Source organism: Sulfurimonas sediminis (assembly GCF_014905115.1).
GTDB classification, from domain to species: Bacteria; Campylobacterota; Campylobacteria; order Campylobacterales; family Sulfurimonadaceae; genus Sulfurimonas; species Sulfurimonas sediminis.
Window position 1 is genome coordinate 168,746 of the sequence record NZ_CP041235.1, and the last position, 56,178, is coordinate 224,923.

The window sequence follows — 56,178 nt, forward strand, 5'->3', positions numbered from 1 at the left end:
AATGCTCAGGGTGCAGACAAAGGAACACAGTACCGTTCTGTCATCTATTATGCCGATGAAGAACAAAAAAATGTGATAGAAGAGTCCATAGCAAAGCACCAGCAAAATTTTTCAGACAAAATAGTAACAGAGGTCAGTCCGCTTCCTGAAGTCTATCCGGCGGAGCCATATCATCAGAACTATTATAATCTGAATGCTTCGCAGGGCTATTGTCAGGTGGTAATTGCACCTAAACTGCAAAAATTTATGACAAAGTTTCCTGACAAATTAGCCTAAATGTGATAAACTATGCTTAAGTTTGCTTTGGGATGGTAATAGATTATCATAGAGGTGTTTTTTATGGAAAAAATATATGAATTGGCTATAGTAGGTGCAGGCCCTGCTGGAATTGCCACTGCAGTGGAGAGTTATCTTCAGGGTGTCTGTGATATTGTGTTGCTTGAAAAAGACACAAATCACAACTCGACTATTCGTAAGTATTACAAAGAAAACAAACGTGTTGATTTGGAATGGAAAGGGCAAAAAGTCGAACTCAACGGTCGTATACATTTTATAGACGGTACCAAAGAGACGACACTCGATTTTTTCGATGAAATTTTAGAGGAGCATCTTGTAGAGTTACAGACTCAGGTTGAAGTACAGTCTATAGAAAAAAAAGAGGACTGTTTTGAAGTCCATATGGCAGGCAAGAGCATCAAAGCCAAAAATGTAGTTGTAACCATCGGACGTATGGGCAAACCAAACAAACCAAGCTATAAAATTCCTCCAAGCATACGCAAAAAAGTAAATTATACAACAGATGAATGCTCAGAGGGAGAAAAGATTCTTGTTGTGGGAGGCGGTGACAGTGCTGTAGAGTACGCAGTTGATTTAAGCCAAAACAATGATGTCACAATCTGTTACAGACGCGAGAGTTTTCGACGGGCAAATCCTACAAACCAGAGCAATATAGCAGATGCCATTGCCCATGGAGATGTGCGTCCGCTTTTGGGTATGAATATAAACGGACTCGAGGATGACAACGGCAGAGTCAGAGTACTTTTCAGTGAAAAAGAGCCTGAAAGTTTTGACAGAGTTATCTATGCCATAGGTGGAACAACGCCAAGTGCCTTTTTGGCAAGTTCTGGTATAGAAGAAAAAGACGGAAAGCCTGTGCATGACGAGCATTACGAAACAAATGTCAAAGGACTTTTTGTAGCAGGAGACATTACCCAGGAGAGCGGTGGCAGCATTGCGCTTGGGCTCAATCACGGCTATGATATTGCCAGATATATCAAAGGAAAAAGTGAAGTCTAGTCTTTTGCTTTTCGCATTTTATAAATATGTATCAATTTGATAACAATCATGATACTGATGACCTGAAACAGTGCGGCCAAAATAAAAGCATAATAGTGCAGCTGATCAATGGAGTTGGCGGTATATGCCAGAGTGGCCATCGCAATAAGCAGGGTCAAAGGCATAGAGTGAGAAAGTCCAAAAAGAATGGTGTCAATAAAACCGAGTTCTTTGATAAATACCAAAGAGGCAAGAAGCCGCATCAAAATCATAACCACAGTGATGATGACAGCCTCTCGTATGAGTCCGTTGATCCAGAGGGCGTTGAGGTCAAAAGAGCTCCCGATATGAATGAAAAAGATAGGGATTAAAAAACCAAATCCGAAAGAGGCAAGTTTTTCAGGCAGTTCGTGTTTGTGTTCAAAGAAAGTCGGAATAAATATACCGGCTAGAAATGCTCCAAAGGCAAGTTCAAGATGTAAAAAAAGCATAGCGCCTATCAGAAGAAAAAAGATTCCCATAGAGAGACGGATATCCTGCTCTTTGTTGTCGTTGTGGGGCATAAGGGCAATCGCAACCTTAGGAAACCACCAAAATATAAGCTGCATAGAGCGAAAAAGAAGAAACATAAAAAGCAAAAATGCTAAAAGTGCCATGATTGTCTGAAAAAGTCCCAACCCAAAACCAGACTTCAGAGCTGCAGAACTTATGGTAAGTATGACGATACTTGCCACCTCACCTATGCCTCCGACTGTCATGGAAAGAGTAATCCAGAGTGTTTTTCCATACTCTTTGGCCAGTGTAGCGACAAGCCCGACAGAGATGAGGGGTAACAAAACAATAAAGATTTTTCCCAAATCAAACTGTACGGAAAAAGTGATGGAGAATCCATAAAGTACTGCAAGATATACAACAACTTTTTTCATAACAGAGACAGGTGTTTTGAGTACATTTTTTAAATTGATCTCTGTTCCTGCAATAAACATCAGATATAAAAATCCAAATTCAGCGACTAAATCAAAAAGATGCTCATCATGCAAGAAGCCTACATATCCCAAAAGAGAACCTAAAATAATCTCAATTGGTGTTGTAGGAAGTCGTAAAATCTTGGCAAAAAACGGAGAAAAAATGATGATAAGCGATATGGTAATAATGAGTACAATATTATCAGTCATCAATCTCTCCTGAATACTTTAGTTGACGCTTTTGGCTACATCAAGACCAAGTGACTGCAACATTGCCAGATCCTGACTCATAACACGTCCTTTTGTTGTCAGATAATTTCCGATGACGATAGAATTCGCTCCGTTTTCAAAAATTTCTGCCTGACGCTCTTGAAACATAAGTTCACGACCGCCGGCAACCATGATCCTCTCGGCATCACAGAGTGTTTCACGTGTCAGCCTGATGAGTGCGAGTGCTTCATCCGCTGTTAAAGGGTTTGGTTCAAGTTCCAGTGCGGGGTTGTGGTGATAAAAATTAATAGGCACCGAAGTAGGGTTGAGTGATTTGAGTGATTTGAGCATGGAAATTCTGTCTTCTTGTGATTCACCAAGCCCGAAAATTCCACCGCTGATAAGTACCAAACCGGCTTCATTGACATTTTGGCAGGTTTCATAGCGTTCACTCCAGGGATGGGTTGTACAAATCTGCGGATAAAAGGCTTCGCTTGTCTCAAGGTTGTGATTATAGGCTTTGATGCCTGCTTCTTTGAGTGTCAGGAGTTGTTCGACACTTGCTGTGCCGTTACAGGCAATGAGGCGTAACTCAGGGGCTGCTTTTTGTACCTCTTTGGCCACATCACAGACAAATTTAAGTGTTTTGTCCGTCAACCCTTTGTCTGCTGTTACAAGACAAAACCCAAGTGCACCGTTGTCTCTTGCCATTATTGCTTCTTGGCAGATGGCATCCATAGGCTTTTGTTTGTAACGCTCAATATCTGCTTTATATCGTACACTTTGCGAACAAAACTTGCAATCCTCTTTACATGTACCGCTGTTGATATTACAAATGGAACATAAAAATATTTTTTCACTCACTTTTTTGCCTTTCATAAGAAAAAGTTTTTGTGAGCATATACTGCTCTTGTTTTTCTTTTTGTGTATAGTATTTTACTATAAATTTTTCTTCTAAAACTTCAAGCATAGCACATTCTGAAATCGGCTTGTTTCTCGCACACACTTCACCGGGGTTTAAAAAGAGCGTGCCCCCTGCAAACTCGACTTCAAACTGATGTGTATGTCCAAAGATGACAACTTCGGCATCTCTGCTCATATAAAAGGGCAGGTGCATCAACTTGAATTTTGTATTTGAGAGTTTAAAATAGTAGGGTTCCTGGACCAAATGGTACTTGTTATGATATGTAACCAAATGGGCATCATTGTTTCCATAGACGGCTATATATTTTTTTTTGCATGCTTCAAGCAGGTCCAGCACTTCTTTTTCGACAATATCTCCGGCATGTATAATAAACTCAGCCCCGTTTTGCACAAGAAAATCAAGGGCAGTTTTTGCCTTTTTGACCTTTTTATGGGTATCGGAGAGTATGCCTATTTTCAATTTTTTATCCTCTGCTTCTGTAGTTTTCCTGCCACTTTCGCCCGCACTGCAGAAAAGAATTTAGTTTTTCTCACAAGTTACGCTTTAGCGTTAAAAGTACGGGTTCCAAACAAAAGCATCTTCCACTTTCTCGGAATCGGTACTTCAGTGCCGACTGTTACAACTCTCCTGCCACGCTCAGCCCAGACTAAAGTCTGGGTTCCGTAACTTTTTTGGAATCGGTACTTTAGTGCCGACTTAGATGGTTTTTATGCTTTGTCTATCTCTTCACGAGGTGTACGCGCTTTACACTTCACACACTCATACACTTCTTTGTTCCTGTAGGTACGAGGCGCTAGCACACCTTTACATCCTTTCTCTTTACACTTGATTGTTGTCGGCTCAAACTTTGAGATAAATTTACAATCAGGGTAATTTTCACACCCCCAAAAAGGGCCTCGGCGTGAGTTTTTCAGGCTGATTTTTCCGCCACAGTCAGGACAAGGGGTCTCACTCACCTTCTCTTCAATATTGATGCTTTTTGTATTTTTACACTCAGGATAGTTTGAACATGCAAGAAATTTTCCGTTACGACCGTTTTTTTCTATCATGTCCGCACCACATTTGTCACACTTTTCATCGGCCGTTGTCTCTTTTTTCTCTATCGCGTTGCCCTCTTCGTCACACTGCTCTGTGTATTTACATTTTGGAAAACCGCTGCAGGCGATGAAGTTTCCAAAGCGTCCGCTTCTAAGAAGTAACTCATGCTCCCCGCATTTAGGGCAGGTACGTCCAAGCGGTTTGGCAAGTTTGAGTGAGACAATGTTTTCTTTGCCCGCTTCAATCTGTTTCATAAATTTTTCATAAAACTCAAGGAGCAGTTTCTGCCAGTCTACTTTGCCTTCGGCAATCTCATCGAGTTCTTCTTCCATCTCCGCTGTAAAGTTAATATCTACAATGTTTGGAAAGTTTTTCTCCAAAATTTCTGTCACGGTAAAAGCGATTTCTGTCGGAATAATCTGCTTTTTCTCTATAGTCACATAGGTTCGGTTGGAAAGTGTTGCAATCGTCGGTGCATAGGTCGATGGACGTCCGACTCCCTCAGATTCGAGTTTTTTGATCAGACTCGCTTCAGAGTAACGTGATGGCGGTTCTGTAAAGTGCTGCTCGGGTTTTACACTTTGAATTTCAGCTTTGTCCCCCTCTTTTAAAGTAGGTAAAAGTTTGTCTTTGTCTTCTGCTCCTGTGACCGCATAAAAACCGTCAAAAATGAGTTTTCGTCCGCTTGCACGGAACTCGTTTTCATTGCCTTTAAAGATGATACTTTGCTGTTCAAAAAGCGCATCTTCCATCTGACATGCCATAAAACGCTCATAAATCAAACGATAAAGTTTAATCTCATCAGCTTTTAAAAACTTTTGTGCCACTTCGGGTGTAAACTGCAACATTGTAGGGCGAATGGCTTCGTGAGCCTCCTGTGCGCCTTTTGATTTTTTCGTATAAATCTTTGGTTCTTTTGGCAGATATTTCTTGCCGTAACGGCTCTCAATAATACCTCGGACTGCACCCACAGCTTCTTGTGCGAGGTTGAGTGAATCGGTTCTCATATAGGTAATGACCCCTGAAGTCCCGTCTGGAGTTTTGACACCTTCATAGAGAGTTTGCGCGATCATCATGGTTCTTTTTGGAGTAAATCCAAGTTTGCTTGATGCTGCTTGTTGGAGCGTTGAAGTCATAAACGGTGGCGGTGTAGCACTTTTTCTTTGCTTTGTCTCAATTTTTGCAATTGTGAAATCGTCATTTTTGACACTTTGGGTAATTGCCTCTGCCTGTTCTTTGTTCTCTATGGAGAGTTTGGAGATTTTTTGCTCTTTGTGTTTGATAAGATTGGCTTCGATATTTGGCTTGAAAAGCGTGTCAATTGTCCAGTATTCCTGAGGAACAAAGGCTTTGATTTCGCGTTCACGGTCCACGACAAGTTTGAGTGTCGAGCTTTGCACACGCCCGCCGCTTAAGCCTTTTTGGATTTTTGAAGCCAGCAGAGGCGAGAGCTTGTAACCGACGATGCGGTCAAGCAGACGACGAGCCTGCTGGGCATTGACCATGTCCATATCGATTTTTCTTGCATTGTCAAGGGCATGTTTTATTGCTGTTTTTGTAATTTCGTGAAAGACGATACGCGGGAGTGTTTCGGGGTCTTTTTTGATGGCATGGGCAATATGCCACCCAATTGCTTCTCCCTCACGGTCCTCATCGGTCGCGATATAAATCGTGTCAGCTTTTTTGGCTTTTTCTTTAATCTCTTTGACAGTTGGCGCATTTTCTTTGGCGACAGAGTATTTTGGAATGATTTCGTGAGTTTCTTCATCTATCGTAATACCAAAACGGGATTTTGGCAAATCTCGGATGTGTCCTTTGGAGGCAATAACATCATAGTTTTTGCCTAAAAAGTTCTTGATAGTACGGGCTTTTGCGGGTGATTCGACGATTATTAAGTTCAAATAGTTTTCCTATATATAGTATAGTGATTTGGTTTTTGGTTTTGGAAGTGTAGCGAAAAAAAATAAAGAGATATTTTAAAGTTCTAAAAGTGCTTTAAGCCCTTGTTCAATTTTTTGTAATTCCTGTGTGCTCGTGATGCCTAAAGAACCGAGTACTCTTTTGTATGAAATACCTCGAATCTGTTCAACCATAACTTCACAATCTTTTTCTAATTTTTCTCGTGTTGGAAGAAAAACTCTAAACAGTCCTTCGCCTAATAGATTGGTTGTGCATGGCAAAACAGTCAGTAGTTCTAAAATTTCATTGACTTCAGTTGACGAGATGACAACGCAAGGTCTGATTTTTCCTGCTTCATTGTTTTTTTGTGGGTTTAAGTTTACAAGAATTATCTCTCCTCTTTTATACATCATCTAATCCGTCACTAAGGGTAGCATCAAGTAGGGCATGTTCAGTAAATGCACTCTTTTTAATCCTTTTTGCTTCTTTAGCCAAATCAGATTCTTTGTTGTTGTTCCATTTGTTTTCAATTGTTTTAAGTTTTATGTATTTTTCATAATCCATAACAACTACAAAAGGCTTGTCACGTTTGGTGATAAGAATGTCATCACGCAGTGCTTCTTGTAATCTTGTCGAGTTTTGCTTGATTTCTGTTGCAGATATAGTATGCATAATGTTCCTTTTGTCTGTTTGGGTTATTATAGCCAACATTAACTAAAATCAAGAAGGATTTTTACCTGTTCTTCTACTTCATAAAGCTCTTGTTGTGTAAGTGTTGCTATGGCTTGTGTAGCAAGTCTATTGATATCTATCGTTCTGATTTGATCACAGAGTATCTCTGATGTCTGTTGGAGTTTTTCCCTTTTTTTAAGCCTGTAGCGAAGTGGATAGCTGTTATCTATGAGTTGCGTAGTCAACGGTAAAATGGTGACGGTAGTATGCTGTGTAGCATTGAGTAAATCTGTCTGGATGATGAGAACAGGTCTTGTTTTTGCAAGGTAGACGGAACCCCGTTTAAACATTTTCTAACCCGTCATTATCAGTAATGGAAAACTCTTGGCTTATGGAAGCATTGGATTGGCGGACATTGAGCGCTGCTTGTTTGATCTGTTCTTTGAGTTGTTCTTTTTTGATGTGATTTTCATACGCTTTAATGGAACGGCGGATCAGCTCACTCTTTGTAAGGTGTAGATTTTTTGCAAGTTGTGTAACATGCTCAAAAAAAGTATCGTCTGTTTTGAGTGTAATAGTTTTCATATTTTAGCTCCAATTTAATTGTTTTGGTATTACTATTTTACTTAAAATAAAAAAAGGTGTCAAGTTGTGTAAATTTTACAAAATTTTCTAAAGTTATTTTTTTTGTTGACGATATTGTTACAGTCTCAAGGCAAGGATGTCTCAAGAGAACAAAAAAACTAAGAGCGATAGGCTCTTCCATAGAAAAGGATTTATTATGGGTTTTAGAATTAACACAAATGTTGCGGCAATGAACGCACACCGTAATTCGGTGCAAACAAACTTAGGTTTAGACAAAAGTTTAAATGCACTTTCTTCAGGTCTAAGAATCAACAAAGCGGCTGATGACGCTTCTGGTATGGCGATTGCAAACTCTCTTCGTCAACAAGCACAAGGTCTTGGTCAAGCTATCAACAATGCCAATGACGGTATTGGTGTTGCACAGACTGCTGATGGTGCTTTAGAAGAGTACACTAAAATCATTGATACTGTCAGAACGAAAGCAATTCAAGCAGCGTCTGATGGTCAAACACTTGATACGCGTAAAAAAATTCAAGCAGATATCGACAGACTTTTAGAAGAGGCACAAAATATTGCTTCTACAACTTCATTTAATGGTCAGACGCTTTTAAACGGTGCATACCAAAATAAATCATTTCAAATTGGTGCATATTCTGGAGAGACTGTAAAACTCTCTATCGGTGATACACAGACTTCACAAGTTGCTAAATTTTCTCTGGCTGAAACAAGTGTTGGTTTCTCTCGTTTAAGTGGGGCGGCAAACTCTGCTGGCGGATCAGCTTCACTCTCAGTTACTGTTGTAAATGCTGATGGAACAACTGCAACTGTTTCAACATCAACAATTAGTTTTGCTTCCGGTGCAGATTTGTCAGGATATGAAATAGCGCAGGCAGTTGTTGATAAATTTAACCAACAGGCACAGATTGCTGGTGCGGATGTACGAGCGAGTATTGTTGAAGCTACCGGTTCTACAGTTGATAATCCAGAGTATGGTATCCGTGTGGATTCTTCAGGTGATTTGACAGGTATTACGTTAGGTGATGGTGTTGCAGATGGAAATTCAGCTGCAATTGCTGCAAATACGGCTGCCGGTTTAAATAACAACCTGTCAACAGTTGATGTAACTACTCGTAGAGATGCACAAAAAGCGATTACTATTGCTTCGTATGCACTAAAAGATATAGATGCAACACGTTCAGATATTGGTTCAGTTCAAAATCAGCTTGAATCTACGGTGAGAAATATATCGATTACACAGGTAAATGTTACGGCTGCGGAATCTCAGATTCGAGATGTTGACTTTGCTGCAGAGAGTGCAAACTTCTCTAAATTGAATATTCTTGCACAGTCAGGTTCATATGCTATGAGTCAGGCAAATGCTGTTCAACAGAATGTTTTAAGACTGCTTCAGTAGTTTTTTATAAATTCTCAAGCTTTATGCTTGGGAATTTTCTTTTTCTAGTACTTTGAGTACATGTAAATCTTTTTCATAGGTCTCTATAATCTTTTTAACATTTTTTACAAAAACAGTATGAAATTTTTTTGTGAATTTTTTTGAGTTTTTTAACTCTTTTGTATTGAAAAAATCATCTGCATAGGGTGCAGTGTTCATATAATATATGGTCATTAAATCTCTGAGTTCAAAGATGCATTCGTGATTACACATTGCACTTACCATTTTTATAAGATTGAGTTTAAATATTAAACTATCACTGTGGGGAGCATTGTTAAATGTTTCAAGAATAGTTAAATAGTCTTGAATCTGCCCAATGCGACAGTAAATACCATCTATTTCATTTTGATCAAGTTGTGTTGTAGATAAAGTGTCAAAATATTCTTTCATTTCTTTTCTTAAAAGTATTTTGTTTTGTTTTTCTGGCAGCGTTATATCTTTGAAAGAGGTAGGGATTGTCTGCTCAAGCTTACAGCCATCTGAAAGATTGTAGATATTTTGCATGGGTGTTTTGTACTTTCGAGTAAAGTAGTTGATAACGGGAATGGAAAGCATAAACAAAGGAGTGGATTTTACTTTTTCTTTGAAGTTACCTGCTATTTCAAGGACAGCATCGCCAAGGTGAAAATCTTGATTGTCTTGTGTTTGAGGGTTGTTATTGCTGTTATCTATTAAACGTGCTTTAAAGTGATCAGGTGTATGAGAAAGCCCATCATCACTGAGTGCCAAGTCTATTCCTAAAAGATAAATTTGCGGTGCATTAAATATGAGTGCGAATGCATGGATAGAGTCTCCAACGCTTGAGACTGTCAGTGTAGAACGGGAGAGTTTGTACTTTGTTCTGTCCTCATGCAGGTAGATGTTTTCTTTTTTGAAGTGTTGGAAAAGCTCAGGAGAGACAGAAGCACTGAAAAAAAGAAGTGTTTCTTCTAAAAAGTCCAAGTCTCCTAAATTTTCAATCATTTCATGTGTTGTATATACATTTTCATCAATTTGGACTGCAATATCTGGAGTGACACCGACACGCTTAAGTGTATTTAGTGCTGTAAAAGCAGCGACAATTACAAATCTGTCTTGATTGTCTTTTACCCATTCTGCATTTTTATAAAGAGAGGGTCCTGCTCCTAAAACAAGCCATGGCTTGTTTTGAAATATTGTATCACTTTGTCTTTTACGCAAATCAAGAAATTTATACTCTTCATTGATTTTGTCTAAAACTTTTCTGCTTTTTTCTAAAAGACGATTATGGGAATAAGTTGCTTCCGGTCGAGAGATAAGAATAGCTTGAATCTCTTGAATCTTTGATTCATATGCAGAGGAAAAAAGGTGAAACTTTATGAATTGGTTTTTGAAAAAAGCATTGGTATAAAAACCGTTAAAACATTCTCTAAAGCTACCTGCATTATCAGCAATTGAAAAAAAACTTGTTGTATTCATAAGTGCTTGTTTATAATCTACAGTAAAAAGAGAAAGGCGAAAAAGCTCTAGATTATCTTCTACTATAAGCACTACTTGAAAGTCATATTTCTCAACTGCTTTTGGAATATGCAGTCCAAGACCTACCCCTAAAAATATAAATTTATCCAGCTCTTTCATATGGGTAGAATCGTCAATGTTCTTATGATAAAGTTCATATATTTCTGCTGTAGTAGAAAAGTTTGTATATGCATTGGCATTTTTTATTTTCTCAAAAGAGGCTTTTTCAAAGTTTATTTTTCGTAAACTTCTAAAGCTCTGATCATTCTTTTTTAAATTGATATTGTCTACAATCTTTTGTGAAAATTCTTGAGAGTTTGTGTTATAGAGTTTTGCACCGCTTGAAAGTTCCACAACATCAAAGTAGCCCTCTTCATAGATAAGGTCATACTTTGGGGAGAGTTTTCCATCATTTAGCAAGCTTTCTAATGCTAAAATTTTATTAGAAACTTTTTCATTGTATTCTTTAAAGAATTCAATATTATTTTGATAGTTTTTGATAGCCTGTTCTTCTATATTTTGCATAAACATCCTTTTGTAAGTGCAAAGCATAAAATATACCAAATTTATCATGGTATGAAAGTTGCTGATTAAAGCGTATGGATATTTTAAAACTAATAGGTAGAGAAAAAGCGTTATTTGATGACGATATACAAAAGCAAAAAAATGAGTTAAGTAAGATTGTAAGTGAGGCAAATTTTTTGGTGCTTGGTGGGGCAGGAAGTATTGGGAGTGCTGTTGTAAAAGAGATTTTTAAACGCAATCCTAAAAAGCTTCATGTTGTAGATATTTCTGAAAACAATCTTACTGAACTTGTTCGTGATATTAGAAGTTCTTTTGGTTATATAAACGGAGAATTTGCAACATACGTACTCGATATAGGTTCCATTGAGTATGATGCCTTTATTACGAAAGATGGGCAGTATGATTATGTACTCAATCTTTCAGCACTCAAACATGTACGCAGTGAAAAAGACCCGTTTACTTTGATGCGGATGATTGAAACCAATATTTTCAATACAGACAAAACACTCAAACAAGCAATTAAAAACGGTGTTACAAAGTACTTTTGTGTCTCGACTGACAAAGCAGCCAATCCTGTTAATATGATGGGTGCAAGTAAAAGAATTATGGAAATGTTTGTGCATCGTAACTCTACTAAGATTGAAGTCTCAATGGCACGATTTGCCAATGTTGCTTTTTCGGATGGAAGTCTTCTACACGGTTTTAATATGCGTTTAGAAAAACAGCAACCTATTGTTGCTCCAAATGATATCAAACGCTATTTTGTAACACCAAAAGAGAGTGGAGAACTCTGTTTGATGAGTTGTATTTTTGGAGAGAATCGTGATATTTTCTTTCCAAAACTCTCCGAAACATTGCATCTTATCAGTTTTTCTGAGATTGCTGTCAAATATCTCAAAGAAAAAGGCTACGAACCATACTTGTGTAAGAGTGAAGCTGAAGCGCGTAGACTTGTTAAAACATTGCCACAAAAAGGACAGTGGCCTTGTTTGTTTACGGAAAGTGATACTACGGGAGAGAAAGATTTTGAAGAATTTTTTACTGAAAACGAGGTACTCGATTTAGAGCGATTTGAAAACCTTGGCATCATCAAAAATGAGCTTGATTTTGATGCAGAACTTTTAGAAAAGTTTGAAAAAGAGATAGAACAGATGCTTCTTGCAAAATCGTGGAACAAAGAGCAGATAGTAGAACTTTTTTTAGAACTTCTGCCAAATTTTGAGTATGAAGACAAGAAAAAATATCTTGATGGGAAAATGTGATGCAAACAATAATCAATTTTATTCAAGATATTTATCAAACAAAGGAGTTTATTCCTCTGCATGAACCTCGTTTTAGAGGAAATGAAAAGAAGTACTTAAATGAGTGTATAGACTCCACTTTTGTCTCAAGTGTAGGAAAATTTGTTGATTTGTTTGAAGAACAATTTGCTTCGTATGTGGGAGCAAAATATGCTGTTGCAACTGTAAATGGAACGAGTGCTTTACATGTAGCCCTCACAGTTGGTGGTGTGTCTGACGATGATGAAGTAATAACCCAGGCACTCACGTTTATAGCTACATGTAATGCTATCAGTTATTGTGGAGCAAAACCGGTTTTTATAGATGTAGATTTAGAAACATCGGGGATGAGTGCAAAAGCATTAGAAGCGTTTTTACAACAAAACTGTATAGTGAAAAATGGGGAATGCATAAATAAAACAACGAACAAAAGGGTAAAAGCATGTGTGCCAATGCATACGTTTGGTCACCCCTGTGAGATTGACACTATTGCTCAAATTTGTAAAAAATGGCATATTGTTTTAGTAGAGGACAGTGCTGAAAGCCTGGGCAGTTTTTATAAGCAAGAACATACAGGAACATTTGGAAAGATGGGCTGTTTTAGTTTTAACGGTAACAAAATCATCACTTCCGGTGGCGGAGGCGTTGTAGTCACAGATGATGAAGTGTTGGCAAAAAAGCTCAAACACCTTACTACAACGGCAAAAGTGCCACATAAATGGGAGTATTCTCATGATATAATCGGGTATAATTACCGCATGCCAAATCTTAATGCAGCACTTTTAGTTGCACAACTTGAGGAGCTGGAAGGTTTTTTAGCATCAAAAAGAGAGTTAGCACAAAAATATGCACATTTTTTTGAAGATTTTGACGATATAGAGTTTATTAAAGAGCCAGATAATGCACAATCAAACTACTGGCTCAATGCCATTACATGTAAAGATAAAAAAATGAGAGATGAGTGGTTGGAATTTACAAATGCAAACGGTGTTATGACACGCCCTGTATGGAAACTGATGAGTGAGTTGGGAATGTTTAAAATGTGTCAAAATGACGGACTGAAAAACTCAAAATATTTGAGTGATAGAGTTATCAATATTCCAAGTAGTGTGTTATGAAAAAGAAGATAATTTTACTTGGTGGTGGCGGACACTGTAAAAGTGTTATTGATGTGATTGAGAAAGAGGGACGTTTTGAGATTGCTGGTATTGTTGAAAAGTTTACAGGAGAGTCAAAAGCTGTTTTAGGCTATGAGATTATAGGCACGGATGATGAGTTAGAAAAGCTGAGGGAGTCATACGAGTATGCCATTGTGACTGTAGGACACATCTATTCTAACAGTGTGCGGGTAAAACTTTTTAAAAAACTTAAAGCACTTAACTTTGTTCTGCCGACGATTATCTCTCCGCTTGCTTATGTTTCGCAACATGCTCACATAGAAGACGGGAGTGTTATCCTCCATCATGCAATCGTAAACGTCGGGGCAAAAGTGGGCAAAAACTGCATTATAAATTCAAAAGCTCTCATTGAGCATGATGCCCAGATTTATTCACATTGTCACATCGCTACAGGGGCAATTGTAAATGGAGATGTCATTGTCAAAGCCAATAGTTTTGTAGGAAGTGGATCCGTTGTTGTTCAAGGAAGAGAAGTTGATGGATTTGTAAAAGCCGGGAGTGTTTTTAAATGAGTGTATTTATCATAGCAGAAGCCGGTGTGAACCACAACGGCAGTACTGAACTGGCAAAACAGCTTATAGATGCAGCTAGTGATGCAGGGGCAGATGCTGTAAAATTTCAAACCTTTAAGGCTGAAAAATTAGTCAGTAAAGATGCAAAAAAGGCTGAGTATCAGAAAAAAAATATGCAAAGTGATGATATAAGCCAGTACACAATGCTCAAACAACTTGAACTTGATGTTTCAACCCACAAAGAACTCATAGCCTACTGCAAAACAAAAAATATTATGTTTCTCTCTACACCATTTGATTTGGAGAGTATAGATATGTTGGACTCTTTAGGCTTAGAAATTTTTAAAATACCAAGCGGAGAGATTACCAATCTGCCATATTTGAGAGCAATCGCAAAACTTGGTAAAAAAATAGTCCTCTCTACAGGCATGGCTACTCTTAGTGAAGTAGAAGATGCGCTCAATGTGCTTACATGCAATGGTACATCAAAGGAAAACATAACTGTTTTACATGCAAATACAATGTACCCGACACCCATAGAAGATGTCAACCTCAAAGCAATGCTCACTATTGCAGATGCTTTTAATGTAGCATACGGATACAGTGATCATACACTAGGAATAGAAGTACCAACTGCAGCAGTTGCACTTGGTGCAAGTGTGATTGAAAAACATTTCACACTTGATAAGACAATGTCTGGACCAGATCACAAAGCTTCACTTGAACCATATGAACTTAAAGCAATGGTAAGTGCTATCCGCAATATCGAAAAAGCCATGGGAGACGGAGTCAAAAAACCCAGTAAAAGTGAAACTCCAAACATAAAAGTGGCAAGAAAATCTATAGTAGCAGGCAGACCTATAAAAAAAGGGGAGCATTTCAGTGAAGAAAACCTGAGTGTGAAACGTCCGGCAGGTGGCATAAATCCAATGCAGTGGGACGAACTCATTGGCAGTGTTGCGCAAAGAGATTATGCTGAAGATGAGATGATTTAAATGAAAAAACGCAAAATAGCAGTGATAACTACAACACGTGCAGAGTATGGACTATTGAAGCCTCTTATGCAAGAGATACAACAGGATGATGCTCTTATTTTACAACTCATTGTAAGCGGTACACATGTTAGCAAAGAGTATGGCGAAACTTTTAAAGAAATAGAGAAAGACTTTAGTATTGATGCAAAAGTTCCCTTTACATGTAATGAAGACGCAAAAGAGGAACTTTCATGTGCTATGGCACAACTCCAATGTGAAATGACTCATACATTAACAACATTAGGGCCTGATATTGTGGTTATTTTGGGAGACAGGTATGAGATACTCAGCTGTGCACTAGCTGCGTTTATGTTGTGTATTCCCATCGCACATATTCATGGTGGAGAAATTACCGAGGGGGCTATTGATGATTCTCTCCGTCACAGTGTTACAAAATTAGCTGCTCTTCATTTTACATCGACAGAAGTTTACAAGAAAAGAGTCATTCAACTTGGAGAAGAACCACAAAGAGTTTTTAATGTTGGTTCTTTAGGAGTAGAAAATATAAAAAAAATGCAGCTGCTCTCAAAAAAAGCATTTGAAAAATCTATAAACTTTACACTAGGAAAAAAGAACCTTTTAGTGACTTTTCATCCGCAAACGCTCAGTGAACTTTCACCTGCACAACAATTTCAAAGCGTTTTAGAAGCACTTGCGAACTTCAAAGATATAAAAATTATTTTTACTAAAGCAAATGCCGATGCAGGTGGGAAAATTATTAATACAATGATAGATAACTATGTACAACAGAACAGGGAAAAAGCAATAGCATTTCACTCATTGGGACAACTCCGCTATTTTAGTGCTATCAAGTATGTTGATGCAGTCGTAGGAAACAGTTCAAGCGGTATCTTGGAAGTGCCGAGTTTTCATAAAACCACAGTAAATATCGGCGAGAGGCAAAAAGGGCGGGTGCAGGCAAAATCAATTATCAACTGTTCAATAGATACACAAGAGATTAGCTATTCAATACAAAAAATATATGATTCTGACTGGCAAAAACAACTTCAAAATATTCACAATCCTTATGAAGGAACGCAAACTGCTGATAGTATTAAAAAAACTTTAGCAACTGTTTTATTGGATCAATTAAAATATAAAATTTTTTACGACATAAAGGTATAAAATGCAAAATCACAACAATGTTTTAATAAGCAAACATGCTTCCATTAAAGATGCTCTGTCTGCTATAGACAAAGGGGCAATTCGTATAGCAATAGTGCTTGATGATGATGAAAAAGTGGTTGGTACATTAACGGATGGGGATATTCGTAGAGGACTGCTCAATGGCTTAACACTTGACTCTTCCATCGAAAATCTTTACTTTAAAGAACCTACGCTTGCAAATATCAATGACTCCAAAGAGCTTATCATTCAAAAAGCGATACGTAAGCAGATTTATCAGATTCCTATTGTTGATGATGACGGTAGACTTGCTAAGATTGAAGATTTGGCAAAGCTGCTCAAAACAAATGCAAAGAAAAATAGAGTTGTTTTAATGGCAGGAGGACTTGGAACAAGACTGCGACCACTCACACAGGATGTACCAAAACCACTCTTAAAAGTTGGAAACAAGCCGATTTTAGAGACTATAATAGAAAATTTTGCCAAATACGGTTTTGTCAATATTACTATCAGTGTCAATTACAAGGCAGATATGATCAAAGAGTATTTTGGTGATGGGAGTACACTTGGTGTCAATATTGATTATATTCAAGAGGATAAACGGTTAGGTACAGCTGGTGCACTTTCACTGATAAAAGATCGCCCGCAAGAGCCTTTTTTTGTTATGAATGCAGACTTACTGACCAATGTAAACTTTGAGCATCTTTTAGACTTTCACTCGTTTGAGAACTCCGTTGGTACTATGTGTGTGCGTGAGTATGATTACCAGGTACCTTATGGGGTGATACAGACTGATGGAAGCAAAATTGTATCTATAGAAGAAAAGCCTGTGCACAAGTTCTTTGTCAATGCCGGTATTTATGTTCTTTCTCCTCAGGTTTTTGAGTACATTCCAAAAAATGAATTTTATGATATGCCGACACTTTTTGAGGATATTATCAATGATGATCTTAAAACTATATCGTTTCCTATTCATGAATATTGGCTCGATATCGGACGGATGAGTGACTTTGAACAGGCGCAAGTTGAATATAAAGAGATATTTTAATGTTACAGGATAAAACTTTTTTAGCCATTATACCCGCAAGAGGCGGTTCTAAGAGATTGCCTCGTAAAAATGTTTTAAATTTGGCAGGAAAGCCTTTGATTTCATGGAGTATAGAAGCTGCCAAACAAAGCAAATATATTGATGAAATTGTTGTTTCAAGTGATGATGATGAGATATTAGGTATTGCTCATTCTCTGAACGTGACTGTTTTAAAACGCCCTGCAACACTTTCAACGGATACAGCCACAACTTTTGAAGTAATACAACATCTGATAAAAAACTTTGAAAAACAATATACACATCTAATTTTACTGCAACCAACAAGCCCTCTACGAGATAGCGAAGATATTGACAAAGCAATAGAACTTTTAGATAAAAAAAATGCTGATGCTGTTGTAAGTGTGTGTGAAATGGAGCATTCACCACTTTGGTCCAACACTCTGCCAAAAAACAAAAGCATGACAACTTTTTTGAACAAAGAAATTTTAAATAAAAGAAGTCAGGACCTAGAAACATACTATAGATTAAATGGTGCAATATATGTTATAAGTGTCACAAAACTTTTAGAAAAGAAAAGTTTTTTTTTAGAAGAGAGTATATATGCATATGTGATGGATCAAAAAAAGTCTATTGATATTGATACAAAATTAGACTTTGAAATAGCCAGTTATTTGCTTTCTAGGCTAATATAATAGCTGTAGATTATATGGTTTACAATGCTGTGCATATCTTTCACTGTAGAGAGTTATGCACTAGCACAGAAAGAGTATTTGCAGTTGCAACAGGAATAAAGTTAGTTACTGCTATTTGCTTGTGCATCAATCATCTGTTGCAATGATGAAAACTCTGCATTTAATTGGCTTATCATGGCATCGTACGCAATAAATTGTTGAGTCATGATGTCATATTTACTATCAAGAGAAGCTTGAGCTCTCTCTCTTGCATCGGCTAAATTTTGAGCATCTTTTGTCAGTCCATTATCAAAGTTTGAGAGAAGTCCATCATATCCGGTATATTGTCTTACCTTATCATCAAGACTTGTAAAGAAGCCTGTTGTCTCATTACCGTTGCTGTCTGTTCCTCCTGTAAAAAAAGTTTTAACACTGTCAGAATCAGTTTGTAGTTTTGATTCTAAAACACTGCTGTCAAAACTCATGACACCATATCTGTCGATATCAATTCCATAGTCCATAAGAGATCCGGAATTAAAACGGCTTGTTACTGCACCTGCTAGATCTCTTTTGAGTCCATTAACAAAGCTGTCTCCTTGAAAGATGCCCTGTGTTCCTTGCTCTTTGTCAAAAATGGTCATATCGTTAAGGTTTGTCATTAGGGTATTATAGTTGTCAACAAACATCTGCATTTCATCAACAATTTTTTGAGTATCTTGATTGATGGTTACATTAGAAATATCTCCCTCTGTTTTGAGCGTAATATTTACACCCAAAATCAAATCGCTTATCTCATTAGTTGAACGTGTTGTTGTGATTCCATTAAACTTAAAAACTGCATCTGTAGCGTCTTGTATTTTTTGATAACCATCTGTTAGAGTTGTATCAAACAAGGCAGCATCAAGTGAACCTGTGCCATTTGTCCCATCATCTGTATCTGTAATAGTTATTGCCTGATTTTCTCCTGTTTCTTTAGACGAAAGTACAAGGCTAAACGCTCCTGGAGTTGTCTCTAAAATGGAGGCATCTATTTGGGTTCCTGCAATATCTGTTATAGATTGTGCAAGACTTTCAAGGGTTGTAGTTGCATCATAGTTAATATTATAGGTAGTGCCGTTGATGTCAAGATTCAAGACACCAGCAGCAGAAGCGATGGGTGCGGTTGTACTACTCACGGCACCAAGCTTTGTTATGTCTTTTTTGGCAAGTGTTGTTGTTTCTAAGGTAAAAGAGTCAACATTGGCTCCGGCATCTACGGTAACTTCGGCACTTCCACTTACATCAACTGTTTTATTATCAAAAAGAGTATCATTGCTTAAAGCAAAAGTACTTCCTTTGAAGCTGTTCATATATGAAGAGAGGAGGTCGTATGATTGCTGTTTTTGATTATTTGTTTCAATTTTTGCATCAATAGGATCAATTATATTTGCTGTGTCGGCTGCTTTGAGCTGGTCAATAACATCTGCTGTTAAAACACCTGAACCAATGCCTAATGAACTAATACTTCCCGCCATAATAAAATCCTTTTTTTATATCAACTGCAATTATATCGTCTTAACAGATAAAAACTTTAGAATAATAGAAAATATTTTTTTGTAAATTTATATTCAAGTTATCTACAATGTTGTCGATATGTATGGGATGAATAAAACAAAAGGAATCTGCGATGTATAGTAATGCAGCATATAATATTTACAATCAAAATAATGTCAATATAGAGTCACCAGAAAAGTTAATAGAGATGATGTATGAGGGTGTTTTGCGTTTTAATGCACAGGCAAAGAAAGCGATTTTTGATGAGGATAATTCGAAAAAAGTATATTGGATAAATCGTGCTATTGCTGTAATTGTAGAGCTGATTGCCGTGTTGGATAAATCGCAGGGGGATGTTGCTGTATATCTGGATGGACTTTATAATTATCAAATTCAATTGTTAAGCTATGCAAATATTGAAAATGATACGGAAAAAATTGATGAGGTGAGTAATGTATTTAAAGGCTTACTTGCAGGATGGAGAGAAACAACTGATGTGGCACACTAAACTGCAGATTGCCATTATAGAAAAAAATGCAGAAGAGATTGATAAACTTGTATCACAAATGCCAAAGTTTGAAACAATAGAGCAGATGAAATCTGCTGCTTCACTCATAAAAGAGGCACTAAAAATTGTAAAGCAACTGAAAAGTGAAACAGGAAAGACTTTAAAAAAGTTGCGTCAACATCAAGAGTTTTTAGGTACAACTTCCTTGATGACACATAATAAGTTTGATATCATCTCTTAGTTTTTTTAACAATTCCAAAATGTAAACTTCTAAGAGTATACTCAGTGACCACAGCGCCTTTTCGCATAGTGAGTATATGCTCTACAGTATCGGCAATATCTGCAGCGATCAGCTTTTCATCTTCTTTTTGACTGACATCAAAACGCAGCGCATCATAAAAGTTACTTTGTGTCATATCCGGATTTATATTTGTTATACTGAGTCTGCTTTTTCTGGTTTCTTCAAAAAGGGCATCGCCAAAAGCCTTGAGACCTGCTTTTGTAGCTGAGTAAACGGCTGCGAATTTACTAGCCCGTAAGGCTTCTATGGAGTTGATGTTGATGAGGTAACCTTCATTTTCTTTGAGAGAACGCAATAGGGCATTTGTGAGTAACATCGGAGCGGTAAGATTTAAAAATGTCATGGCGGTAATAGTGCTTACATGTAACTCTTCATGAGGTTCAAAGTACCCAAAACCTGCACAGTTTACATGGAGAAAGATATTTTCTTTTTTGAGTTTTTCACATAGTTTTATTGTCTCTTTTTCTTCTGCAAGATTACATGTAACTGCATGAAAGTTTATATGATTAAAATCCTTCTCTTGTATGCTTCTGCTAACACCAAACACTTCAAACCCAAGTGTTAGTAGTCTGTTTGTTATGGATTTTCCTATGCCACTACTTGCTCCGGTGACTACTGCTTTTTTCAACTTTTGCTCCTCTTTTTGCTATACTACATGTATGAAAAATATTTACATAACTGATCTTGACCATACATTTTTACGAAGTGATTTGTCTGTGAGTGATTATACTAAAAAAATATGGAACTCGTATGCCTCTGATGCAGTTTTATCTGTTGCAACGGCAAGAACCTATAAAAAAACGGCACAGTTTTTAGAAGGTATACATGTAAATGCACCGATGATATTGCTTGACGGTGCGCTCATCGCAACAATGGACAAGAAAATAATTGACACAAAATTTGTCACTCAAGAAGTAGGCGACACCATCATAGAAGAGGGTGCACAACTCGGCATTTATCCTTTTGTGCTTTCTTTGGTTGATGGTGAACTGAATGAAGCATTTTCTTACTCTACAATGCTCAACAGCTATCAAAGTGAAATAATAAAACGCTATGTGAATGATGACCACACACAGGCATTTGAAGATTTGCGAGCTATGCAAAACAATTTTAAAATCGTTTATATGGGGGATGAAGCACTTTTAAGGGAGTTGGAAAAAAATCTCAGAGCTGTTTTTGGGGAAGAACTGAAGTATATTTTGGCGCCCGAAGCCTATATGGGATGCTATTTTTTGACACTTTTGCATAAAGATGCCGACAAATCCCACGGTATACAGAGTGTAAGTGAAGCAGTCGGTTTTGATTTGGAAAAACTAACGGTATTTGGGGACAATTTTAATGATATTGGAATGTTTGAACTGGCAAATATTTCTGTAGCCGTTGCAAATGCCCAAGAGGATGTCAAAGCGTGTGCAGATGTAGTTTTAAAGCATACAAATGATGAAGACGGAGTTGCAAAGTACCTTGAAGAGATTAAAAATGCATAGAAAATCCACTCTTTTAGCCATGATTATTATAGGTGTTTTGTTTTTTATTTTTGGTTTTGTAACATGGCTTAACGGTTCTTTGATTCCCTATCTGAAAGTTATTTGTCATTTGAATGAGTTTGAAGCGCTCTTTGTGACCTTTGCCTTTTATATCGCCTACACTGTAATGGCACTGCCAATGGCTGTAATTTTGGAAAAAACAGGCTACAAAAAAGGAATGGCACTGGGGCTTTTGGTGATGAGTCTGGGTGCTTTGCTTTTTATTCCCGCAGCACTGAGCGGTGAATTTTTGGTTTTTCTGGCAGCACTTTTTACACTTGGAACAGGACTCACAATACTGCAAACGGCATCAAATCCTTATATAGTTTTGGTAGGGCCGATAGAGTCGGCGGCAATGCGTATCAGTATAATGGGACTCATCAACAAGAGTGCAGGTGTTTTGGCTCCGCTGCTTTTTACCGCATTTATATTGGCAGACATCGGTTTTGGTGTAGATTTGGAAAGTATAAATACACAAGAGCTGGCACATAAGCTCATTGCACCCTATATGGCAATGGCAGGGATACTCTTTTTGCTGAGTTGTTTTGTCTGGTTCTCTTCATTGCCTGATGTGGAGTTTGAGGATGATCCGTATGACAAGGCAAATATTTTTGCTTTTCCCCGGGTTGTACTGGGGGCTTTGGCACTCTTTTTTTATGTCGGCATAGAAGTTATAGCCGGTGATACGATTGGGCTGTACGGGCAAACTCTGGGTATGCCCAATGCAACTGCCTTAACTGCATACACTATGGGATTTATGGTTGTCGGCTATCTTGCAGGTGTCTTTTTTATACCAAAATATCTGTCGCAGGAAAAAGCGCTTGTTTTTTCTGCCTTGTTTGGCATTGTTTTTTTGTTTGGCGTGGCCTTTAGCTCTACGACTGAGTCACACATAATAACAGGACTTCCTGACAGCGTGGCTTTTGTAGCAATGCTAGGTCTGGCAAATGCCCTTGTCTGGCCGACAATCTGGCCTTTGGCACTAAAAAATTTGGGGAAACACACAGCCAAAGGAAGTGCATTGCTCATTATGGCAATAGCCGGCGGAGCAGTTGTGCCACTTGTTTTTGGAAAAGTGGTACAACTGACACAGGATATGCCGATGTCTTATCTCATAGGCATTGTTTGTTATGCAATGATTCTGATGTATGGTGTAAAATGGCATAAAATGACAGCTTGGAGGAAATCATGGCAAAAGTAATAATATTCAGCGGTGCCGGAGTGAGTGCCGAGAGCGGAATTTCAACATTTCGAGACAGTGGCGGACTCTGGGAAAACTATAAAATCGAAGAGATTTGTTATGCCGGTTGTTTGGATTGGAATTATGATGAAACGATTGCATTTTATGACAAACGCAGAGAAGATATAAAAGATAAAAAACCAAATAAAGCACACAGCCAAATCAGCAGATTAAAAGAAAAGTATCCTAAGGACATAGCAGTAATCACGCAGAATGTAGACGATATGTTTGAGCGTGCAGGATGCAAAGAGGTCCTGCATCTGCATGGATTTTTACCTGAAATCAGGTGTGAAAACTGTGGTTTTATAGATAATATAGGCTATAAGAAATTAAATGAAGCATATGAAAACTGTCCGCAATGTTCAAATAAACTGCGCCCGAATATTGTCTTTTTTGCAGAACAGGCTCCCAAATATCAGGATCTTTATAAAGAACTGCAAGATTGTGAAATGTTGGTAGTGATAGGAACAAGCGGAAATGTTATCAATACAGATGCTTTTCTGCAGGGAAATAACAGATATTCCATACTCAATAATTTAGAAAAAAGTAGTGCAATAAATGATACACTCTATTCAAAAGTACTGTATAAAAAAGCGACGCTGGCAATTGATGAAATTGTAAAGGATGTAGAAGCGTTTTTAAAACCCTAGGTTTGAACCTAAGGTCACAATTTAACTGTTTTGTTGGCTGTAGAGCTCTTTTTCGCGCTGCATTAAAATATTTGCCAAAAATGTATATGCTTCGACCCATGCCTGCTTGTACTCATCTGTAAAATCATCACCTAAAACATCGCCCATAGCTGTGATTAAAGCATCAGCAACCATAGGGTAGTGCTCAGGTTTTACTTTTGTCTGTACATGTGTATTTGCCATTTTTTCAACTGCTGCTGATAGTGCATCAAGATTGTCAATATTTGCGGCAAAAGCTGCGATAGCACCTGCAAGTTTTTTATGTTGGTCACTTTGTGCATTTGCAAACAAAGGTTTTGTTTCAGGATATTTACTGAAAAGTATTTCATACATGCGTGTCGTAATTTTTTCGGCATTTTTTCCAACTAACGGGATTGTTTTTTTTACAGCTGTAACTGTCTCTTGAGATAAGCTCATTGGGTATTCCTTAATTTAATTTATGGGGAATTATATATATACTACCTTAAAGTGGTATATTGTTGTTCAACTAAAAAGCAATTTGTTATGATTTATAAGTTACAATCAATAAATCCAATTTTTTGAGGTATTTTATGCACTTTTCCAAAACAACCGAATATGCTATCCGTGTTTTGTCCTACCTGGATCGTTACCCAAACAAGGCACATTCCGCCTCTTTTTTACATAAAGAGTTGGGACTTCCTTATAAATACCTTACAAAACTTATGACTCAACTTGAAAAACAGGATTTGGTAAATGTGCTCAAAGGACGTAATGGAGGTTTTAATCTGGCAAAGGATTCTGAGCAAATATTTTTATGTGATATTCTTGAAGCCATAGGTGAACCGCTTGAATTTGATCGATGTATTTTGGGTTTTGAAATGTGTGATGCCTCAAATCCTTGTGCATTACACTCGCAATGGATTGAACCTAAGATAAATATTGAAAATATGCTGCAGACAACTTCACTAGCTTCTCTCGCAAATGATATAAAAACGAAAATTTGATTGTTGAAGGGGAGAAAAATTATTAAGTGGTGCGGACGAGAGGACTTGAACCTCCACACCTTGCGGCACCAGATCCTAAGTCTGGCGTGTCTACCAATTTCACCACGTCCGCGTGGATAAGTTTTTAACGTCACTTCTGACAAAATAATATAAAAAATTTAGTGGTACCCCCTACACGATTCGAACGTGTGACCTACGCCTTAGAAGGGCGTTGCTCTATCCAGCTGAGCTAAGGAGGCTAAGAATGGTACGCCCGATAGGATTCGAACCTATAACCCTCGGAGCCGAAATCCGAAACTCTATCCAGTTGAGCCACGGACGCTACTACATTTGTTATATTATTTAATTTTATATTTTCTCATGGGGTGGGATACGGGATTCGAACCCGCGACCCCCGGCACCACAAACCAGTGCTCTAACCAGCTGAGCTAATCCCACCATACTGTTATAGAAAATATAAAGTAAAATTTAAAGTGGTCGGGGTGAAAGGACTCGAACCTTCGGCCCCCTGGTCCCAAACCAGGTACTCTAACCATACTGAGCTACACCCCGACCTATACACATTAAACAGACAGTTATGCTGATTAATGAGGCGAAATTATAGTTAATTTGATTCAAAATGTCAATAGTATTTGGAAATTCTTTTTAAAAAACTAATTTTTTCAGTATAATTAGACTACTTCAATAGAGAAAGTTACACATGAAAATAGCTAGATTTAGTCGGATTGGTTTTATAATGGCAGCAGCAGGAAGTGCTGTAGGACTTGGAAATATTTGGAAATTTCCTTATATTACAGGAGAGTATGGAGGCGGAGCCTTTGTTCTTATTTATCTCCTGACTGTATTACTTATTGGTTTTTCTATTATGACAGCTGAGATGCTCATTGGGTATCTTGGTAGGCGTGATACAGTAACATCTTTTGAAGAGTTGGCACCAAAACATAAAAATTTATGGAAATTTGCCGGTTTTCAAGGGTTGGCAGGCCTATTTATTATGATATTTTATTCGGTCGTTATTGGATGGATATTTAATTATGTAGTCACCTCACTAACTTATCTTCCCTCGACGGTTGGAGAAGCAGAAACAACCTTTACAAAGATGCTTCATGCGGATTTTTGGACACAGTTTTTCTACCATACACTTTCTTTTGTTGTGATTACTTATGTCCTGCACAAGGGTTTAAAAGGCGGTATAGAAAAGCTCAATATGCTTTTGATGCCGGCATTGATGATTATTTTGGCTTCAATGTTTGCGTATGCAGTCACACTAGACGGTTTTTCAAAAGCTGTATCTTTTATGTTTTCTCCTGATTGGTCAAAAATAAACTCTGAGGCTTTTGTTGTTGCTGTTGGGCATGCATTTTTTACTCTGAGCCTAGGGATGGGTGCCATTATGACATATGCGGCTTCTCTTGAAAAAAATGCTAACATTGTCAAGAGTGCTTTTTGGGTCGCTTTTTTAGATACAACTATAGCTATTGTAGCAGGGTTGATGCTTTTTACATTTTTGTATCAGTACGGTTCTGGTCCGGCAAAAGGTCCGGGGCTTGTCTTTATCTCTTTGCCTGCTGCATTTTATGAGATGGGTATCGTTGGAAATGTATTTGCTGTTTTGTTTTTTATTGCATTGGCATTTGCAGGACTCACATCCTCTGTCTCTCTTGTTGAGCCTATGGTACAGTACTTTATAGATCGATTTTGCTGGAGTCGTCTCAAATCGACTCTTTTAGTGGGGATATTTTTCTGGTTTTTTGGTATTTTTGCTATTCTCTCAAACATAGACGATACAAAAGAGTATTTAACATGGGGGAGTAAAAACTTTTTTGATTGGGTTGATTATGTGACTGCTGCAATCATGCTGCCCCTTGGTGGACTCTTGATGGCGATTTTTGTCGGTTATGTTATGCCACGCTCAGAAGTAGAAGCAACAATGAGGCCTCAGTTGAAATGGGCTTTTGCACTATGGTATTTCTCTCTTCGTTATATTACGCCTGTCGCCATGTTTGTGGTAATGCTTTCGCTTATGGGGATTATATGATAGATAAAATCAAAGATGAATGTATAAAAATTTTAAAAAATGAAGGGGTTAACCCAATCTCTACTATAGATTTTGATGTAAATGGCAAAGTACACTCTTTGAGTTTTGCATATATTATAGAGACCTATATGCAGGCGTCAGAAGAGTCAAAACTTGTATTTTTAAGTGCTTTGAAAAAAGCGGTAGCAGCTCAGGAGATGGGGATTGAAAAGTTCTTTGAGGGAATGGGAAAACTTCTTTTGATGACACATCTTTCTGAAAAATTTGATATTTAACAAGGAGGTTTTTATGGTAAAAAATATTATTATCGCAGTTGTTTTGCTTTTGGCAGTAGGCGGACTGGTGTATAAGGCGGCCAATCCGTCAGATTACAAACATCCGCTTCACCGCTAAAAGCAAAGCAAAAGTACTTTGTTCTTTTACGGGATTAAAATTGTATCATTCCATCCACTGGGGATGATGCGGTTGCATAAGGACGCTTAGGTATTCTTCCCGAAAGATAGCTCATTCGACCAGCTTGAACAGCATGTTTCATTGCCTCTGCCATTAGTATAGGATTTTGTGCCTGTGCTATGGCTGTGTTTGTCAAAACACCATCAGCACCAAGTTCCATTGCGTAGGCAGCATCACTGGCACAACCGATGCCCGCATCTACAATTACCGGTACTTTTATCGCATCTCGGATAAATACAATGTTGTATGGATTTTGAATACCCAATCCACTTCCAATAGGCGCAGCAAGAGGCATAACTGCATTAGCTCCGGCATCTTCAAGACGTTTTGCCATAATCGGATCATCTGAAGTGTAAGCCATAATAGTAAAACCTTCTTTTGCCAAAACCTCACACGCTTTTATGGTTTCAAGTACATCTGGATAAAGTGTTTTTTGTGTATCTCCGATCACTTCAAGTTTTATTAAGTCAATGCCTGTTGCTTCACGCGTTAAACGAAAAGTAGTGATAGCCTCTTCCGCAGTTACACATCCCGCAGAGTTTGGTAAAAATTTTACATTTGTTCCAGCAAAAGTATCGCGTAGATTCTCTTTATCTGGGTCTGTGATGTTAAGGCGTCTTACGGCAACGGTAATGAGTTCACTTCCACTTGCAAGAGTTGCCTCTTTTGTCATCTCAAAAGAGTCATACTTTCCACTTCCGACAATCAGTCTTGAGCCAAGTTCGTATTTTCCAATTTTTAATTTGTTATCCATTTTTATTTGTCCTTTAGTAATTATCAGATTTATAACATAAGGAATCTTATAAATTCCCAATCCCTTGTATTAAATCCTCTGGTGTAAGAGAAAAATCAGAGCCGTTATAGTTATGTGCTAGTTTTGTATGTGCTAAAGAGCCGTGAATTGCAGCATCTAAAGGGGTGTATCCTTGTGCTAACAGACTGCCTATAAGACCACTAAGTACATCACCGCTCCCAGCTTTTGCAAGTTTGGCACTTCCATGAGGATTAATAAAAAAATTATTATTCAAGCCTATTATGACATTTGCACCTTTTAAAAGAAGGGTGATATGAGGATAGGCTTTACAAAAAAGCTCTACATATTTAAAACGCTTTTGTTGTAACTCTTCCACACTTATATTTGCGAGTTCTGTAATCTTTAAAAGTGAAACGAACTCTTTTGGATGTGGCGTTAAAATAATATTCTTGCGAGATAAAATTTTTAAAATCAGTTTCATAGAGAAAACATCTGCATCAATTATCATTGCGATATCATTTTTTAAAAAATCCTGAAGCTCCTCATCGCTGAACTCTGCACCAAGTCCCATACCTAAAGCAAGGGCTGTTGTGTTGTCTGGTAGAGCATGAGCATACATCAAAGAGTGCGGAATGTGAAGAAGTTGCTGATTTTCATAGCCTACCAAGGTAACAAGTCCTGCACCAAATTTAAGTCCAGCAAGTCCACTCATAACAGAAGCTCCTGGTTTTTCACCACAAAGCAGACTCAAATGCCCAAAGTTTCCTTTATGTGCATTTTTTCTCTCTCTTGCAGGAAGCTTTAAATCTTGCATGTCGAGTAGATACCAATTTGTTTGAGATTCATAAAGCTTTCGTGAAACACCCAAGTCTAAAACTTCAGTTTTTCCTAGAAAATCTTTGGCTTCGTCCAAAAAGAGTGCTTTTTTCAAAGCCCCCATTGTCAGTGTTACATCTGCACAAAAGGTTGCTTTTGCACAGGTACCACTTTTTGTAAGTCCACTTGGTACATCACAGGCGATCTTAAAAGCCCTGCTTGTGTTCATTGCATGTAAAAGGTTTGTAATTTCTGCAGAAAATTCTCCACTGAAGCCTGTGCCGACAATGGCATCAACAAGGATGTCGCACTCCTGAAACTCTTTTATTTGTTTTACATGTAGAGCCTTTGCCCTTTTTTCCTGCAGTAAAGCCATTTGGGATTTTGGGACTTTGGCATACAAAAGAGAGACATCGTACTCACCATGTAAAAGCCGTGCCAAAGCGATTCCGTCGGCTCCATTGTTGCCACTTCCTGTCACTATGAGGGTTGTCTGTTTGTTTGAGAAGTTGGCTCTTATGTAAGAAGCCATGCCATTTGCAGCATGTTCCATTAAAATATCTTCACTTAGAAAGAACTCTTCATAACATTTCGTATCAAGCGAGCCAACTTCCTCAAATAGTTTTTGCATAGTTACAGTTCCGGTACATACTCATCAATTTTAACCATACTGCTTTTTATATCATTAAAGAGCAGCGTAGGGTAGGCTGTTCTGTATTGGTAGTAAAAATGGTTTTTACTTAATGTTTTTAAAATTGCCGTATTATAGTAGTTGGCATTAGAACATTTTCCTACATAAAGGAATGAAAACAGTAGTTTGAGGTGTGGGTTTTCAAAAATTGGATGTGGTTGTGCCAAAAATGTAAAACCTTGTTTTTGAAGATTTGTAAAGCTAAGCATATAGAGTAGAAAATCTTCAAATTTTGTGTAAAATCCATTAAGGTTTTCAATATCATGGAAAAAATAGTAGTAATCATCCAGAAGTTTTTGCTGAGAAATAACTTGTGAAAGTTTACTTTTCTTCTCTCTTTTTGTGGCAAAAAAGTTAGGATTGACTGCCATATAGATATGTTTTTTTTCAGCTACAAGTGCGGCAAAAGCTTCATCAAATGCTTCGCTCTCCTCAAAACGAATATAGTTAAAGTGCTCATCTTTGTATCTGAGCTCAACATCATCTTCATGAGAGTTTGCAAAGTCCATATAGAGCGTGGGTACATTGTTGTCAATGACAAAATTTCTTATTTTGCAGGCCAGGTTCGTCTTGCCCGCACCCTCTTCACCCAAAATCAAAGTATTGTGTGTGAGCATTCTCTCTTCTAATCTTAAAGCATCAATAGTATCCAAATATCTACCAATAACATTTCTCATAGCATGTCCTTAAAAATCATATTTCTAGTATTATATCTTCTTGATGATAAAAAAGGTATAATTAGACCATGAATTATAAAACAATTGCGCAAGAAACATTAAATATCGAAGCAAATACCCTGCTCAATGCAGCAAAAAACATTGATGATGCCTTTAACAAAGCTGTAGAAATTATACTTACATGTAAAGGCAAACTTGTTGTGAGCGGGGTCGGTAAAAGTGGACTGATTGGAGCAAAAATGGCGGCTACCTTTGCCTCGACGGGAACACCGAGCTTTTTTTTACATCCTACAGAAGCGCTCCACGGTGATCTTGGAATGATAGGCGAAAATGATGTTGTTGTTGCTATCAGTTATTCGGGAGAGAGCGAAGAGTTGAGTTCGATTTTACCGCATATCAAGCGTTTTGGCATACCGCTTATCGGCATGACAAAAGACAAAAACTCAACACTTGGACACTACAGTGATGTGGTGGTCAGGGTTGTGGTTGAAAAAGAGGCCTGTCCGCTCAACATAGCACCGACAAGTTCGACAACACTGACACTTGCACTCGGCGATGCCCTGGCGGTGGCTTTGATGAAAGCCAGAAACTTTAAAAAGAGTGACTTCGCTTCTTTCCATCCCGGTGGTGCTTTGGGGAAAAAACTCTTTGTCAAGGTGAGAAATCTGATGCGAAGTGAGAATCTTCCTGTTGTTTCAAAAGATGCAAAAATGAAAGATGCCATTTTAAAAATCAGCGAAGGCAGACTCGGAACGGTGCTTATAACAGATGAGAGGGGAGAGCTTGTAGCACTTATGAGTGACGGCGATGTCCGTCGGGCTCTTTTGAGGGATGATTTTTCCCTTGAAGATGATGTGCTCAAATATGCCACACCTGATCCTATGAGCATAGATGATGAAGAGATGCTTGCGAGTGATGCACTTGTTTTAATAGAAGAGAAAAAAATCCAGCTTCTGGTTGTCACAGATAAGGACAAAAAGATAAAAGGCGTACTTCATATTCATACGCTCATAGAAAAAGGAATTTCATAATAATGAGACTAAACAAATACATTGCACACTATTCAACCTACTCAAGAAGAGAGGCTGACAAGGCTGTTCAAGACGGTTATGTCCGTGTAAACGGAGAGATAGAAACAAACCCTGCAACACAGGTTCAAGAGGGTGTAGATATTGTCTACATCAGCGGAAAACAGGTTTCTCCTCAGGAAAAGTACACGGTGATTGTGTATAACAAACCAAAGGGAGAGCTTGTCACAAAGAATGACCCAAAAGGGAGAAGAACGATTTATGACTCTTTAAGCAAAGAGTTTAAACATTTTATTCCTGTCGGACGGCTTGACTTTGCAAGTGAGGGGCTGCTTCTTTTAACAGATGCTTCGCATGTGGCGACGGCGCTGATGGAGTCGGATCTGGAGAGAATTTACAAGATTAAAATCAAAGGGATGGTGACTCCGGATATGGAAGATGCCATGCTCAACGGTATCTATCTGGATGATGCAAGTGCCGGAGCGCATTCGCATTCCAAAATCACTTCTATGGATATCAAACCTTTTATAGGCTACAAGATTCAAAAGAATCAGCCCAACTATTCCATCCTCAAAGTAGCGCTCAAAGAGGGAAAAAACCGTGAACTTCGCCGTTTTTTTGCACACTTTGGCGCAGAGGTGGCTGACTTGAAACGTGTAAGTTTTGCCGAAATTGAGTTAAACAATCTTCCGACTGGCAAGACAAGATATTTGACACGCAGTGAATATTCTGCACTTTACAAATTTTTAAAAGAAGAGAAAAAGAGAGCCAGAGAGAAAAAGAGAAAAGAAGAAAAAGAGTAGGCAATGGATTTTACACATCTGCTGCGACCTGCAAATTTTGATGAGATGACAGGGCAGGAGCATTTAACCGCAAGAGATGCTCCTTTGCGTGTTTTGTGTGAAAAAGAAGCCCTTGGACACAGTTTTTTTTATGGACCTGCCGGTGTTGGAAAGACATCACTTGCCAGAGTCATAGCAAAAACTATGCAACTTCCTTTTTATGAGTTTAATGCCACTTCACTTAAAGTTGAACAGCTTCGAAAAATATTTGAGCAGTATAAAAATGCTCTGCAAAAACCGCTCATATTTATAGATGAGGTGCACAGGCTTTCAAAAAATCAGCAGGAGGTTTTGCTTCCTGTTATGGAAAACAATTCTGTGCTTATCATAGGTGCCTCAACAGAAAATCCTTTTTATTCGCTTACTTCTGCGATCCGTTCACGCTCTATGCTTTTTGAGCTCAAAAGTATATCCCATGCCGGTTTGGAAAAGCTGTTGCTGAGAGCATTGGACAAAACAAATATTGTCCTTGAGGAGGATGCAAAAGCCTATCTGACAGCATCAAGCGGCGGAGATGCAAGAGCGATGCTGAAGCTGTTGGAATTTGCCGCCAATATCAATGAAACAGTGTCTCTGGAGTTGTTGCAGTCACTCCGTCCAAATGCCCTTCAGGCCGGAAGCAGTGAAGACGGTGTGCATTATGACCTGGCGTCAGCGCTGATTAAGTCCATTCGGGGGAGTGATGCGGATGCGGCGATTTACTATCTGGCGCGTTTGATTGCAGGCGGAGAGAGTGCTGATTTTATCGCCAGACGCCTTGTGATTTTGGCAAGTGAAGATGTAGGCAATGCCAATCCGCAGGCTCTGACTCTGGCAACCTCCTGTCTGACAAGTGTCAGCAAAATAGGCTATCCCGAGGCAAGAATTATCCTGGCACAGGCGGTTATTTATCTGTGTGCCTCTCCAAAATCCAATTGTGCATATTTGGCAATAAATAAAGCCTTAAAGAGTGTGAAAGAGGGGAACATCACAGAAATTCCGAAAAATATCACAAACAGCAATGAAAACTATCTGTATCCCCACGATTTTGGTGGATATGTCGAACAAAACTACCTTGCCAAACCGATGCATTTTGTGGAGTTAAAAGAGATAGGCTATGAAAAAAAGATGAAAGAGTGGATAAATATTATAAAAGACTCATCAAAATAATGATATACTTGAAAAAATACTTTTCAACAAGGAAGATTATATGACTATTTCAGTGTCTGCAAACAGTGTAACTATAAACGGAAATATCAAATCGATACAGGACTATCAACAGATTAAAGAGACGATTGATGCGCTCAGAACAACACACAAACATATTGTTCTCATAATCAAAGATTCCATATCCATTACCTCCTCTGTGATCGGGTATTTAAACAAACTTGTTTTAAAGGACAATATTGACTTACATGTAGAAGTAGGTGATGAACAGCTTATGGAACTTTTTGAAGATCTGAACCTTGTCTCTTTATTTCACGTAAAAAAGGTATAAAAAATGACTATAAAAAGCAAACTCAATCTCATTACTGCCATTGTTGTCTCTTTTGCTTTGGTAATTATAGGACTGACGGTCAACACAGCGCTGAAAGAAGATGCTATTGTGCAACAGTCAAAGGTGCTGAATGTAATGTCTCAAAAATTAAGTCTGCTCATCCATGAGACGCAAAAAGAGAGAGGGGCAAGTGCCGGTTATTTGGGTTCCAAAGGAAAGAAATTTGCAGATATTCTTCCTAAACAAAGAGAACTGACAGATAAAAGAAATCAGGAATTGAAGGCCTATCTCAAGACACTGGATTTAAATGATTTTCCAAAAGAACTTCAGGACCAGATTCATGGACTGCAAGAATATATGAATAAAATCAGTCAAATCAGAAATCTTGTTGACAGTTTTAGCATCAGTGTTGCAAAAGAAGTTGCATATTATACAAAGATGAACAGGAAGATCTTAAATATTGTCGGCTTGAGTGCAAAACTGGCATCGACTCCTGAATTGGTCAAAGCCCTGGATGCCTACACAAACTTTTTAAAATCAAAAGAGAGAGCGGGGATAGAGCGTGCGGTACTGAGTGCCACATTTTCTGCAGACAGATTTGCTCCGGGAATGTATGCCAAGTTTATTACACTTGTGGCGCAGCAGGACGCTTACATAGATGCATTCTTAACGATGGCAACAGACAGGGCAAAGCAACTTTACCGAAGCACAATGAATTCTCCTGCCGTAGATGAAGTAAACAAAATGAGAGAAATTGCTCAGACAAAAGCAAATGAAGGGAATTTCGGGGTTGACAGTGTTGTCTGGTTTCAAACCATTACAAAAAAGATAAATCTTTTAAAACATGTAGATGATAAACTTGCCAAAAACAATGATGCAATTTTGGCAAAAATAGAATCAGACTATAAAAAACGGACAGCTATTACGCTTGTAAGTTATATTGCTTTTGCAATTATTATATTTATCATCATTATGACAATCAGCAGAGGCGTGAACAAAAGCGTACAGAGCTCTTTGGAAAAAATAAAATGTGTTTCGAGTGATCTTGATCTTACATGTAACATTGTTGTAGAAGGCAATGATGAAATTTCCCAAATTTCCAAAGCGTTACATGTAATGATCAGTGCCTTTAAAGAGACAGTTCTGAGTGTTACCGATGTCTCAAAAAGAAACCAAAATGAATCTGAGAGATTACGTGATGTCGTGATTACTTTAAAAGAAAACAGTGAAGTGGAAGACGGAAAAATCACTGTGGTCAATGAACTGGCGGTAGATATCGGCAGTAAACTCGATACGGTTGAAGAGTCTACTGTAACAGTGACGGAAGATTTGCAGACAACATCTGACTTTTTGGAAGAGTTTATAAGCAAACTGAGTTCAGTGGTAGAGTCTATAGAAAATGGCAGTTCCCAACAGCAGGAACTTGTTCAAAAAGTCAGTGAATTGACAGAACAGGCAAAAAATATAAAAGATGTTTTGGAGATTATCTCAGATATCGCAGATCAGACAAATTTACTCGCACTCAATGCCGCTATAGAAGCAGCCCGTGCCGGAGAACATGGTCGTGGTTTTGCCGTAGTTGCCGATGAAGTGAGAAAACTTGCCGAGCGTACACAGAAGTCTTTAAGCGAAATCAGTGCAAATGTAAATCTCATTACCCAAAATGTAGTTGAAATCGCCGAAGAGACACAGCATACCTCACAAAGTATGGATCAGATCGCAGAATCCGCACAGGAATTAATTGTGGCATCCAATGATACAAAAGAGAATCTGATGCAGACAAAAGAGAGCTCCACCGATGTCATGCACCAAAGCATATACATAGCAACAAAAACAAAAGAGCTGGTGAGTACGATGGATGAGATTGTTGTTGTTTCTACAAAAAACAATGAGCTGCGCACAACGATAGAAGCTGTCGTTTCAACGCTTTCTCAGGATGCTGCTGCTTTAAAAAATGAACTCAGTAAATTTAAAATATAGTTCAGCCGATGCAGGAAAAGAGTAGAGAAAAATCATTGCAGGAGGAGAAAGATGCCTATGCCAGCTATCAAGAAGAGCTGGCATTTCAAAAAGAGCTCAATATCCTGAGAAATGATTTTTATTACAAGATGATTGATTCTAAAGAGATTTCACTGGTAGACTTTTTTTATCAGCCTCTTGATACACTGAGTGGGGATGCCTATTCTGCCCGAAGAATCAATGCAGACAAAACTTTTTATTTTCTTGTTGACGGGATGGGAAAGGGATTGAGTGCTTCGCTCAGTGCTATGGCTGTGACAGTCTTTGTCAATCATTTGATAGACAAAATGATAGAGTATGAGAATTTCAGTCTTGATATCCTGATTCAAGAGTCTATGGACTTTATGAAGCCTATCTTGCTTGATGAGGAGGCTCTGTCTGTAGACTATATTTTATTTGACAATTACTCTTTTGAATTGGAATATGCAAAATTTGCAATGCCGCCTTTTTTGCTTGAAGACAATGCAAACAATGTGATAAAAATAAAATCAAACAATCCGCCGATGAGCAAGTGGAGCGAAACATACAAGATAGACAACTGCTCTGTAAAAAATATCCACAAGTTTCTTTTTTACAGTGACGGCATCGTAGAAAACAGCACCCTGGAAGGCGTGGCATATAACAGTTTTATTGAAAATGATTTCATAGACTCTTTCACAAGAGAAGAGATGAAAAAACATGTGTTGGACAAAATTGCCACACAGGAAGATGATTTTACTTTTATATTTATCAACAGGCTGGAATTAAACGAAACAACACTGATCAGTGCAAAGGTTTTTGAAACAAGTCTTGACGCCGTCGAAGAAGCAAACAGCTGGTATGAAAGTATTTGCCAGAATCATTGCAGCGGGCTCGCTTTTAATGAGCTTTTTACGAATGCATACGAGCATGGAAATCTGGGCATTGACTCTGAAATAAAACATCAGTTGCTTGAGCAGGACAAATATTTTGAGACACTGGTTTCGCTTGAAAAAGAGTGTACAAAAAAAATAACCGTAAAAATCTACAATATCAAAACTGCATCTGCCCAATACAGAGTGACACAAATCACAGATGAGGGAGAGGGATTTGACACAAACCAGCTGGCGACAATATTTAGAAATTCAAAAAAATTCAATGGCCGCGGAGTTTTTGTCTCCCGTAAAAACTCTATGGGCATATACTATAACTCAAAAGGCAACAGTGTCCTTTTTCTGACAAAGATCTAAAAGTCTCTGTTTTTCGGAACCGGTACTTCAGTGCCGGCTGGTATTGGCAACAGATTTGCAATATAAACAACAAGGATAACAATCATGGCAGAAAAACCATCATTTCAACAGGCATCACTGGATTACCACAAAGCCAAAAGCGAGTTTGACACAAACGGAAAGACAGGAACACTGCTGACAAAACCATGCACAACACAAGAAGAGTTGGCAATGGCCTACAGTCCCGGTGTTGCCTACCCCTGTCTGGAGATACAAAAAGATGCAAATCTTGCCTATGAATATACCAACAAAGGAAACCTGGTTGCGGTAATAAGTGACGGGACAGCTGTTTTGGGTCTTGGTGACATAGGTCATTTGGCGGGAAAACCGGTTATGGAGGGCAAAGGTGTTTTGTTTAAATCTTTTGCAAATGTAGATGCGGTAGATATTGAGCTCAATACAAAAGATCCGGATGAAATTATAAAAATTATTGCAGCCATGGCAGACAGTTTTGGCGGTATCAATCTTGAAGATATCTCGGCACCAAGGTGTTTTGAAATAGAAGAACGCCTCAAAGAGATTTGCAATGTTCCTGTTTTCCATGATGACCAGCACGGAACAGCCGTGATTACAACAGCCGGACTGATGAATGTCATTGAAATGAGCGGCAAAAAAGCAGAGAATTTAAAAGTTGTCATTATCGGTGCGGGGGCTGCAGGTATCGCCTGTGCAAAGATGTATAAAAAACTGGGGATCAAAAACATTACAATGCTGGACTCCAAAGGGGTTATTCACAGTGGCAGAAGTGATCTGAACAGATACAAAAAACTGTTTGCCCTTGAGACAACAGACAGAACGCTGGGAGATGCGATGAAAAATGCAGATATGGTGCTGGGACTCTCCCGCCCTGACCTTATCACACCCCAAATGGTAAAATCCATGTCCCGGACAAATCCGATTATTTTCGCCTGTGCCAATCCAAATCCAGAAATTACACCGGCAGAGGCAAAAGCCGCCCGTCCGGATGTTATTATAGGCACCGGCAGAAGTGATTACCCAAATCAGGTAAACAATGTGCTCGGTTTTCCGCAGATTTTTCGTGGTGCATTGGATGTAAGAGCAACAAAAATTACTGAAAATATGAAACTTGCAGCATCGCATGCTTTGGCCGCTCTGGCAAAGGAGGCTGTTCCCGAACAGGTAAAACAGGCGCATCACAGACAAAACATGGAGTTCGGACATGAATACATTATTCCCTCGCCTTTTGACAGACGGGTTTTGGTCTATGTCGCTTCAGCAGTTGCCAAAGCAGCGATACAAGACGGTGTTGCCCGAGTGAAAGATTTTGACACTGAGGCATACAAGATAAAACTGCAAAGATTAGCAGATCATCTCGACGGAAAAATTTAAGCGTCTTCTTTGGAGCCCGGGTTTTAACCTGGATTTGAGTCTTTAAAGAGACAAAGCCCGCACTGAAGTACGGGTTCCAAAAAAGTTACTGAACGTAATGTGATCCAGGAACTCGTATTTTATTGTCGGCTGTTGCACCATTTTGTAAATTAATCGGAATCGGTACTTCAGTGCCGACTGTTAGAGTATTTTGTAAAACTTCTTAAGCCCTTTTTTTGCCTTGTAGTCAAGTTTATAAGAGATAAGCTGTAGATACTCAAGTATCTCCTTCGGTGCAATATATGTCTTTTTGGCCGCTTTTTGCAGGAGATACTGCGGGATTTTCACCTCTCTTTTGAGGAACGCTTTTTCTATTTTTTTGTACTGCTTTTTATCTTTGTGATAACATAAAAGGGCAAAAACAAAAGGCAGATGATATTTTTCATTCCACAGTTGTGCCAAATCAATATAGTCATTATCAGCAAGCGCATAACGCAGTGCCTTGTCTCCTATGAGCACTTCACCCTTTACATGTAAAAGCTCTGCCAAAAGATTGGATGAGGCAGACTCTGCATCTTTTTTATCTGTATCTGAGGGGATGACTATGACACTTTTTACCTCTTTTTTTGCAATGATACCCAGGTTTACATGTAAAGAGTTTTTTGCTTTGACACTTGAGATAAATGCGGCATCAACACGCCTGTTCACAAAGGCATCGTTTATTTTTGCCGGAACATTTTTTTTGTATTCCATAAGAAGTTTTTGCTGGGTACTTCGTGTAAAACGCTTCATAAAAACATGAAAAGGCAAGAGGTTGAGATATTCTATTTTTCCAAAAATCATGCGTAATTATACAGCACTTAACTTATCTTAGATATAATTGTATGAATAAAAATGAGGATGTTGTTTTGGTAAGAGTAGAATTTTTAGGACCGATACAAAAAGAGGCACTGGAACTGGAGATAAAAAATCTCAATGAACTGGCAGCAATTTTACAAAAAGACGAAGAGGTAAAAGAGTGGCTTGACAACTGTGCTGTAGCCGTCAACGACAATCTGGTGACCTCTTTGGAGTGTGAACTCAAAAACGGAGATAAAATCTCTTTGCTGCCACCTGTGTGCGGAGGGTGATTCTTGTTGAATTTATATGACGGGGCACTTGATGTTCCTGCTATCTTAAAAGAGTGGTATGAAACAGAAGCAACAAGCAACTATGGTGCATATATTCCTTTTGTGGGAACGGTGCGCAGTGAAGACGGCATTGACGGGCTGAGTTTCGATATATATGAACCGATTTTGACATCATGGTTTGAGAACTGGCAGAAAAAAGCAGCAGAAAAAGGTGCTGTGGTCAAAATGGCCCACTCCCGTGGAGATGTGCTTTTGCATGAGTCATCATACATTGCAGCGGTTTTTTCACCAAAAAGACGGGTAGCTCTGGAACTTATAGATGAATTTGTAGAAGATTTCAAAGCATCAGCACCGATATGGAAATATGATTTGAAAAACGGACAGAGAGTGTATGCAAAAGAGCGTTCAATAGCTATAAAAGGCAGCGGAATTTTAGGAGCAAAAGCATGAGTATAACAGGAAGTGATTTTATCTCTTTTGAGACAAGCCAAAATATGCTGGAACTTTTACAGGTAAACAACCACCGGTATGAAAGAGTTCCTTTGAGTGATGCGCTTGGGCGTGTTTTGGCAGAGGATATTGTGGCTGAATTTAATGACCCTCAGTTTCCTACTGCTTCCATGGACGGGTATGCGGTGCGTTATGAGGATTTGGACAAAGGCACGCTTGCTGTTCTTGGTGACAATCCTGCAGGACATGATGAGATCCGTGTATTGTCTGCGGGTGAATCCATTAAAACTTTTACGGGTTCTATGATGCCGCAGGGGAGTGATACCCTTATACAGATAGAGAATGTCAGTTATAACGACGGTACAATAGTGATCAATGAAATGGTTGAAAAAGGAAATGCCGTGCGTCCTGTCGGCGAAGGATATGCAGCAGGCGATGTGCTCATTCAAAAAGGTACAAATATAGGCTTTGCCGAAATCGGTGTCATGGCAGGGCTTAACCAGGTGATGGTAAAAGTGGCACTGCGTCCCCGTGTGGCGGTCATCGCAACCGGAAGTGAGATCCTTGATCTGGGTGAAAACTCGGATAATCCCGCCCAAATAAGAAGCTCAAACAACTATACGCTTGCCGCGCTTTTTGAGTCAGCCGGTGCAGAGGTCATACAGCTTGGAACGGCACCCGATGACAGAGATGCCATTATGAAAACATTTGAGAATGCTTTGGAGTCTGCGGATATTTTGGTCAGCACCGGAGGCGTCAGTGTCGGAGATTATGATTTTGTAAAAGATATTATTCCGCGCCTTGGTGCCGAAGTTGTCTACAAAGGTGTCGGTATCAAACCCGGGCGTCACATTATGGTTGCACAGCGCGGGCATAAATTTATTTTGGCATTGCCGGGATTTGCCTACTCTTCAACGGTGACGGCTGTTTTATATGCTCTGCCTCTGATTGCAAAAATGCTTGGCAAAAAGGCTCCCTATAAAACGGTTGCGGCAAAACTGCAAGAAGATTTTACAAAACGAAGCAAATTTACAGAGTTTACCGCATGTAATGTTGTGATAGAAGACGGTGAATATTTTGTTAATTTTAAAGGCAAAAAAGTAGGCAGTTCTGCTATTTTGACAAATATGCTTGACGAGAGCGCACTGATGATTACAGGTGAAGAGGACAGATTTCTAGAAGCCGGAACATCTGTAAATGTTATTTTGTTGGATACTTTTTAATGAAAGCGCTGAGTATTGACAACCAGACACTGGCAGTACAAGAGATTGATATTACCATGGCGGCAAATACCGTCTATACCTTTTTCAGTTCAATTTTAATTGATGAGCTGGCAGGTCTCAAAGAGCATGTCATCTATGCAGATGCAAATGCTCTGAGTGAAAAGAAAAAGCCCTATTTTATCGGAGAACAGCTTGTTTTGGGGGATGCCCTGATTCTGGGAAGAGATGGTTTTGACGATGTAGATGCCAAAATCGCAAAAAAGGAGCTGCTGGCTCTCATTCATCCGGATGTCAATGCCTTTTACAAAGAGGTACTGGAGTTGCTTGCCGATACAGATATAAATCTCTACAAAACATTCACGGTAGAAAAAAACGGCGAAAAAATTGCGCTCAATACCGAATGGGTACTCTATACATTTAATATCGCAGATGAGAGAACAAAAGAGTATTTTATAAATGAGTTGCAAAAAGCAGTCACAGCAAAAAGCAAAGTAGCAGAGTATATGCAAAAAATGGCACAACTCGCTATGAATGTCGCAGCATAACCCACTGTTTTTTTACTTCAATTTCCAGGCATTGGCTCTTATTCTGGAGTGACATGAGGTACACTGCCTGATAATCTGTGAATAATCTTCTATGGCATCATCTATGTTTTCGTTACTCAGTGATACAATCATATCATCTGCATACATTGTTATCATTTTTGCCCTTTTTTGGGCAAATTTGTCTGCATACGCTTCATTTGCAGGAAGGTAACTTCTTGCATCTGTTGTTGTCAGCGAACCAATTGCATTTTTTAATTTATTGACGCCGTCTATCATGCCTTCCTTGTTGTAATAGAATCCTGCCGTTTGAATCTGATTGACTGCTTTTAGCATCTTGCGCATATCTGAAGCAAGTTCGGACTGCTTGAGCGTGTCGCCTGCCTGAAGAGACGAAGAAAAGATGAAAATTGCTATCATGATGAGTAGTGACTTCACTTTGCTATCCTTTAGTATCTTATAATATCTTTTGTAAACTCTGCAAGAGTTACAGTCTGGGCTTTGTCTTTTACAAGTTTTTTTGCTTTTCTTTTTCCGCCATACTGTTCTTTGAGCTCTGGTTTGAATGCTCTGAAAAACTCATGAAATTTATCTGCTCCCAAAACACCGACAGCCCATAAAGTATCATCATTATGATGCTCCAATACGATCGAAGCCAAAGGCTGCGGTGCCGGACCGCCAAGAACTTTCGCTCCTTTTTTTGGATCATACACCGATAAATGAGAGCCACAAACGATTACCTCTCCTTTGTCATGGCAGGGCATACTTTTGGTGCATCCCATCGTTTTGCCCCCTGTTTTGAGGTACGATATAAATGTGTCACTTTTGTTGATATGTGTAAGCTGGTGCGGGCAGATGGACGAAAAAGCAACAATGTTTCTTTCTTTGCCAACGCCGCCTTTCCAAATATATTGGACACCGTCTTCACTTGTCAGTTTCACATTTTTCTCTGTAGGATGAGGCAGGGCAATCAACATACAGCTGGTTCCCGCATACGGATAGTTAAAAACATAATTAACCTCTTTGTCCAGCTGTGATGCCAGCAAAGGCTTGCCCTCGGCATCTGTCAGTTGTACTTTCTTGTAGGATGTATAGAGTGTACCATCCTCCGCATAGAGTCTGCCCTCTATCAAAGAAGGTGCTACAGCGACAACGCCAACACCTCCGACTACTTTTAAAAAGTCTCTTCTTTGCATGCAAAACTCCATATTATGCGTTAAACATATCTCTAAACATACCTTTTGCCCATTCATTCAGAGCTTTTCCGTTGTTCAATCCTGTCTTTCCGCGCCACTGTTGAGAAAGATCAACATTGGTAAATCCTTTTAGTTTTTTGCCCTCAAACTCATACTCTGCTCTGACAGAAATCGCATGAATCGGTCTGGCGGAAACAGCAGAGTAGCAGACTGTAAGTGGTGATTTCCACGGAATGTCTTTTTTCCCGTTGACTCTCTGTGCTATAAGTTTTCCGATATAATGCCCTTCCGAATTTGAGGTATTGCCTGATTTGGAGTAGCCCATCGGACGGGCATCACCGGAAACAAAAATATCTTTTTCGCCGATAACCTCATAAGTAAACGGATCGATATTGCCTACTTTTTTGTTAAACACATTGTCTTTTGCAACGCCACACACTTCCAGAAGTTTTCCGCCTCTGACATGCGGATAAAAGGCGGCATCTTCAAATGAATACTCTTCGTCAAATTCGCCTGCAACAACAACTTTCTTATCTAAATCTATACTCATAATCTTAGAGTTTGGATGATACTCAATGTAATCTTTGTACATTTCGTCAAAAGAAGACTGGAAGCCCTCCTTTTTAATCGTAATATCCGGATTTTCATCAAGCAGTATTACCTTGCCCTCTATTTCATTTTTCTTAAAATAATCGGCAATCAGACATGCTCTTTCATAAGGTGCAGGCAGACATCTGTAATTTCCGCCCGGAACTGTCAGTATGAAATTACCGCCTTCAAAATCTTCCAGTTTTGCTTTGAGTGTCATATGCTCGCTTCCCGGAATAAATGCTGCAGGATACTCACTGCGAAGTCTCTGTTCTGTAACTGTGTCAACATTCCATGCACTGTAATCGTAGTCTATCCCCGGAGCCAATACAAGATAGTCATATTTTATGTCTCCGTTGCTTGTTTTGATGATTTTGTTTGCTTTGTCTATACCGATTGCCGTAGCATTAAAGTATGTATATTTATTTTCACGGGCTGCTTGCAGATAATCATGTGTCAAGAACTCCAGATCAACTTCACCGACAAGATACAGGTTGCTTATAGGACAGGATATAAACTCTGTTCTTTGTTCCACTAAAACAACATCTGCATTCGGTGCGAATTTTTTCGTGTATTTTGCAACAGACAAACCGCTCCATCCGCCACCTACAACAACAACTCTTTTTCCGGTTGCCGGAGGAAGAGGAGCCGGTGTTCCCATACCTACACTGCTGTTTGTTTTGTTTTCTTTTTTTGAGGGTTTTGCTTCACCATAAGCACATCCGGTCAAAGTTGTAGCAGCTGCAGCTACGCTGATAGCACCAAGTCTCAGGGCATCTCTACGATTCATATTCATTTCATTCTCCTGTAAGATTAGATTTAGGAAAATAGTATTACTGCTTCTCTTAAGTAATCTTAAAATATAAAATTAATTTATAATATTAAAGGATTGTTCTTCTGATAATTATAAATATATATTATAATTATCTACTTTGTGGCTTTTGTGATGAAGTCAAATTCTCTGCCAGGTGGGAGTTTCTGAACATTTTGAGTTTATTAAAAACAATATTATCACAAAAATATAATATCTCAACAAATTTTCACTAATGAGTAGAAAAGTAACACAGAAACATCTTCTGTTTAGTATTAATTTAAGCAAAAGAGAGTAAAATACAACTAAAATAAATAAAAAAGACGGGGATGGGATTTGCAATACAGGAACAACTTTAATTCAACAATGTTAGACAAAGAACTTTTTAGTGCAATTGTAAAAGAAAAAGAAGAGAGAGGGTATTACAATCTTCCGTTTAAAGATACTACTGCCTTTAAAGAGTATGCTGCAACAGTAAAACAAAACAATGTTGTTGTGATAGGGATAGGCGGCAGTACATTAGGAACATATGCCATATACCAGTTTTTAAAACACTCTAAAGAATTGACAAAAGAGCTCTTTTTTTTAGAGACAACAGATCCTATAGATATACAATCCAAAATGAAAAATATTGACGTGGAAGATACCCTTTTTATAGTGATATCAAAATCCGGAACTACCCTTGAAACTGTCGCTTTATTTAAATATGTCAACTCTCTTGTAAAATGTGACAAGCATAATACAGTAGTGATAACAGAAAATGACTCCAAATTAAACACATATGCCCAGGCAAACGGTATGAAAATGTTTGAAATTCCAAAAAATGTCGGCGGCAGGTTCTCTGTTTTGAGTGCTGTGGGACTGCTCCCGCTTGCAATAGTGGGAATCGATATAGATACCCTGCTCAGAGGCGCGAAAAATGTCCATGATTCATTTTTTGAAGAGAGTGATTTGGAACAAAATGATGATTCGCTTTCAATAAAGAAAAGAGTGTTGAAAAAAGCAAGATTCTTTGCCGAGTACAAAAACAGTTTTAATATTAATGTGGTTTTTTCATATTCGTCACGTTTGGAAGGCTTCAATAAATGGTACATTCAACTCTGGGGAGAGAGTCTTGGCAAGCTGGATATAAATTCAACACACCAGGGTTTAACTCCGGTTGGCATCATAGGACCGGTAGACCAACACTCCTTTTTACAACTTATAATAGAAGGAAGAAGAGATAAAACAGTGACATTTATAAAAGTAAATGACTTCCACTGTGATCTGAGTGTTCCGGACATAACACTCAAAGGTTTGGAAGAGTTAGACTATATAAACAACATAAAGTTTTCTTCTTTGATCAATGAACAGGCAGATGCCACGATAGAAGCTATATGCAGTTTAAATGATATTCCCTGTGATGTAATGAACATAGATGATATTTCTGAGTATTCTATTGCCGGTTTGATGTATGAGTATGAACTGCTCACATCACTGACAGCAAAACTTTTACAGATAAACTGCTATAACCAGCCCGGTGTTGAGAGCGGAAAAAAGATATTGAAAGAAAAATTACTCAAAGGCCAGTAAACGTTTTAATTTGATCTCTTCGATGGTATCAAATATATCACTCTTTGTGTTCTTATAAGGGTTATGGTACTCTGTATACAAGATGTATGCAGCAGCGAAGATCTCTTCCACGCTGTGTGTCCGCACTCTCCGTTTGCAGACAGACCTGTCCTGTGTTACACCCCATCCTGCATAAAAAGGCATTCCGAAGCAGACACAGCCACATCCTGTTAAAAGCGCCTCAAAACCCATCTGTGAGGTTTTTGTATAGACTTTGTCAAAGTGCTTAAGAAGTGCAATCGGATTGAGATTCTCAGTGATGACAGTACAGCTTTTTTGAAATTTTTCTATATTTATATCAGACTTTTTTTTCCCGCTTAACACATCAGGATGAATTTTTATGTATACCTCGGCATCGGGATTTTCAGACAAAGCGGCTTCTATCATCTCATCGGTTGTAAAATTTTGAAGCATTCCATATTTCAATGAAGCATCCCCCTGTGTTTGCGCGATGACAAGGACTCTTTTTTTTTCTTTGTGAAAACGGTACTTCATTACTGTCTCTTTCGAAATCAAAGGGGCATTGTTGTACTTCGAAATATGATGGTTTTTTATAAGTGCTATAGCCTTTTTTGCATCCTCCATCAGTTTTATATCACTTGCAAAATCATAACTGTTTAAGATGTCTTCAAGATCACAAGCGGAGGTGGCATCATAGTAGATGCCGGTATTGTCTTTTACAAGAGAAAAAGAGGGTGAGCCGTCTACACCAAGTGCAACAGAGCGTATAAAGCCATCTTCGAGTAGTGTTAATTTTCCGCCAAAAGTTTTATGGCACCAAAGCGCAAAATTACCTGTTTTTTTTCTTCCCCATCCCCGAAACTCTTTTTTGGAAAAAATCTGACATATATTATAAATATAAGAAGAAATATCCGGTTTTTTAAGCATCATATCTCTTTGTCAGCAGTATTTTAAACAGCAGTTTTATTCTATATATTATATCTCTTTTTACCAGCGAATACCTGATGAGATGATAATACAAAAGAAACCCCGGATGATTAAAATCCAAATATTTTAAAAAAGCCTTGAGTGTTTTGGAGTCTTTTTGATTCGTTATTTTCGGCAAGAGCAGTTTGAGAAAATATTTTCGATTTGTTTCAAGATAGGGCAGTTTGAAATCTCTATGAAAATATTTGTTTTTCCTGTTGCGTCGCAATGTTTTTGCATTGTTGCTGCTGTTTTCATTATGGATTCTGTAATGCACAAGCTGAGTATGCAGTGTTTTTCTCTGTCCAAAGAGTTCAGCATGCAACGCGATCCAGTAATCATGAACATCGAGTTGTTCGGGAAACGGCAATACAATTTTTTTCAGTTTTTTGTTGAGCAGTAAAGTATTTCCCATCACACCGCACGGACCCAAAATATGCCCAAGATCTTTGCTGTTTTTAAGTTTGTAGTGTCTAAACTGAAAATAAGATTGATGGAGTTGGTTTCCGTCTTGATCGATCAGGCTCAAGTCTGAGTGTATGAGACATGCGGAGTTTTGCCTCAAAGCTTCCAGCTGTAAAACAGCATTCATGAGCAATTCAAGCTTGTTAGGCTGCCAAATGTCATCCTGATCCGCCAGTGCTATATACTCTTCCTGGCAGTCAGATAAAAGTTTTTCAAAGTTTTTTACAAATCCCCTGTTTTTTTCATTAATCGTATAAGTGATTTTTTCAGGATATCGATCTGTATATGTTTGAACTATCTTTATGGTTGCATCTTCTGAACAGTCATCAGAAATATATAGCTTAAAATTTTGATATGTTTGGGAAAATATAGAGTCTAACTGCTGCTTTAGATACTTTTCGCCATTACAGGTAGCCATAAGTACAGCAACAGTCTTTTTCATGAAGTTATTTTTGATATTTTTCCAAATACCACTCAACAGTTTTTATGATTCCACTGTCAAAATTCTCATCAGCCTTCCAGCCAAGTTCATCTTCAAGCTTTGTAGCGTCAATGGCATATCGTCTGTCATGCCCGGCTCTGTCTTCTACAAAGCTGATAAGCTCTTTATAGCTCCCCCTGTCTATATTTTCATGTGCAGGTACTTTTCTATCGAGTATGGTTGTTATAGCATCAACTATCTGAAGATTTGTTCTTTCGTTTCTGCCGCCAATATTATAAACATTTCCCTCTTTTCCTGTATGATAGACAAGATCGATACCCTTGCAGTGGTCAAGTACATAAAGCCAGTCTCTTATGTTTTTTCCGTCTCCGTAGATGGGGATGTCTTCTCCTGCGAGTGCTTTTCGTATGATAGTAGGAATGAGCTTCTCGTCATGCTGCTTTGGACCATAGTTGTTTGAACAGTTTGTTATCACTGTATTCATGCCATATGTCTCCTGATATGAACGAACTATCATATCACTGCTTGCTTTTGATGCTGAGTATGGAGAGTTTGGAGCGTATGGTGTCTCTTCTGTGAAAAGGTCAGTTTCGTTGAGGGTTCCATAGACTTCATCTGTACTTATGTGGTGAAATCTACACCCTTCATAATCTTTTTTATACTCAAATGGTTTTTCCATCCAATGTTTTTGTGCAACATCCAAAAGAGTAAAAGTACCGTTGACATTTGTTTCTACAAAGACACCCGGGTTTTTGATACTGTTGTCTACATGTGATTCTGCCGCAAAGTGAATCACACCTTGAATGTCGTATTCGTTAAAGATAAACTCAACAAGTTCACGGTTACAGATATCACCTTTGATAAACTTGTATCTAGGGTTGTTTTCACACTCCTGGAGGTTTTCCAGATTGCCTGCATAGGTAAGAAGATCAAGATTTACAATGTTGTATTCTTCATATTTGTCTATAAAGTAAGGAACAAAGTTACTCCCTATAAAGCCTGCACAGCCTGTTACTAAAATTGTCTTTTTATCGTTATCAAACATACTATTTTCTTTCTCCCATAATTCTTAAACATGTATCCAAACTTTCTTTCCAGTAAGGAATCTCTATAGTAAACTCTTTTTTTATCTTTGCTTTATTGAGCAGAGAATAGTGAGGGCGGGCAGCCGGAGTAGGGTACTCTTTTGTCTCTATAGGATTTATTTTGCACTCCAGTTTTGCCATTTTCATGATCTCTTTTGCAAAGTCATACCAGCTGAGCACTCCCTCATTGGAGTAGTTATAAATTTGTACTGTATTTTTTGTACTGTTGGCCGGCACTGAAGCAGCGCTTCCGATGATGTCTAAAATAACCTGTGCCAAATCTCCTGCATAGGTAGGCGTACCTACCTGGTCAAATATTACACCAAGAGAATCTTTTTCTTTGCCTAGTCTGAGCATTGTTTTTACAAAGTTATTGCCAAAAGAGCTATATACCCAGGATGTTCTTATGATAATGGAGTCTTTTGGGTTGATAGCACGCATGGCATTTTCGCCCGCAAGTTTTGTAGCTCCATAGACGCCATTTGGGTTTGTTTCATCATCTTCCACATAAGGTCTGTAGTTCTTTCCGTCAAATACATAATCTGTTGAGATATGAATGAGTCTGATATCATGCTCTTTGGAAATTTTGGCAAGATATTCTACAGCCAAATGGTTTACTCTGTCTGCACTTTCTTTCTCTTCTTCTGCTTTGTCAACAGCTGTATAGGCTGCTGCGTTGATAATAACCTTGATATTTTTTGACTCTATAAATTTTTTTACTTTTTCAAAGTCTGCTATGTCCAAATCCTGTGAAGTGGTAAAAAAACATCTGTAGTTTGCGACTAAAAATTTACTGTTTAATGCCCTCAGCTCAGAGCCCAGTTGACCGTTTGCGCCTGTAATTAAAACATTAGTCATAGTAATTCACACTATAGTCAAAAATATCATTTGTTTCGCAAAGCTTAGGCTGTACCTTGTCTTTTGCCGAGAGTTTCAGTTCATCAAGTGGCATTTTCCAGTCGATACCAAAGGCTTCATCACTAAAAAGAATGCCTCTGTCATTTTCAGGCGAATAGTAATTATCTACCTTGTATGCGAACACAGTATCATCTTCTAAAACCACAAAGGCATGGGCAAAACCTCTTGGAACCAACAGTTGGCGTTTGTTGTCACCGCTGAGTTCGACACTTACATGCTTACCAAAAGTAGGACTTCCTTTTCTTATGTCAACGGCAACATCCAAAACTCGTCCCTGAATGACTCGGACAAGCTTTGTCTGTGCTGCAGGCGCCAGTTGATAGTGCAGTCCCCGCAAAACACCGCGGGAGCTTTTAGACTCATTGTCCTGACAGAAGTTTATTTTATATCCCAAAAAATTTTCCAGTTTATCAGCCCGGAATGTTTCTACGAAATAGCCTCTTTCATCTCCATGTACTTCCGGATCTATTATAACTACATCAGGTATTTCTGTTCTTGTAAATGTCATCTTGCAATCATCCCTTCTTTTGCTCTTTTTATAAGATACTGCCCATAGCCATTCTTTTTTAATGGCTGTGCCAGTTCTATAAGCTGCTTGGCATTGATATAACCCATCTCGTGGGCTATCTCTTCTATACAGGCAACTTTCAAACCTTGTCTCTTTTCAATCGTCTGAATAAACATACCTGCTTCCAAGAGGGAGTCATGTGTGCCGGTATCAAGCCACGCATAGCCACGCCCCATCAGTTTTACCCGTAATCTCTTCTCATGTAAATACTCTTGGTTCAGTGTTGTTATCTCCAACTCACCGCGATCGGACGGTTTTACATTTTTTGCTTTTTGCACTACATCATTCGGGTAGAAATAAAGCCCAACCACAGCATAGTTACTTTTTGGATTTTTAGGTTTTTCTTCCAGGGATATCACTTCACCTTTGTCGTTAAACTCTGCTACACCATAACGTTCCGGATCATTTACATAGTATCCGTATACAGTTGCCTTGTTCTTCTCCTGTGCATTTTTCACGCTTTGGGCAAGCAGAGTTGTAAGTTGTGATCCATAAAAAATATTGTCTCCAAGAACAAGACAGACGGAACTGTTGCCTATAAACTCTTCTCCAAGTATGAATGCTTGTGCGAGTCCATCCGGAGAGGGTTGGACTTTATAACTAAAATGCATACCAATCTCTTTTCCGCTTCCTAAAAGCTTTTTAAAGTTTGGTAGATCATTCGGAGTCGAAATGATTAACACCTCTGTAATACCTGCTAACATCAGTACTGAAAGCGGATAATAGATCATTGGTTTATCATAAATCGGTACCAACTGTTTACTTACACCTTTTGTTATAGGGTAAAGTCTTGTGCCACTCCCCCCCGCTAATATTATGCCTTTCATATGTCTCCTTTATTTAATTTGTTTTTTAAAATAACTTTTCCGGATTCAACCCCCGGTTGGTTGTAGGTATTGACATGCATAAATTTTCCACATAACGAAGTTAGCAGTTCAAACTCATACATTAATGCTGCTATGGCACTTTCGTTAATTCCTTCTATAGTGATAACATCACAGGGGATGTCATGAAGATTATTTATTGCTTCTATGGTGGCATCTGCCTGATTTTTGATAAGTGAAGAAAAATTCAGATTATCCAGGTAGTCCATCTCTTCAAGTCCGTCGAGTGTAACCGAGGGTATCTTTAAATCATTATCAAAGTTTTCTACTTTTATTACAGTTAATGTTTTATCTCGTTTCCCCTCAATGACAAGTTGTAAAAACGAGTGCTGGTCTATTGGTCCTATAATCCCAACAGGTGTGAGTCCCTGTCTTACAGAATTACTGTCTACTTTCCCAAGGGATTCTCCCCAAAGTTGAATATACCATTTGTTAAAACCTTCAAGTCTTGAAGAGTAAGAGAAAACCACATTGATGTTAAAACTGTTTTTATACTCTACTAAAAATCTTGCTTTTTTGAGTAAACGTTCATAAGCCTCTTTTTTTTGAAAAAAATTGTCGTGACTTTTTTGTGCTCCTTGTAAAATTTTATCAATATCAATACCGACAATGGCTAACGGCAGTAGTCCTACTGCACTAAAAACAGAAAATCGTCCACCCACATTTTTTGGTATCTTAAAACTTCGTATATTGTTTTTTTCGGCAAAAGTTTTCAGCTTGGATCCGTCTTCTGTAACCACAACAGTATTGGTGCTGTTACATGTAATCAAAGCGTTTATATACTTAAAAATTGCTATTGTCTCAACGGTTGTGCCTGATTTTGAAATAACAACAAAGAGAGTATCTGAAAGATCTATACTTGCTACTTTCGCTTTAATATCTATGGGGTCTGTTGTCTCTAAAAAGAGAAGATTTTTGTCTAAATCTCGAGAATGCTTTAGAAATTTATATATCGCATAAGTTCCCAATGTACTCCCGCCAATTCCAATGACAACAATATTTTTCTGTGTGACGGTTTTTGCATATGTTTTATAATCAGCAGTGCTGCAAAACGGAAGATTATAATATCCTATGCTTTTTTTTTCTTCCAGGATTTCATCAAAAATCACTTCATCTGAAATGCTTGGGTTGAAGTTGTTTTTGTATTTCAAAACAGTTCCTTATTTTACTATGAACCATGGGTTTAGGAGATTGTCTTTGTTGTAGACCATTGGTTCTTTTTTCTCAAACTGCCAGGTCGTTTTTCCGGCTTCTCTCACTATTGCATCCGCAGCCGCCGTATCCCATTCCATAGTGGGTGCCAGTCTTGGGTATATGTCTGCAACTCCCTCAGCCACCATGCAGAGTTTGAGAGAACTTCCTTTGGAAACCTGTGCTGTCTCTTTTGTATCAAGGGCATCTATGAATTCCTGTGTTTCTTTTGATAAATGCGATTTTGAGGCGACTACAGACATTTTTTCTTTCGGGGAACTGTTTACATGTAAAGGCAGTTTTTGATTGTTTTTAAACGCACCTTCTCCCTGCTTTGCCTTATACATCTCCTCTATAGCCGGAGCATATACAACACCAAGAACAGGAGTGTTTTTATGAATAAGTGCTATATTTACCGTAAATTCACCATTTTTTTTGATAAACTCTTTGGTACCGTCTATGGGGTCTATACACCAGTAACACTCCCACTCTTTTCTTTCGCTGTAAGGCACTTCTTTGTTTTCTTCCGACATCAGAGGAATATCGGGGTAAAGTTTTGTCAAAGCATCACAAATTATTTTGTTTGCTTTTGTATCTGCCTCGGTAAGGGGTGACTTGTCGTCTTTATATTCTATGGTAAAATCTTTTTCATATATCTGCATAATTGCATCGCCTGCTTCTTTGGCAAGAGCTACAATCTTTTCTAAGTCTATTCTTTCTAACACAATAATCAACCTCATTTAAAATATAACTTGACAACACAGCCCGCACTGAAGTACGGGTTCCGTCCGATTCATCTGGAAGCGGTACTTCAGTGCCGCCGTGTTGCAACGAAATGTTTTTATTCTCCTGAAAAATATCCGTTTTTTTCTAAGTAAGTCACAATTTTTTCTACACTTTCTTCTAAGGACATTTTATCTGTTTTTATGTTAATTTCTGCTTTATCCGGTGCTTCATACGGAGAGGATATTCCTGTGAAATTTGGTATTTCCCCTTTTCTTGCTTTTTCATACAGGCCTTTTGGGTCACGGCTTTGACATACTTCCAAGGGTGTGTCTATAAAAATTTCTATGAACTCATCTCTCTTTACTAATTTTCGGACCATCTCTCTTTCTCTTTGAAAAGGTGATATAAAAGCACTCAGCACTATAAGCCCGCTGTCTACAAAAAGCTTTGCCACCTCGCCAATGCGCCGTATGTTTTCCACCCGATCTTCATCAGAAAAACCAAGCCCGTAGTTTAGCCCCATGCGGATGTTGTCTCCATCTAAAAGATAAGTATGTTTTTGTAATTCCAGTAGTCTGCTCTCTACAGCATTTGCTATGGTAGATTTTCCACTGCCACTTAAACCGGTAAACCAAAGTATGCATGGTTTTTGTTTTTTTAACTTTGAGCGTTCTTGTTTTGAGACTTGGTGCTCGTGCCAGACTATATTTTCATTATTTGACATGATTCTTCTTTATATATTTTACTATTATTCTTACTGCTTCTTCAACGGAGGTATTATCTGTATCTATCACAATCTCTGCATGCTGCGGCTCTTCATAAACATCATTGACACCTGAGAAGTTTTGATACTCACCACTAAGTGCTTTTGCGTAAGCACCCTTATAGTCTCTCTCTTTACAAGTTTCTACATCAGCCTTCACATAAACAACGATGTTGTTTTTCACCATTTCACGAATAGCTTTTCGGCTCTCTCTGTAAGGACTTACAAATGAAGCCACAGTAGAGACTGAGTTGTTTTGCAGTGTCTTTATAAGGTTGCCGATGCGATGCATATGACGATTTCTCTCTTCTCTTGTATAACCAATGTCTGGAATAAGCTCTCGTATATCTTTAGAGTCAATTCTTTCGAGTGGTATCTGCAGTTCCTGTAACTCTTCATAGACTCTGTCTGCTATAGTTGTTTTTCCACTCAGTGGCAAACCTGTAAACCAAAGATTAAAAGGGTCTATTCTCTTTTTGCCCCATTTTATTTTTTGCCATACTCTTTCATGGAACCAGTAAAGCGCAATTTTCAGTACCGTTTCTATCATTCCTGCAGCTATGGCAAGATCCAGCCTGTCAAAGAAAAAATAAACTATTGCAATGGTTGTAGTAGTCGCAACTACTCTCCAGCTAATCCCTTTGACAATGGAACGCTTATTTGTCTCTTTATACATTATACACCCCTGCACCCCCACTCAGGAAAGTTTTCCCGTATGTAACGATTGAGTGCTTTTTCTGCTGCTGTGTACTCTTTTATGGCATTCTCTGCTTTGTCACTCTCTCTTGCGGCTACATCCACTATCATACCTGCGCCTACTGTATTGTTTGTCATTCTGTCAACGACTATAAAACTTCCTGTGAGGCGGTTTGATGCATAGGGGTCTGCTGCTATCGGGCGGGTAAGAACCATTTTGCATGAGGCGATATCATTGAGTCCCAGTTCTTTTAGCTGTTCGCGTTTGTAGGTATTGACATCTATTTTGTAGTTTATATGCTCAAAGCTTCCGTTTACTACAGAAGTGGCTCTTTTGATATCATAGTTTTTTCCGATCTGCATCGGTTTTTCATCCATCCAAACCAGCATGACTTTGAGTGCGTTTGAGACTCTTGGAAGAGAAGCAGTGTGCACGAGCATATCACCACGACTGATGTCTACTTCATCTGTAGTTGTAATAGTCACCGCCATTGGAGCGTATGCCTCTTTACATGTAGCTTCACGGTCTGTTTCTGTGATATCTCCGGCATTGATGATGCTTTTTACTTTTGTGGTTTTTCCACTTGGAAGAACTGTTATATCATCACCAACAGCTACACTGCCTGCTGCAATAGTTCCGCAAAAACCTCGAAAGTTCAGATTTGGACGGTTGACATACTGTACCGGAAATCTGAAGTCTTCTTCTTTTATCTCTTTGCTGATGTCCATAGTGTCCAAGAGTTCCAGGAGTGGTTTTTCCTCGTACCAAGGAGTATGTTGGCTTTTGTTCACCACATTGTCACCATCAAGAGCACTCAGCGGAATGAAGTATCTGTTTTTTATGCCAAGTTCATCTGCGAGTGCATTATAGTCTGCTTTTATCTTCTCATAAACCTCTTGGCTAAAGTCAACAAGGTCCATTTTGTTAATGGCTACTATAACATGCTCTATACCTAAGAGGTTTACTATGAAGCTGTGTCTTCTTGTCTGTGTGAGAATTCCTTTGCGGGCATCTATGAGTATGATGGCCACATCGGCTGTACTTGCACCTGTTACCATGTTCCTGGTGTACTGTTCATGACCCGGAGTATCGGCTATGATGAATTTTCTGCTTTCAGTTGCAAAAAACCTGTATGCCACATCTATGGTAATGCCCTGTTCCCGTTCACTCTGCAAGCCGTCAACAAGCAGAGCCATATCTATCTTTTCGCCTGTTGTGCCGTATTTGTTACTTTCACTCTCTGCCGCTGCAAGTTGATCATCAAAGATCATCTTGGAGTCATAGAGCATACGTCCTATAAGTGTACTCTTACCATCGTCCACGCTTCCACATGTAAGGAAGCGAAGCATATCTTTGTTTTCATGTTCTTTGAGGTACTCTTCAATGGAGTCAATAGACGGGCTACTGTAAGTTGTCTCTTGCAATGTTAAATCCTTATTTTTATTTTACTAAAAGTCTGTTTTTTACAAAAGTGTGCACACTTTTGTATATATTTACAAGCCTGTCACTCTTCTCGTAAATAATATTGATAGTATCAACAACTTCATCTTGATTAAAACTGTATTCATGTGCTATCTCATTTCTTATTTCTCTTAATGCCAGCCATTCATTTTTATCTATGACTTCTAATTCTTCGAGTCTGTTGAGTATGTCTATAAAAGTCATTTTTTTGACATCTTCTTTAGACATAATCATAATAGCTCTAAAAAGAGATTCTCCCATTGTGTCTTGCAGTTTGGAAAATCTAAAATTTAGCTGGTCTATAAAACTGCTTGTAATTTTATCTATTTGAAGATATTGTTCCAAACTGAAAGGCATGAAAGCACTTAAGTACTCTTTTGCATCAAGGAGTTTTTCCACATGTTTGTCACACTCATAAAGTTTTTCCTTAAAAGTATGCTCCACATTTTGTTTCATAACTCTATTCCTTTTGTCAGTGCTTCCTGTTCTATAAGTC

Annotated in this window: 62 protein-coding genes, 5 tRNA genes and 1 pseudogene (2 of these 68 only partly in view); 31 read left to right on the forward strand and 37 right to left on the reverse strand. The window is 38.5% G+C overall.

Annotation, left to right across the window (positions count from 1 at the left end; all coding sequences use genetic code 11):
- Positions 1-276 carry the 3' portion of a peptide-methionine (S)-S-oxide reductase MsrA gene (msrA, locus tag FJR45_RS00915; protein ID WP_193150947.1) on the forward strand. The gene continues 252 nt to the left of window position 1, outside the view, so only the last 276 of its 528 coding nucleotides appear in the window; its start codon lies off the left edge, out of view; the stop codon is at positions 274-276.
- 63 nt (positions 277-339) lie between these two features.
- Positions 340-1,296 (forward strand): NAD(P)-binding domain-containing protein, encoded by a 957-nt coding sequence (locus tag FJR45_RS00920; protein ID WP_193150948.1) that lies wholly within the window; start codon positions 340-342, stop codon positions 1,294-1,296.
- Here the strand turns inward: FJR45_RS00920 and FJR45_RS00925 are convergent.
- The 8 genes from FJR45_RS00925 to FJR45_RS00960 all read right to left on the reverse strand — a co-directional run bounded on the left by FJR45_RS00925 (position 1,293) and on the right by FJR45_RS00960 (position 7,569).
- Positions 1,293-2,450: a cation:proton antiporter gene (locus FJR45_RS00925; protein ID WP_193150949.1), complete on the reverse strand. Its 1,158-nt coding sequence runs from the start codon at positions 2,448-2,450 to the stop codon at positions 1,293-1,295. The genes FJR45_RS00920 and FJR45_RS00925 overlap by 4 nt on opposite strands.
- An 18-nt stretch (positions 2,451-2,468) precedes the next feature.
- On the reverse strand, positions 2,469-3,329 hold the full coding sequence (locus FJR45_RS00930; protein WP_226966446.1) for a biotin synthase: 861 nt from the start codon (positions 3,327-3,329) through the stop codon (positions 2,469-2,471).
- Positions 3,307-3,834, reverse strand: coding sequence for a metallophosphoesterase family protein (locus tag FJR45_RS00935; protein ID WP_193150950.1), 528 nt, complete (start codon positions 3,832-3,834; stop codon positions 3,307-3,309). Before FJR45_RS00935 ends, FJR45_RS00930 begins: the two co-directional genes overlap by 23 nt.
- A 248-nt stretch (positions 3,835-4,082) precedes the next feature.
- A complete protein-coding gene (topA, locus tag FJR45_RS00940) occupies positions 4,083-6,314 on the reverse strand; it encodes a type I DNA topoisomerase (RefSeq protein WP_193150951.1) in 2,232 nt (743 codons plus the stop codon).
- A 75-nt stretch (positions 6,315-6,389) separates the two neighbouring features.
- Complete coding sequence (locus tag FJR45_RS00945) at positions 6,390-6,722, reverse strand: type II toxin-antitoxin system PemK/MazF family toxin (RefSeq protein ID WP_193150952.1); 333 nt, start codon at positions 6,720-6,722, stop codon at positions 6,390-6,392.
- Positions 6,715-6,984, reverse strand: coding sequence for a type II toxin-antitoxin system Phd/YefM family antitoxin (locus FJR45_RS00950; protein ID WP_193150953.1), 270 nt, complete (start codon positions 6,982-6,984; stop codon positions 6,715-6,717). Before FJR45_RS00950 ends, FJR45_RS00945 begins: the two co-directional genes overlap by 8 nt.
- A gap of 38 nt (positions 6,985-7,022) precedes the next feature.
- On the reverse strand, positions 7,023-7,334 hold the full coding sequence (locus FJR45_RS00955; protein WP_193150954.1) for a type II toxin-antitoxin system PemK/MazF family toxin: 312 nt from the start codon (positions 7,332-7,334) through the stop codon (positions 7,023-7,025).
- A complete protein-coding gene (locus FJR45_RS00960; RefSeq protein ID WP_193150955.1) occupies positions 7,327-7,569 on the reverse strand; it encodes a DNA-binding protein in 243 nt (80 codons plus the stop codon). The genes FJR45_RS00955 and FJR45_RS00960 overlap by 8 nt, the downstream gene beginning before the upstream one ends.
- 196 nt (positions 7,570-7,765) lie before the next feature.
- Here FJR45_RS00960 and FJR45_RS00965 point away from each other — a divergent pair, with 196 nt between their 5' ends.
- Positions 7,766-8,983 (forward strand): flagellin N-terminal helical domain-containing protein, encoded by a 1,218-nt coding sequence (locus FJR45_RS00965; protein ID WP_193150956.1) that lies wholly within the window; start codon positions 7,766-7,768, stop codon positions 8,981-8,983.
- Positions 8,984-9,004: 21 nt separating this feature from the next.
- On the opposite strand, the gene FJR45_RS00970 is transcribed toward FJR45_RS00965, so the two are convergent.
- Positions 9,005-11,023 (reverse strand): motility associated factor glycosyltransferase family protein, encoded by a 2,019-nt coding sequence (locus FJR45_RS00970; RefSeq protein WP_193150957.1) that lies wholly within the window; start codon positions 11,021-11,023, stop codon positions 9,005-9,007.
- A gap of 74 nt (positions 11,024-11,097) precedes the next feature.
- Here FJR45_RS00970 and FJR45_RS00975 point away from each other — a divergent pair, with 74 nt between their 5' ends.
- Genes FJR45_RS00975 through FJR45_RS01005 form a run of 7 tightly spaced genes read left to right on the forward strand, consistent with a single transcriptional unit; the run spans position 11,098 to position 17,892 of the window.
- Positions 11,098-12,285: a UDP-N-acetylglucosamine 4,6-dehydratase gene (locus FJR45_RS00975; protein WP_193150958.1), complete on the forward strand. Its 1,188-nt coding sequence runs from the start codon at positions 11,098-11,100 to the stop codon at positions 12,283-12,285.
- Entirely contained in the window at positions 12,285-13,421 is a 1,137-nt protein-coding gene (locus FJR45_RS00980; RefSeq protein ID WP_283949381.1) for a LegC family aminotransferase, read from the forward strand. Before FJR45_RS00975 ends, FJR45_RS00980 begins: the two co-directional genes overlap by 1 nt.
- Positions 13,418-13,993: a NeuD/PglB/VioB family sugar acetyltransferase gene (locus FJR45_RS00985; protein ID WP_193150960.1), complete on the forward strand. Its 576-nt coding sequence runs from the start codon at positions 13,418-13,420 to the stop codon at positions 13,991-13,993. Before FJR45_RS00980 ends, FJR45_RS00985 begins: the two co-directional genes overlap by 4 nt.
- Positions 13,990-14,988 carry an N-acetylneuraminate synthase gene (gene neuB, locus FJR45_RS00990; protein ID WP_193150961.1) on the forward strand — a complete coding sequence of 333 codons (999 nt, stop codon included), beginning with the start codon at positions 13,990-13,992 and terminating at the stop codon, positions 14,986-14,988. Before FJR45_RS00985 ends, neuB begins: the two co-directional genes overlap by 4 nt.
- A complete protein-coding gene (neuC, locus tag FJR45_RS00995) occupies positions 14,989-16,152 on the forward strand; it encodes a UDP-N-acetylglucosamine 2-epimerase (protein WP_193150962.1) in 1,164 nt (387 codons plus the stop codon).
- 1 nt (position 16,153) lies between these two features.
- Positions 16,154-17,200: a nucleotidyltransferase family protein gene (locus FJR45_RS01000; protein WP_193150963.1), complete on the forward strand. Its 1,047-nt coding sequence runs from the start codon at positions 16,154-16,156 to the stop codon at positions 17,198-17,200.
- The gene (locus tag FJR45_RS01005; protein WP_193150964.1) at positions 17,200-17,892 is read left to right on the forward strand and encodes an acylneuraminate cytidylyltransferase family protein; all 693 of its coding nucleotides are present in this window, start codon (positions 17,200-17,202) and stop codon (positions 17,890-17,892) included. Before FJR45_RS01000 ends, FJR45_RS01005 begins: the two co-directional genes overlap by 1 nt.
- Before the next feature lie 101 nt (positions 17,893-17,993).
- Here the strand turns inward: FJR45_RS01005 and fliD are convergent, their stop codons facing one another.
- Positions 17,994-19,385 carry a flagellar filament capping protein FliD gene (gene fliD, locus FJR45_RS01010; protein WP_193150965.1) on the reverse strand — a complete coding sequence of 464 codons (1,392 nt, stop codon included), beginning with the start codon at positions 19,383-19,385 and terminating at the stop codon, positions 17,994-17,996.
- Between the two features lie 152 nt (positions 19,386-19,537).
- On the opposite strand from fliD, the gene fliS reads away from it, so the two are divergent.
- Both fliS and FJR45_RS01020 read left to right on the forward strand, forming a co-directional pair.
- A complete protein-coding gene (fliS, locus tag FJR45_RS01015) occupies positions 19,538-19,912 on the forward strand; it encodes a flagellar export chaperone FliS (protein ID WP_193150966.1) in 375 nt (124 codons plus the stop codon).
- Positions 19,899-20,153: a hypothetical protein gene (locus FJR45_RS01020; protein WP_193150967.1), complete on the forward strand. Its 255-nt coding sequence runs from the start codon at positions 19,899-19,901 to the stop codon at positions 20,151-20,153. The genes fliS and FJR45_RS01020 overlap by 14 nt, the downstream gene beginning before the upstream one ends.
- On the opposite strand, the gene FJR45_RS01025 is transcribed toward FJR45_RS01020, so the two are convergent.
- A complete protein-coding gene (locus FJR45_RS01025) occupies positions 20,143-20,841 on the reverse strand; it encodes an SDR family NAD(P)-dependent oxidoreductase (RefSeq protein ID WP_193150968.1) in 699 nt (232 codons plus the stop codon). The genes FJR45_RS01020 and FJR45_RS01025 overlap by 11 nt on opposite strands.
- 31 nt (positions 20,842-20,872) lie before the next feature.
- Here FJR45_RS01025 and FJR45_RS01030 point away from each other — a divergent pair, with 31 nt between their 5' ends.
- Genes FJR45_RS01030 through FJR45_RS01040 form a run of 3 tightly spaced genes read left to right on the forward strand, consistent with a single transcriptional unit; the run spans position 20,873 to position 23,629 of the window.
- Entirely contained in the window at positions 20,873-21,700 is an 828-nt protein-coding gene (locus tag FJR45_RS01030) for an HAD-IIB family hydrolase (protein WP_193150969.1), read from the forward strand.
- On the forward strand, positions 21,693-22,940 hold the full coding sequence (locus FJR45_RS01035; RefSeq protein ID WP_193150970.1) for a sugar MFS transporter: 1,248 nt from the start codon (positions 21,693-21,695) through the stop codon (positions 22,938-22,940). The genes FJR45_RS01030 and FJR45_RS01035 overlap by 8 nt, the downstream gene beginning before the upstream one ends.
- Entirely contained in the window at positions 22,928-23,629 is a 702-nt protein-coding gene (locus tag FJR45_RS01040) for an SIR2 family NAD-dependent protein deacylase (protein WP_193150971.1), read from the forward strand. Before FJR45_RS01035 ends, FJR45_RS01040 begins: the two co-directional genes overlap by 13 nt.
- 21 nt (positions 23,630-23,650) lie before the next feature.
- Here FJR45_RS01040 and FJR45_RS01045 read toward each other — a convergent pair whose 3' ends face one another.
- The gene (locus tag FJR45_RS01045; RefSeq protein ID WP_193150972.1) at positions 23,651-24,085 is read right to left on the reverse strand and encodes a globin domain-containing protein; all 435 of its coding nucleotides are present in this window, start codon (positions 24,083-24,085) and stop codon (positions 23,651-23,653) included.
- Positions 24,086-24,219: 134 nt separating this feature from the next.
- Here FJR45_RS01045 and FJR45_RS01050 point away from each other — a divergent pair, with 134 nt between their 5' ends.
- Positions 24,220-24,633, forward strand: a complete 414-nt coding sequence (locus FJR45_RS01050) for an RrF2 family transcriptional regulator (protein WP_193150973.1) — start codon at positions 24,220-24,222, stop codon at positions 24,631-24,633.
- A gap of 27 nt (positions 24,634-24,660) precedes the next feature.
- Here FJR45_RS01050 and FJR45_RS01055 read toward each other — a convergent pair.
- From FJR45_RS01055 to FJR45_RS01075, 5 genes are all read right to left on the reverse strand, one after another.
- Positions 24,661-24,745, reverse strand: a tRNA-Leu gene (locus FJR45_RS01055).
- Positions 24,746-24,795: 50 nt separating this feature from the next.
- A tRNA-Arg gene (locus FJR45_RS01060) sits at positions 24,796-24,872 on the reverse strand.
- A gap of 6 nt (positions 24,873-24,878) precedes the next feature.
- Positions 24,879-24,955, reverse strand: a tRNA-Arg gene (locus FJR45_RS01065).
- Positions 24,956-24,994: 39 nt separating this feature from the next.
- A tRNA-His gene (locus tag FJR45_RS01070) sits at positions 24,995-25,071 on the reverse strand.
- A gap of 36 nt (positions 25,072-25,107) precedes the next feature.
- Positions 25,108-25,185 (reverse strand) — tRNA-Pro (locus FJR45_RS01075).
- 148 nt (positions 25,186-25,333) lie between these two features.
- Here FJR45_RS01075 and FJR45_RS01080 point away from each other — a divergent pair.
- Positions 25,334-26,671, forward strand: coding sequence for a sodium-dependent transporter (locus FJR45_RS01080; protein ID WP_193150974.1), 1,338 nt, complete (start codon positions 25,334-25,336; stop codon positions 26,669-26,671).
- Positions 26,668-26,946 (forward strand): hypothetical protein, encoded by a 279-nt coding sequence (locus FJR45_RS01085; RefSeq protein ID WP_226966447.1) that lies wholly within the window; start codon positions 26,668-26,670, stop codon positions 26,944-26,946. Before FJR45_RS01080 ends, FJR45_RS01085 begins: the two co-directional genes overlap by 4 nt.
- Before the next feature lie 152 nt (positions 26,947-27,098).
- On the opposite strand, the gene FJR45_RS01090 is transcribed toward FJR45_RS01085, so the two are convergent.
- Genes FJR45_RS01090 through FJR45_RS01100 form a run of 3 tightly spaced genes read right to left on the reverse strand, consistent with a single transcriptional unit; the run spans position 27,099 to position 30,062 of the window.
- A complete protein-coding gene (locus FJR45_RS01090) occupies positions 27,099-27,878 on the reverse strand; it encodes a thiazole synthase (protein ID WP_193150975.1) in 780 nt (259 codons plus the stop codon).
- Positions 27,879-27,924: 46 nt separating this feature from the next.
- Complete coding sequence (locus FJR45_RS01095) at positions 27,925-29,325, reverse strand: NAD(P)H-hydrate dehydratase (RefSeq protein WP_193150976.1); 1,401 nt, start codon at positions 29,323-29,325, stop codon at positions 27,925-27,927.
- 2 nt (positions 29,326-29,327) lie between these two features.
- The gene (locus tag FJR45_RS01100; protein WP_193150977.1) at positions 29,328-30,062 is read right to left on the reverse strand and encodes a P-loop NTPase family protein; all 735 of its coding nucleotides are present in this window, start codon (positions 30,060-30,062) and stop codon (positions 29,328-29,330) included.
- Positions 30,063-30,130: 68 nt separating this feature from the next.
- Here FJR45_RS01100 and FJR45_RS01105 point away from each other — a divergent pair, with 68 nt between their 5' ends.
- The 8 genes and pseudogenes from FJR45_RS01105 to FJR45_RS01135 all read left to right on the forward strand — a co-directional run bounded on the left by FJR45_RS01105 (position 30,131) and on the right by FJR45_RS01135 (position 38,025).
- Positions 30,131-31,093: a KpsF/GutQ family sugar-phosphate isomerase gene (locus FJR45_RS01105; protein ID WP_193150978.1), complete on the forward strand. Its 963-nt coding sequence runs from the start codon at positions 30,131-30,133 to the stop codon at positions 31,091-31,093.
- 2 nt (positions 31,094-31,095) lie between these two features.
- The gene (locus FJR45_RS01110) at positions 31,096-31,893 is read left to right on the forward strand and encodes a pseudouridine synthase (RefSeq protein WP_193150979.1); all 798 of its coding nucleotides are present in this window, start codon (positions 31,096-31,098) and stop codon (positions 31,891-31,893) included.
- 3 nt (positions 31,894-31,896) lie between these two features.
- Positions 31,897-33,081, forward strand: a complete 1,185-nt coding sequence (locus tag FJR45_RS01115; protein WP_193150980.1) for a replication-associated recombination protein A — start codon at positions 31,897-31,899, stop codon at positions 33,079-33,081.
- Positions 33,082-33,121: 40 nt separating this feature from the next.
- On the forward strand, positions 33,122-33,409 hold the full coding sequence (locus tag FJR45_RS01120) for a hypothetical protein (RefSeq protein ID WP_193150981.1): 288 nt from the start codon (positions 33,122-33,124) through the stop codon (positions 33,407-33,409).
- A gap of 135 nt (positions 33,410-33,544) precedes the next feature.
- Positions 33,545-34,264 (forward strand): annotated as a pseudogene (locus tag FJR45_RS12655) (nitrate- and nitrite sensing domain-containing protein); the annotation flags it as partial.
- A gap of 261 nt (positions 34,265-34,525) precedes the next feature.
- Positions 34,526-35,389, forward strand: a complete 864-nt coding sequence (locus FJR45_RS12660) for a methyl-accepting chemotaxis protein (protein WP_430739315.1) — start codon at positions 34,526-34,528, stop codon at positions 35,387-35,389.
- A gap of 8 nt (positions 35,390-35,397) precedes the next feature.
- Positions 35,398-36,636 (forward strand): PP2C family protein-serine/threonine phosphatase, encoded by a 1,239-nt coding sequence (locus FJR45_RS01130; protein ID WP_193150983.1) that lies wholly within the window; start codon positions 35,398-35,400, stop codon positions 36,634-36,636.
- 84 nt (positions 36,637-36,720) lie between these two features.
- Positions 36,721-38,025: a malic enzyme-like NAD(P)-binding protein gene (locus FJR45_RS01135; protein WP_193150984.1), complete on the forward strand. Its 1,305-nt coding sequence runs from the start codon at positions 36,721-36,723 to the stop codon at positions 38,023-38,025.
- A 180-nt stretch (positions 38,026-38,205) separates the two neighbouring features.
- Here the strand turns inward: FJR45_RS01135 and FJR45_RS01140 are convergent, their stop codons facing one another.
- On the reverse strand, positions 38,206-38,847 hold the full coding sequence (locus tag FJR45_RS01140; RefSeq protein ID WP_193150985.1) for an MqnA/MqnD/SBP family protein: 642 nt from the start codon (positions 38,845-38,847) through the stop codon (positions 38,206-38,208).
- Positions 38,848-38,912: 65 nt separating this feature from the next.
- On the opposite strand from FJR45_RS01140, the gene FJR45_RS01145 reads away from it, so the two are divergent.
- Genes FJR45_RS01145 through FJR45_RS01160 form a run of 4 tightly spaced genes read left to right on the forward strand, consistent with a single transcriptional unit; the run spans position 38,913 to position 41,352 of the window.
- Positions 38,913-39,134: a MoaD/ThiS family protein gene (locus FJR45_RS01145; RefSeq protein WP_193151865.1), complete on the forward strand. Its 222-nt coding sequence runs from the start codon at positions 38,913-38,915 to the stop codon at positions 39,132-39,134.
- Between the two features lie 3 nt (positions 39,135-39,137).
- The gene (locus FJR45_RS01150; RefSeq protein WP_193150986.1) at positions 39,138-39,584 is read left to right on the forward strand and encodes a molybdopterin synthase catalytic subunit; all 447 of its coding nucleotides are present in this window, start codon (positions 39,138-39,140) and stop codon (positions 39,582-39,584) included.
- The gene (locus tag FJR45_RS01155; RefSeq protein WP_193150987.1) at positions 39,581-40,807 is read left to right on the forward strand and encodes a molybdopterin molybdotransferase MoeA; all 1,227 of its coding nucleotides are present in this window, start codon (positions 39,581-39,583) and stop codon (positions 40,805-40,807) included. The genes FJR45_RS01150 and FJR45_RS01155 overlap by 4 nt, the downstream gene beginning before the upstream one ends.
- Complete coding sequence (locus FJR45_RS01160) at positions 40,807-41,352, forward strand: hypothetical protein (protein ID WP_193150988.1); 546 nt, start codon at positions 40,807-40,809, stop codon at positions 41,350-41,352. Before FJR45_RS01155 ends, FJR45_RS01160 begins: the two co-directional genes overlap by 1 nt.
- Before the next feature lie 12 nt (positions 41,353-41,364).
- On the opposite strand, the gene FJR45_RS01165 is transcribed toward FJR45_RS01160, so the two are convergent.
- Genes FJR45_RS01165 through FJR45_RS01175 form a run of 3 tightly spaced genes read right to left on the reverse strand, consistent with a single transcriptional unit; the run spans position 41,365 to position 43,929 of the window.
- A complete protein-coding gene (locus tag FJR45_RS01165; RefSeq protein ID WP_193150989.1) occupies positions 41,365-41,787 on the reverse strand; it encodes a hypothetical protein in 423 nt (140 codons plus the stop codon).
- 11 nt (positions 41,788-41,798) lie between these two features.
- Complete coding sequence (locus FJR45_RS01170) at positions 41,799-42,545, reverse strand: Rieske 2Fe-2S domain-containing protein (RefSeq protein ID WP_193150990.1); 747 nt, start codon at positions 42,543-42,545, stop codon at positions 41,799-41,801.
- Between the two features lie 13 nt (positions 42,546-42,558).
- Positions 42,559-43,929, reverse strand: coding sequence for an FAD-dependent oxidoreductase (locus tag FJR45_RS01175; protein ID WP_193150991.1), 1,371 nt, complete (start codon positions 43,927-43,929; stop codon positions 42,559-42,561).
- 381 nt (positions 43,930-44,310) lie between these two features.
- On the opposite strand from FJR45_RS01175, the gene FJR45_RS01180 reads away from it, so the two are divergent.
- A complete protein-coding gene (locus tag FJR45_RS01180; protein ID WP_264299328.1) occupies positions 44,311-45,516 on the forward strand; it encodes a glucose-6-phosphate isomerase in 1,206 nt (401 codons plus the stop codon).
- On the opposite strand, the gene FJR45_RS01185 is transcribed toward FJR45_RS01180, so the two are convergent.
- The 13 genes from FJR45_RS01185 to FJR45_RS01245 all read right to left on the reverse strand — a co-directional run.
- Entirely contained in the window at positions 45,499-46,443 is a 945-nt protein-coding gene (locus FJR45_RS01185) for a capsular polysaccharide export protein, LipB/KpsS family (RefSeq protein WP_226966448.1), read from the reverse strand. The two genes, FJR45_RS01180 and FJR45_RS01185, sit on opposite strands and share 18 nt — an antisense overlap.
- Positions 46,436-47,389 carry a glycosyltransferase family 2 protein gene (locus tag FJR45_RS01190; RefSeq protein ID WP_193150994.1) on the reverse strand — a complete coding sequence of 318 codons (954 nt, stop codon included), beginning with the start codon at positions 47,387-47,389 and terminating at the stop codon, positions 46,436-46,438. The genes FJR45_RS01185 and FJR45_RS01190 overlap by 8 nt, the downstream gene beginning before the upstream one ends.
- A 4-nt stretch (positions 47,390-47,393) precedes the next feature.
- Entirely contained in the window at positions 47,394-48,434 is a 1,041-nt protein-coding gene (gene rfbB / locus FJR45_RS01195; RefSeq protein WP_193150995.1) for a dTDP-glucose 4,6-dehydratase, read from the reverse strand.
- 1 nt (position 48,435) lies between these two features.
- Positions 48,436-49,332 (reverse strand): dTDP-4-dehydrorhamnose reductase, encoded by an 897-nt coding sequence (rfbD, locus tag FJR45_RS01200; protein ID WP_193150996.1) that lies wholly within the window; start codon positions 49,330-49,332, stop codon positions 48,436-48,438.
- Positions 49,325-49,900 (reverse strand): dTDP-4-dehydrorhamnose 3,5-epimerase, encoded by a 576-nt coding sequence (gene rfbC, locus FJR45_RS01205; RefSeq protein WP_193150997.1) that lies wholly within the window; start codon positions 49,898-49,900, stop codon positions 49,325-49,327. Before rfbC ends, rfbD begins: the two co-directional genes overlap by 8 nt.
- Positions 49,897-50,787 (reverse strand): glucose-1-phosphate thymidylyltransferase RfbA, encoded by an 891-nt coding sequence (rfbA, locus tag FJR45_RS01210; protein WP_193150998.1) that lies wholly within the window; start codon positions 50,785-50,787, stop codon positions 49,897-49,899. The genes rfbC and rfbA overlap by 4 nt, the downstream gene beginning before the upstream one ends.
- Entirely contained in the window at positions 50,784-51,995 is a 1,212-nt protein-coding gene (locus FJR45_RS01215; RefSeq protein ID WP_193150999.1) for a glucose-6-phosphate isomerase, read from the reverse strand. The genes rfbA and FJR45_RS01215 overlap by 4 nt, the downstream gene beginning before the upstream one ends.
- A gap of 9 nt (positions 51,996-52,004) precedes the next feature.
- The gene (gene cysQ / locus FJR45_RS01220; RefSeq protein ID WP_193151000.1) at positions 52,005-52,760 is read right to left on the reverse strand and encodes a 3'(2'),5'-bisphosphate nucleotidase CysQ; all 756 of its coding nucleotides are present in this window, start codon (positions 52,758-52,760) and stop codon (positions 52,005-52,007) included.
- Positions 52,761-52,876: 116 nt separating this feature from the next.
- Positions 52,877-53,485 carry an adenylyl-sulfate kinase gene (gene cysC / locus FJR45_RS01225; protein ID WP_193151001.1) on the reverse strand — a complete coding sequence of 203 codons (609 nt, stop codon included), beginning with the start codon at positions 53,483-53,485 and terminating at the stop codon, positions 52,877-52,879.
- A complete protein-coding gene (cysC, locus tag FJR45_RS01230) occupies positions 53,475-54,200 on the reverse strand; it encodes an adenylyl-sulfate kinase (RefSeq protein ID WP_193151002.1) in 726 nt (241 codons plus the stop codon). The genes cysC (FJR45_RS01225) and cysC (FJR45_RS01230) overlap by 11 nt, the downstream gene beginning before the upstream one ends.
- Positions 54,200-55,570 carry a sulfate adenylyltransferase subunit CysN gene (gene cysN, locus FJR45_RS01235; RefSeq protein ID WP_193151866.1) on the reverse strand — a complete coding sequence of 457 codons (1,371 nt, stop codon included), beginning with the start codon at positions 55,568-55,570 and terminating at the stop codon, positions 54,200-54,202. The genes cysC (FJR45_RS01230) and cysN overlap by 1 nt, the downstream gene beginning before the upstream one ends.
- A 91-nt stretch (positions 55,571-55,661) precedes the next feature.
- Positions 55,662-56,138 (reverse strand): hypothetical protein, encoded by a 477-nt coding sequence (locus FJR45_RS01240; RefSeq protein ID WP_226966450.1) that lies wholly within the window; start codon positions 56,136-56,138, stop codon positions 55,662-55,664.
- Positions 56,135-56,178: the final stretch of a nucleotidyltransferase domain-containing protein gene (locus tag FJR45_RS01245; protein ID WP_193151003.1), read on the reverse strand. The gene runs 241 nt beyond the window's last position; the window shows 44 of its 285 coding nt (coding positions 242-285); its start codon lies off the right edge, out of view; its stop codon occupies positions 56,135-56,137. The genes FJR45_RS01240 and FJR45_RS01245 overlap by 4 nt, the downstream gene beginning before the upstream one ends.

Bases quoted from the DNA above. Each gene is read 5' to 3' on its own strand.
- FJR45_RS00920 (WP_193150948.1), top strand. From the start codon at position 340: ATGGAAAAAATATATGAATTGGCTATAGTAGGTGCAGGCCCTGCTGGA.
- FJR45_RS00925 (WP_193150949.1), bottom strand. From the start codon at position 2,450: ATGACTGATAATATTGTACTCATTATTACCATATCGCTTATCATCATT.
- FJR45_RS00930 (WP_226966446.1), bottom strand. From the start codon at position 3,329: ATGAAAGGCAAAAAAGTGAGTGAAAAAATATTTTTATGTTCCATTTGT.
- FJR45_RS00945 (WP_193150952.1), bottom strand. From the start codon at position 6,722: ATGTATAAAAGAGGAGAGATAATTCTTGTAAACTTAAACCCACAAAAA.
- FJR45_RS00950 (WP_193150953.1), bottom strand. From the start codon at position 6,984: ATGCATACTATATCTGCAACAGAAATCAAGCAAAACTCGACAAGATTA.
- FJR45_RS00955 (WP_193150954.1), bottom strand. From the start codon at position 7,334: ATGTTTAAACGGGGTTCCGTCTACCTTGCAAAAACAAGACCTGTTCTC.
- FJR45_RS00960 (WP_193150955.1), bottom strand. From the start codon at position 7,569: ATGAAAACTATTACACTCAAAACAGACGATACTTTTTTTGAGCATGTT.
- FJR45_RS00965 (WP_193150956.1), top strand. From the start codon at position 7,766: ATGGGTTTTAGAATTAACACAAATGTTGCGGCAATGAACGCACACCGT.
- FJR45_RS00970 (WP_193150957.1), bottom strand. From the start codon at position 11,023: ATGCAAAATATAGAAGAACAGGCTATCAAAAACTATCAAAATAATATT.
- FJR45_RS00975 (WP_193150958.1), top strand. From the start codon at position 11,098: ATGGATATTTTAAAACTAATAGGTAGAGAAAAAGCGTTATTTGATGAC.
- FJR45_RS00980 (WP_283949381.1), top strand. From the start codon at position 12,285: ATGCAAACAATAATCAATTTTATTCAAGATATTTATCAAACAAAGGAG.
- FJR45_RS00985 (WP_193150960.1), top strand. From the start codon at position 13,418: ATGAAAAAGAAGATAATTTTACTTGGTGGTGGCGGACACTGTAAAAGT.
- neuB (WP_193150961.1), top strand. From the start codon at position 13,990: ATGAGTGTATTTATCATAGCAGAAGCCGGTGTGAACCACAACGGCAGT.
- neuC (WP_193150962.1), top strand. From the start codon at position 14,989: ATGAAAAAACGCAAAATAGCAGTGATAACTACAACACGTGCAGAGTAT.
- FJR45_RS01000 (WP_193150963.1), top strand. From the start codon at position 16,154: ATGCAAAATCACAACAATGTTTTAATAAGCAAACATGCTTCCATTAAA.
- FJR45_RS01005 (WP_193150964.1), top strand. From the start codon at position 17,200: ATGTTACAGGATAAAACTTTTTTAGCCATTATACCCGCAAGAGGCGGT.
- fliD (WP_193150965.1), bottom strand. From the start codon at position 19,385: ATGGCGGGAAGTATTAGTTCATTAGGCATTGGTTCAGGTGTTTTAACA.
- fliS (WP_193150966.1), top strand. From the start codon at position 19,538: ATGTATAGTAATGCAGCATATAATATTTACAATCAAAATAATGTCAAT.
- FJR45_RS01020 (WP_193150967.1), top strand. From the start codon at position 19,899: ATGTGGCACACTAAACTGCAGATTGCCATTATAGAAAAAAATGCAGAA.
- FJR45_RS01030 (WP_193150969.1), top strand. From the start codon at position 20,873: ATGAAAAATATTTACATAACTGATCTTGACCATACATTTTTACGAAGT.
- FJR45_RS01035 (WP_193150970.1), top strand. From the start codon at position 21,693: ATGCATAGAAAATCCACTCTTTTAGCCATGATTATTATAGGTGTTTTG.
- FJR45_RS01040 (WP_193150971.1), top strand. From the start codon at position 22,928: ATGGCAAAAGTAATAATATTCAGCGGTGCCGGAGTGAGTGCCGAGAGC.
- FJR45_RS01045 (WP_193150972.1), bottom strand. From the start codon at position 24,085: ATGAGCTTATCTCAAGAGACAGTTACAGCTGTAAAAAAAACAATCCCG.
- FJR45_RS01050 (WP_193150973.1), top strand. From the start codon at position 24,220: ATGCACTTTTCCAAAACAACCGAATATGCTATCCGTGTTTTGTCCTAC.
- FJR45_RS01080 (WP_193150974.1), top strand. From the start codon at position 25,334: ATGAAAATAGCTAGATTTAGTCGGATTGGTTTTATAATGGCAGCAGCA.
- FJR45_RS01085 (WP_226966447.1), top strand. From the start codon at position 26,668: ATGATAGATAAAATCAAAGATGAATGTATAAAAATTTTAAAAAATGAA.
- FJR45_RS01090 (WP_193150975.1), bottom strand. From the start codon at position 27,878: ATGGATAACAAATTAAAAATTGGAAAATACGAACTTGGCTCAAGACTG.
- FJR45_RS01095 (WP_193150976.1), bottom strand. From the start codon at position 29,325: ATGCAAAAACTATTTGAGGAAGTTGGCTCGCTTGATACGAAATGTTAT.
- FJR45_RS01100 (WP_193150977.1), bottom strand. From the start codon at position 30,062: ATGAGAAATGTTATTGGTAGATATTTGGATACTATTGATGCTTTAAGA.
- FJR45_RS01105 (WP_193150978.1), top strand. From the start codon at position 30,131: ATGAATTATAAAACAATTGCGCAAGAAACATTAAATATCGAAGCAAAT.
- FJR45_RS01110 (WP_193150979.1), top strand. From the start codon at position 31,096: ATGAGACTAAACAAATACATTGCACACTATTCAACCTACTCAAGAAGA.
- FJR45_RS01115 (WP_193150980.1), top strand. From the start codon at position 31,897: ATGGATTTTACACATCTGCTGCGACCTGCAAATTTTGATGAGATGACA.
- FJR45_RS01120 (WP_193150981.1), top strand. From the start codon at position 33,122: ATGACTATTTCAGTGTCTGCAAACAGTGTAACTATAAACGGAAATATC.
- FJR45_RS12660 (WP_430739315.1), top strand. From the start codon at position 34,526: ATGATCAGTGCCTTTAAAGAGACAGTTCTGAGTGTTACCGATGTCTCA.
- FJR45_RS01130 (WP_193150983.1), top strand. From the start codon at position 35,398: ATGCAGGAAAAGAGTAGAGAAAAATCATTGCAGGAGGAGAAAGATGCC.
- FJR45_RS01135 (WP_193150984.1), top strand. From the start codon at position 36,721: ATGGCAGAAAAACCATCATTTCAACAGGCATCACTGGATTACCACAAA.
- FJR45_RS01140 (WP_193150985.1), bottom strand. From the start codon at position 38,847: ATGATTTTTGGAAAAATAGAATATCTCAACCTCTTGCCTTTTCATGTT.
- FJR45_RS01155 (WP_193150987.1), top strand. From the start codon at position 39,581: ATGAGTATAACAGGAAGTGATTTTATCTCTTTTGAGACAAGCCAAAAT.
- FJR45_RS01160 (WP_193150988.1), top strand. From the start codon at position 40,807: ATGAAAGCGCTGAGTATTGACAACCAGACACTGGCAGTACAAGAGATT.
- FJR45_RS01170 (WP_193150990.1), bottom strand. From the start codon at position 42,545: ATGCAAAGAAGAGACTTTTTAAAAGTAGTCGGAGGTGTTGGCGTTGTC.
- FJR45_RS01175 (WP_193150991.1), bottom strand. From the start codon at position 43,929: ATGAATATGAATCGTAGAGATGCCCTGAGACTTGGTGCTATCAGCGTA.
- FJR45_RS01180 (WP_264299328.1), top strand. From the start codon at position 44,311: ATGTTAGACAAAGAACTTTTTAGTGCAATTGTAAAAGAAAAAGAAGAG.
- FJR45_RS01185 (WP_226966448.1), bottom strand. From the start codon at position 46,443: ATGCTTAAAAAACCGGATATTTCTTCTTATATTTATAATATATGTCAG.
- FJR45_RS01190 (WP_193150994.1), bottom strand. From the start codon at position 47,389: ATGAAAAAGACTGTTGCTGTACTTATGGCTACCTGTAATGGCGAAAAG.
- rfbB (WP_193150995.1), bottom strand. From the start codon at position 48,434: ATGTTTGATAACGATAAAAAGACAATTTTAGTAACAGGCTGTGCAGGC.
- rfbD (WP_193150996.1), bottom strand. From the start codon at position 49,332: ATGACTAATGTTTTAATTACAGGCGCAAACGGTCAACTGGGCTCTGAG.
- rfbC (WP_193150997.1), bottom strand. From the start codon at position 49,900: ATGACATTTACAAGAACAGAAATACCTGATGTAGTTATAATAGATCCG.
- rfbA (WP_193150998.1), bottom strand. From the start codon at position 50,787: ATGAAAGGCATAATATTAGCGGGGGGGAGTGGCACAAGACTTTACCCT.
- cysC (WP_193151001.1), bottom strand. From the start codon at position 53,485: ATGTCAAATAATGAAAATATAGTCTGGCACGAGCACCAAGTCTCAAAA.
- cysC (WP_193151002.1), bottom strand. From the start codon at position 54,200: ATGTATAAAGAGACAAATAAGCGTTCCATTGTCAAAGGGATTAGCTGG.
- cysN (WP_193151866.1), bottom strand. From the start codon at position 55,570: ATGCTTCGCTTCCTTACATGTGGAAGCGTGGACGATGGTAAGAGTACA.
- FJR45_RS01240 (WP_226966450.1), bottom strand. From the start codon at position 56,138: ATGAAACAAAATGTGGAGCATACTTTTAAGGAAAAACTTTATGAGTGT.